The sequence below is a fragment of the Thalassolituus maritimus genome (assembly GCF_900156675.1).
GTDB lineage: Bacteria > Pseudomonadota > Gammaproteobacteria > Pseudomonadales > Oceanobacteraceae > Thalassolituus > Thalassolituus maritimus.
Map to the genome: position 1 here is coordinate 403700 of NZ_FTOH01000002.1, position 57671 is coordinate 461370.

Annotated in this window: 54 protein-coding genes (2 of these 54 running past the window's edge); 33 read left to right on the top strand and 21 right to left on the bottom strand. The window is 53.1% G+C overall.

Annotated elements, in window-relative coordinates:
- The 4 genes in view from fmt to BW941_RS04560 are tightly spaced (at most 24 nt apart) and all read left to right on the top strand, a layout consistent with a single transcriptional unit that may run on beyond the window.
- Positions 1-298, top strand: the final stretch of a protein-coding gene (gene fmt, locus BW941_RS04545; protein WP_076514463.1) for a methionyl-tRNA formyltransferase. 653 nt of this gene lie to the left of the window's left edge; 298 of the gene's 951 nt are visible here — the last part of the coding sequence; its start codon lies beyond the left edge, outside the window; it ends in the stop codon at positions 296-298.
- A gap of 2 nt (positions 299-300) precedes the next feature.
- Positions 301-1653, top strand: coding sequence for a 16S rRNA (cytosine(967)-C(5))-methyltransferase RsmB (rsmB, locus tag BW941_RS04550; RefSeq protein WP_139325739.1), 1353 nt, complete (start codon positions 301-303; stop codon positions 1651-1653).
- Positions 1654-1677: 24 nt separating this feature from the next.
- On the top strand, positions 1678-3051 hold the full coding sequence (gene trkA / locus BW941_RS04555) for a Trk system potassium transporter TrkA (RefSeq protein WP_076514464.1): 1374 nt from the start codon (positions 1678-1680) through the stop codon (positions 3049-3051).
- Between the two features lies 1 nt (position 3052).
- On the top strand, positions 3053-4501 hold the full coding sequence (locus BW941_RS04560; RefSeq protein WP_076514465.1) for a TrkH family potassium uptake protein: 1449 nt from the start codon (positions 3053-3055) through the stop codon (positions 4499-4501).
- Here the strand turns inward: BW941_RS04560 and BW941_RS04565 are convergent.
- A complete protein-coding gene (locus tag BW941_RS04565) occupies positions 4498-5301 on the bottom strand; it encodes a hypothetical protein (RefSeq protein ID WP_139325740.1) in 804 nt (267 codons plus the stop codon). The two genes, BW941_RS04560 and BW941_RS04565, sit on opposite strands and share 4 nt — an antisense overlap.
- A 239-nt stretch (positions 5302-5540) precedes the next feature.
- Between BW941_RS04565 and BW941_RS04570 the strand changes: the two genes are divergently transcribed.
- From BW941_RS04570 to BW941_RS04580, 3 genes are all read left to right on the top strand, one after another.
- On the top strand, positions 5541-6380 hold the full coding sequence (locus tag BW941_RS04570) for a DUF6160 family protein (RefSeq protein ID WP_076514467.1): 840 nt from the start codon (positions 5541-5543) through the stop codon (positions 6378-6380).
- 176 nt (positions 6381-6556) lie between these two features.
- Positions 6557-8044: a SulP family inorganic anion transporter gene (locus BW941_RS04575; protein WP_076514468.1), complete on the top strand. Its 1488-nt coding sequence runs from the start codon at positions 6557-6559 to the stop codon at positions 8042-8044.
- A 73-nt stretch (positions 8045-8117) separates the two neighbouring features.
- Positions 8118-8972, top strand: coding sequence for a universal stress protein (locus BW941_RS04580; protein ID WP_076514469.1), 855 nt, complete (start codon positions 8118-8120; stop codon positions 8970-8972).
- Between the two features lie 87 nt (positions 8973-9059).
- Here BW941_RS04580 and BW941_RS04585 read toward each other — a convergent pair whose 3' ends face one another.
- The 4 genes from BW941_RS04585 to BW941_RS04600 all read right to left on the bottom strand — a co-directional run bounded on the left by BW941_RS04585 (position 9060) and on the right by BW941_RS04600 (position 14899).
- A complete protein-coding gene (locus BW941_RS04585) occupies positions 9060-12203 on the bottom strand; it encodes an efflux RND transporter permease subunit (protein ID WP_076514470.1) in 3144 nt (1047 codons plus the stop codon).
- Positions 12204-12212: 9 nt separating this feature from the next.
- Complete coding sequence (locus BW941_RS04590) at positions 12213-13169, bottom strand: efflux RND transporter periplasmic adaptor subunit (RefSeq protein ID WP_076514471.1); 957 nt, start codon at positions 13167-13169, stop codon at positions 12213-12215.
- The gene (locus tag BW941_RS04595) at positions 13166-14443 is read right to left on the bottom strand and encodes a TolC family protein (protein ID WP_076514472.1); all 1278 of its coding nucleotides are present in this window, start codon (positions 14441-14443) and stop codon (positions 13166-13168) included. The genes BW941_RS04590 and BW941_RS04595 overlap by 4 nt, the downstream gene beginning before the upstream one ends.
- A gap of 75 nt (positions 14444-14518) precedes the next feature.
- Positions 14519-14899, bottom strand: coding sequence for a hypothetical protein (locus tag BW941_RS04600; RefSeq protein ID WP_139325741.1), 381 nt, complete (start codon positions 14897-14899; stop codon positions 14519-14521).
- 84 nt (positions 14900-14983) lie between these two features.
- Between BW941_RS04600 and BW941_RS04605 the strand changes: the two genes are divergently transcribed.
- The 4 genes from BW941_RS04605 to BW941_RS04620 all read left to right on the top strand — a co-directional run bounded on the left by BW941_RS04605 (position 14984) and on the right by BW941_RS04620 (position 16823).
- On the top strand, positions 14984-15568 hold the full coding sequence (locus tag BW941_RS04605; protein ID WP_076514474.1) for a sigma-70 family RNA polymerase sigma factor: 585 nt from the start codon (positions 14984-14986) through the stop codon (positions 15566-15568).
- A 2-nt stretch (positions 15569-15570) separates the two neighbouring features.
- Entirely contained in the window at positions 15571-15765 is a 195-nt protein-coding gene (locus BW941_RS04610) for a zf-HC2 domain-containing protein (protein ID WP_076514475.1), read from the top strand.
- 103 nt (positions 15766-15868) lie between these two features.
- A complete protein-coding gene (locus BW941_RS04615) occupies positions 15869-16195 on the top strand; it encodes an HvfA family oxazolone/thioamide-modified RiPP metallophore (protein ID WP_245820040.1) in 327 nt (108 codons plus the stop codon).
- Positions 16196-16223: 28 nt separating this feature from the next.
- Positions 16224-16823 (top strand): HvfX family Cu-binding RiPP maturation protein, encoded by a 600-nt coding sequence (locus BW941_RS04620; RefSeq protein WP_076514477.1) that lies wholly within the window; start codon positions 16224-16226, stop codon positions 16821-16823.
- Between the two features lie 100 nt (positions 16824-16923).
- Here BW941_RS04620 and BW941_RS04625 read toward each other — a convergent pair whose 3' ends face one another.
- Positions 16924-17829 carry a lysophospholipid acyltransferase family protein gene (locus tag BW941_RS04625; protein ID WP_139325742.1) on the bottom strand — a complete coding sequence of 302 codons (906 nt, stop codon included), beginning with the start codon at positions 17827-17829 and terminating at the stop codon, positions 16924-16926.
- Between the two features lie 150 nt (positions 17830-17979).
- On the opposite strand from BW941_RS04625, the gene BW941_RS04630 reads away from it, so the two are divergent.
- Both BW941_RS04630 and BW941_RS04635 read left to right on the top strand, forming a co-directional pair.
- Positions 17980-19617, top strand: a complete 1638-nt coding sequence (locus BW941_RS04630) for a response regulator (protein ID WP_076514478.1) — start codon at positions 17980-17982, stop codon at positions 19615-19617.
- A 13-nt stretch (positions 19618-19630) separates the two neighbouring features.
- On the top strand, positions 19631-20266 hold the full coding sequence (locus BW941_RS04635; protein WP_076514479.1) for a sensor histidine kinase: 636 nt from the start codon (positions 19631-19633) through the stop codon (positions 20264-20266).
- A gap of 7 nt (positions 20267-20273) precedes the next feature.
- Here BW941_RS04635 and rsmD read toward each other — a convergent pair whose 3' ends face one another.
- Together rsmD and BW941_RS04645 are read right to left on the bottom strand one after the other, a co-directional pair.
- On the bottom strand, positions 20274-20831 hold the full coding sequence (gene rsmD / locus BW941_RS04640; protein ID WP_076514480.1) for a 16S rRNA (guanine(966)-N(2))-methyltransferase RsmD: 558 nt from the start codon (positions 20829-20831) through the stop codon (positions 20274-20276).
- Complete coding sequence (locus BW941_RS04645; RefSeq protein ID WP_076514481.1) at positions 20828-21595, bottom strand: hypothetical protein; 768 nt, start codon at positions 21593-21595, stop codon at positions 20828-20830. The genes rsmD and BW941_RS04645 overlap by 4 nt, the downstream gene beginning before the upstream one ends.
- 95 nt (positions 21596-21690) lie before the next feature.
- Here BW941_RS04645 and ftsY point away from each other — a divergent pair, with 95 nt between their 5' ends.
- The 6 genes from ftsY (at position 21691) to ppk1 (ending at position 29301) form a co-directional block, all read left to right on the top strand.
- Complete coding sequence (ftsY, locus tag BW941_RS04650) at positions 21691-22992, top strand: signal recognition particle-docking protein FtsY (RefSeq protein WP_076514482.1); 1302 nt, start codon at positions 21691-21693, stop codon at positions 22990-22992.
- Between the two features lie 17 nt (positions 22993-23009).
- Complete coding sequence (gene ftsE, locus BW941_RS04655; RefSeq protein WP_076514564.1) at positions 23010-23726, top strand: cell division ATP-binding protein FtsE; 717 nt, start codon at positions 23010-23012, stop codon at positions 23724-23726.
- Positions 23713-24717: a permease-like cell division protein FtsX gene (gene ftsX, locus BW941_RS04660; protein ID WP_084188629.1), complete on the top strand. Its 1005-nt coding sequence runs from the start codon at positions 23713-23715 to the stop codon at positions 24715-24717. Before ftsE ends, ftsX begins: the two co-directional genes overlap by 14 nt.
- Before the next feature lie 267 nt (positions 24718-24984).
- Entirely contained in the window at positions 24985-25854 is an 870-nt protein-coding gene (gene rpoH / locus BW941_RS04665; RefSeq protein ID WP_068435996.1) for an RNA polymerase sigma factor RpoH, read from the top strand.
- Positions 25855-26091: 237 nt separating this feature from the next.
- Positions 26092-27102, top strand: coding sequence for a porphobilinogen synthase (gene hemB / locus BW941_RS04670; protein ID WP_068435997.1), 1011 nt, complete (start codon positions 26092-26094; stop codon positions 27100-27102).
- A gap of 39 nt (positions 27103-27141) precedes the next feature.
- Positions 27142-29301 (top strand): polyphosphate kinase 1, encoded by a 2160-nt coding sequence (ppk1, locus tag BW941_RS04675; RefSeq protein WP_076514483.1) that lies wholly within the window; start codon positions 27142-27144, stop codon positions 29299-29301.
- Positions 29302-29393: 92 nt separating this feature from the next.
- On the opposite strand, the gene ppx is transcribed toward ppk1, so the two are convergent.
- Positions 29394-30902, bottom strand: a complete 1509-nt coding sequence (gene ppx / locus BW941_RS04680; protein WP_076514484.1) for an exopolyphosphatase — start codon at positions 30900-30902, stop codon at positions 29394-29396.
- A gap of 141 nt (positions 30903-31043) precedes the next feature.
- Here ppx and trxA point away from each other — a divergent pair, with 141 nt between their 5' ends.
- Positions 31044-31370, top strand: a complete 327-nt coding sequence (trxA, locus tag BW941_RS04685) for a thioredoxin TrxA (RefSeq protein ID WP_068436003.1) — start codon at positions 31044-31046, stop codon at positions 31368-31370.
- 210 nt (positions 31371-31580) lie between these two features.
- Positions 31581-32843 (top strand): transcription termination factor Rho, encoded by a 1263-nt coding sequence (gene rho, locus BW941_RS04690; protein ID WP_068436005.1) that lies wholly within the window; start codon positions 31581-31583, stop codon positions 32841-32843.
- 49 nt (positions 32844-32892) lie between these two features.
- On the opposite strand, the gene BW941_RS04695 is transcribed toward rho, so the two are convergent.
- Positions 32893-35607 carry an intermembrane phospholipid transport YdbH family protein gene (locus BW941_RS04695; RefSeq protein WP_076514485.1) on the bottom strand — a complete coding sequence of 905 codons (2715 nt, stop codon included), beginning with the start codon at positions 35605-35607 and terminating at the stop codon, positions 32893-32895.
- 9 nt (positions 35608-35616) lie between these two features.
- Positions 35617-36288 (bottom strand): ribose-5-phosphate isomerase RpiA, encoded by a 672-nt coding sequence (gene rpiA, locus BW941_RS04700; protein WP_076514486.1) that lies wholly within the window; start codon positions 36286-36288, stop codon positions 35617-35619.
- Between the two features lie 91 nt (positions 36289-36379).
- Between rpiA and ilvA the strand changes: the two genes are divergently transcribed.
- Together ilvA and BW941_RS04710 are read left to right on the top strand one after the other, a co-directional pair.
- A complete protein-coding gene (ilvA, locus tag BW941_RS04705) occupies positions 36380-37897 on the top strand; it encodes a threonine ammonia-lyase, biosynthetic (protein WP_076514487.1) in 1518 nt (505 codons plus the stop codon).
- Positions 37898-38127: 230 nt separating this feature from the next.
- Entirely contained in the window at positions 38128-38709 is a 582-nt protein-coding gene (locus BW941_RS04710) for a lysophospholipid acyltransferase family protein (protein WP_175607864.1), read from the top strand.
- Here the strand turns inward: BW941_RS04710 and smrA are convergent.
- Complete coding sequence (gene smrA / locus BW941_RS04715) at positions 38706-39290, bottom strand: DNA endonuclease SmrA (protein ID WP_076514489.1); 585 nt, start codon at positions 39288-39290, stop codon at positions 38706-38708. The two genes, BW941_RS04710 and smrA, sit on opposite strands and share 4 nt — an antisense overlap.
- Before the next feature lie 108 nt (positions 39291-39398).
- Here smrA and BW941_RS04720 point away from each other — a divergent pair, with 108 nt between their 5' ends.
- Positions 39399-40037: a hypothetical protein gene (locus tag BW941_RS04720; RefSeq protein WP_076514490.1), complete on the top strand. Its 639-nt coding sequence runs from the start codon at positions 39399-39401 to the stop codon at positions 40035-40037.
- A gap of 80 nt (positions 40038-40117) precedes the next feature.
- Here the strand turns inward: BW941_RS04720 and BW941_RS04725 are convergent, their stop codons facing one another.
- The 3 genes from BW941_RS04725 to BW941_RS04735 all read right to left on the bottom strand — a co-directional run bounded on the left by BW941_RS04725 (position 40118) and on the right by BW941_RS04735 (position 42115).
- Positions 40118-40825: a DUF481 domain-containing protein gene (locus BW941_RS04725; protein ID WP_068436019.1), complete on the bottom strand. Its 708-nt coding sequence runs from the start codon at positions 40823-40825 to the stop codon at positions 40118-40120.
- Between the two features lie 83 nt (positions 40826-40908).
- Complete coding sequence (locus tag BW941_RS04730; protein ID WP_076514491.1) at positions 40909-41718, bottom strand: substrate-binding periplasmic protein; 810 nt, start codon at positions 41716-41718, stop codon at positions 40909-40911.
- A gap of 37 nt (positions 41719-41755) precedes the next feature.
- On the bottom strand, positions 41756-42115 hold the full coding sequence (locus tag BW941_RS04735) for an Mpo1-like protein (protein WP_068435403.1): 360 nt from the start codon (positions 42113-42115) through the stop codon (positions 41756-41758).
- 313 nt (positions 42116-42428) lie between these two features.
- On the opposite strand from BW941_RS04735, the gene BW941_RS04740 reads away from it, so the two are divergent.
- Together BW941_RS04740 and BW941_RS04745 are read left to right on the top strand one after the other, a co-directional pair.
- Positions 42429-43649 carry a polyhydroxyalkanoate depolymerase gene (locus tag BW941_RS04740; RefSeq protein ID WP_076514492.1) on the top strand — a complete coding sequence of 407 codons (1221 nt, stop codon included), beginning with the start codon at positions 42429-42431 and terminating at the stop codon, positions 43647-43649.
- Positions 43650-43751: 102 nt separating this feature from the next.
- Entirely contained in the window at positions 43752-45077 is a 1326-nt protein-coding gene (locus BW941_RS04745) for an MFS transporter (protein WP_076514493.1), read from the top strand.
- A gap of 50 nt (positions 45078-45127) precedes the next feature.
- Here BW941_RS04745 and BW941_RS04750 read toward each other — a convergent pair whose 3' ends face one another.
- Positions 45128-46786, bottom strand: coding sequence for a long-chain-fatty-acid--CoA ligase (locus tag BW941_RS04750; RefSeq protein ID WP_076514494.1), 1659 nt, complete (start codon positions 46784-46786; stop codon positions 45128-45130).
- Between the two features lie 330 nt (positions 46787-47116).
- On the opposite strand from BW941_RS04750, the gene BW941_RS04755 reads away from it, so the two are divergent.
- Complete coding sequence (locus BW941_RS04755; RefSeq protein WP_084188633.1) at positions 47117-47668, top strand: cysteine peptidase family C39 domain-containing protein; 552 nt, start codon at positions 47117-47119, stop codon at positions 47666-47668.
- Between the two features lie 41 nt (positions 47669-47709).
- Here the strand turns inward: BW941_RS04755 and BW941_RS04760 are convergent, their stop codons facing one another.
- A complete protein-coding gene (locus BW941_RS04760; RefSeq protein WP_076514496.1) occupies positions 47710-48891 on the bottom strand; it encodes an acetyl-CoA C-acetyltransferase in 1182 nt (393 codons plus the stop codon).
- A gap of 153 nt (positions 48892-49044) precedes the next feature.
- Entirely contained in the window at positions 49045-49617 is a 573-nt protein-coding gene (locus BW941_RS04765; protein WP_349676799.1) for a MarR family winged helix-turn-helix transcriptional regulator, read from the bottom strand.
- Between the two features lie 307 nt (positions 49618-49924).
- On the opposite strand from BW941_RS04765, the gene ectA reads away from it, so the two are divergent.
- The 6 genes from ectA (at position 49925) to BW941_RS04795 (ending at position 55837) form a co-directional block, all read left to right on the top strand.
- On the top strand, positions 49925-50479 hold the full coding sequence (gene ectA, locus BW941_RS04770) for a diaminobutyrate acetyltransferase (protein ID WP_245820041.1): 555 nt from the start codon (positions 49925-49927) through the stop codon (positions 50477-50479).
- Positions 50480-50512: 33 nt separating this feature from the next.
- Positions 50513-51784 (top strand): diaminobutyrate--2-oxoglutarate transaminase, encoded by a 1272-nt coding sequence (gene ectB, locus BW941_RS04775; protein ID WP_076514497.1) that lies wholly within the window; start codon positions 50513-50515, stop codon positions 51782-51784.
- Between the two features lie 49 nt (positions 51785-51833).
- Entirely contained in the window at positions 51834-52232 is a 399-nt protein-coding gene (locus tag BW941_RS04780) for an ectoine synthase (protein WP_068438096.1), read from the top strand.
- Between the two features lie 60 nt (positions 52233-52292).
- The gene (locus tag BW941_RS04785) at positions 52293-53747 is read left to right on the top strand and encodes an aspartate kinase (RefSeq protein WP_068438093.1); all 1455 of its coding nucleotides are present in this window, start codon (positions 52293-52295) and stop codon (positions 53745-53747) included.
- Entirely contained in the window at positions 53744-54673 is a 930-nt protein-coding gene (locus BW941_RS04790) for a TPR end-of-group domain-containing protein (protein WP_139325743.1), read from the top strand. The genes BW941_RS04785 and BW941_RS04790 overlap by 4 nt, the downstream gene beginning before the upstream one ends.
- A gap of 237 nt (positions 54674-54910) precedes the next feature.
- Positions 54911-55837 (top strand): patatin-like phospholipase family protein, encoded by a 927-nt coding sequence (locus tag BW941_RS04795; protein WP_084188635.1) that lies wholly within the window; start codon positions 54911-54913, stop codon positions 55835-55837.
- A gap of 14 nt (positions 55838-55851) precedes the next feature.
- Here BW941_RS04795 and hemW read toward each other — a convergent pair whose 3' ends face one another.
- The 3 genes in view from hemW to rdgB are tightly spaced (at most 46 nt apart) and all read right to left on the bottom strand, a layout consistent with a single transcriptional unit that may run on beyond the window.
- A complete protein-coding gene (hemW, locus tag BW941_RS04800; protein WP_076514499.1) occupies positions 55852-56997 on the bottom strand; it encodes a radical SAM family heme chaperone HemW in 1146 nt (381 codons plus the stop codon).
- A 7-nt stretch (positions 56998-57004) separates the two neighbouring features.
- Positions 57005-57349: a hypothetical protein gene (locus BW941_RS04805; protein WP_076514500.1), complete on the bottom strand. Its 345-nt coding sequence runs from the start codon at positions 57347-57349 to the stop codon at positions 57005-57007.
- A gap of 46 nt (positions 57350-57395) precedes the next feature.
- Positions 57396-57671: the final stretch of an RdgB/HAM1 family non-canonical purine NTP pyrophosphatase gene (gene rdgB, locus BW941_RS04810; RefSeq protein WP_217693568.1), read on the bottom strand. 324 nt of this gene lie beyond the right edge of the window; only the last 276 of its 600 coding nucleotides appear in the window; its start codon lies beyond the right edge, outside the window; its stop codon occupies positions 57396-57398.

Here is a 57671-nt window from a genome sequence, read left to right on the forward strand (position 1 = left end):
TGCAGACGAGCTGGCGCGCCGGGTTCGCGCATTTAATCCTTTCCCTATGGCTTATACCCTTTTAGGTGATGAGCGTATCCGGATTCATGCCGCTGTCGCGCTGGAGAAAGCCACGCAACTTGCCCCGGGAACGATTGCGCATGTTTCTGCAGACGGGATCGAAGTTGCCTGCAAAGAAGGTGTGCTGAAACTCACCAAGCTACAGCTTGCCGGTAAAAAGCCCATGGCTGTGGCCGACATCATCAACGGCCAGCCGAATCTTTTTCAGCCGTTTTACGTACTTTCTTCTGAGCTCTGATCATGCAGAATCTATACGGGCGCGGTAAAGCCAGTGCCATAACACCGCGCCATGCGGCGACACTTGCTGTGGCCGCAGTCATGTCAGGGCAGTCTCTCAATCAGGCGATTCCTTCGCTCGAAGATCGCATCGAAGACAGCGAACGGGGTTTCTTTCGTGACCTGACGCTGGGCAGCTGTCGCTGGTACTTCCGGCTCAATGCGCTGACTAAGATGCTGTTGAAGAACCCTTTTCCCGAGGAAGATCAGGACCTCCACGCTCTGATGATCGTCGGGCTGTATCAGTTGGTGATTCAAGGCAAAGCGCCTCATGCAGCAGTACATGCCACGGTTGATGTCTGCGAAGAGATGGGTAAGGGCTACGCTAAGCCGGTCATCAACGCCTGCCTGCGCCGCTATGGCCGGGAGTATGAGGGCTTACTGCCGCCGCTGGAAGACAACCCTGTAACGGCAACCAGTCACCCGAAATGGTTGGTCAAAATGTTGACCAAAGCCTGGCCGGAACAATGGCCACAGATTCTCGAAGCTAACAATGAACGCGGTCCGCTATGTCTTCGTGTGAATCAGCGTCACGTCAGCCGGGATGAGTATCTGGGGCGTTTGCAGGAAGCCGGTATTGAGGCCACCGCAGGTGAACACAGCCGCTCAGCGATTTACCTTGAGGCATCGTGTGATGTCACTACGCTGCCGGGGTTTGCCGATGGTGATGTCAGCGTACAGGACGAAGCCGCACAGCTGGCTGCACAGATACTGGCACCAGCAGATGGTGAATGCGTACTCGATGCCTGTGCTGCTCCGGGTGGTAAAAGCGCTCACCTGCTTGAGTCTGCAGAGATACGCCTGATGGCGGTGGATGCCGATGAAGCCCGACTTGAGCGTGTGCACGAAAACCTTGAACGTCTGCGACTGAGTGCGGATATCGCTCGCGTCGATATGTGCTCGGATGAATCCTGGTGGGAAGATTACTGCGGTGATGAGCCGGGTTTCGACGCCATTCTTCTGGATGTACCATGCTCAGCGACGGGCGTAATCCGCCGCCATCCGGACATCCGCATGCTGCGCCGCCGCGAAGACATTGCGCAGTTGGTTGCAGTGCAGGCCGATATTTTAGAGCGCGCCTGGCAGATGCTAAAGCCGGGCGGGCGCCTGTTGTATGCAACCTGCTCGGTGCTGCCGCAGGAAAATAGCGAGCAGATTGTACGTTTTGTTGATGTGCATCCGGATGCAACGCTCGTTACACTGGACAATGACTGGGGAATCGCCTGCAATGCCGGGCGGCAGTTATTTCCGACGCCTCGTGGACACGACGGCTTCTACTATGCGCTCTTGCACAAAACTGCAGACAATAACTGCTGAAGGCAGACGGGACTCTGAGCTGATATGAAGATAATTATCCTTGGCGCCGGACAGGTCGGGGGAACACTGGCAGAAAACCTCTCCAGTGAGAAAAACGATATCACCATTATCGACACAGACACTGATCGCCTGCGCGAACTGCAGGACCGTATCGATGTTAAAACCGTTTATGGTCATGGTTCGTTTCCGCACGTGCTGCGTGACGCTGGGGCCGATGATGCTGACATGCTGGTGGCCGTCACGAATTCTGACGAGACCAATATGGTCGCCTGTCAGGTAGCCTACACGCTGTTCAGAACCCCCACCAAGATTTCCCGTATTCGCTCCAACGCTTACCTTAAGCAGACCGACCTCTTCAATGTTGATGCCTTCCCGATTGATGTACTGATTTCGCCAGAGCAGGTGGTGACAAAGTACATACGCCGCCTGCTGGAGTTTCCGGGCGCACTGCAGGTACTCGACTTTGCCGACGGTAAAGTCCAGCTGGTCGCTGTTAAGGCCTACTACGGTGGGCCTCTCGTCGGTCAGGCGATCTCAACACTCAAAGATCACCTTCCTAATGTAGAAACCCGCGTAGCCGCGGTGTTCCGTCGCAATACCGCCATTGAGCCTAAGGGTGATACCGTCATCGAGGCCGACGATGAGGTGTTCTTTATCGCGGGTCGTGAGCACATTCACACCGTGATGAGTGAGTTGCGTCGTGCGGAAGACTCATACAAACGAGTCATCATTGCTGGTGGCGGTAACATTGGTTACCGGCTCGCTAAAGCGCTGGAGAAACGCTACCGGCTGAAAATTATCGAGCACAACCCCGAGCGTGCGCGCTACCTGAGTGAAAATCTCGACCGCACCGTTGTGCTGCATGGCAGTGGTACGGATAAAAGCCTGCTCGAAGAAGAGAATATTGAGAATACCGACGTCTTCTGTGCCCTGACCAACGATGACGAGGTGAACATCATGGCCTCGCTGTTGGCGAAGCGTCATGGCGCCCGCAAAGTGATGACCCTGATTAACAAAGCGGCCTACGTTGATCTGGTGCAGGGCGGCATGATCGACGTGGCGATCTCACCACAACAGGCAACCATCGGCAGCCTGCTGACGCATGTTCGTCGGGGCGATGTGGTTAATGTTCACAGCCTGCGCCGTGGCGCAGCTGAAGCCATTGAGGCTATCGCTCACGGTGACAGCATGTCATCCAAGGTGGTCGGGCGTCGTGTGGGTGAGATTAAATTGCCGCCGGGCACGACAATCGGTGCCATCGTTCGAGGCGATGACGTCATTATGGGACGCTCTGATGTTGTGGTTGAATCGGATGACCACGTGATTCTGTTTGTGATGGATAAACGCCACATCGCCGATGTGGAACGACTCTTCCAGGTGGGCTTGGGCTTCTTCTGATATGCACTTTACTGTGATTGCCCGGGTACTGGGCATCTTCCTGATGTTGTTCAGTCTGACCATGCTGCCGCCTATGGTTGTATCCATGTGGTACAGCGATGGCGCTACCGAAGCCTTTAGCGTCGCTATGTCTCTCGTTCTTGGTATCGGTTTCTTCAGCTGGTTGCCATTTCGCGGTGTTAAAAAAGAACTCAAAACCAGAGACGGATTTATCGTCGCAGCCCTTTTCTGGCTGACGCTGGGGCTGGCAGGTACTTTACCTTTTATGCTCGCCGAAAACCCCGGCCTGAGCTTTGCCGACGCCTTCTTCGAATCCCTCTCGGGCTGGACAACCACCGGTGCGACGGTGATGACCGGCCTCGAATATCTGCCGAAATCGATCCTCTGGTATCGCCAGCAACTGCAGTGGCTGGGCGGAATGGGGATTATCGTTCTGGCCGTGGCTATTCTGCCGATGCTTGGTATTGGTGGCATGCAGCTGTTCCGTGCTGAAATGCCGGGTCCTCTGAAAGACTCGAAACTTACCCCGCGTATCACTGAAACTGCAAAAGCGCTCTGGTACATCTACCTGTCGCTGACCATTGCCTGCGCACTGGCTTACTGGCTCGCGGGTATGAACACCTTTGATGCCATCGCGCACAGCTTCTCGACGGTCGGTATCGGGGGCTTCTCAACCTATGACGCGTCCATGGGACACTTTGACAGCGCGCTGATCGAAGCCATTGCCATGTTCTTTATGCTGGTGGCGGCACTTAATTTCTCGCTGCATTTCTATGCCTGGCGGTACAAAACCGTGCGCCATTACTTCGTTGATTCCGAAGTGAAGTTCTTTCTGTTCGTCATGTTTGGTGGTGCATTGCTGACCGTCATTGCACTCTGGATGACGGATACCTATGACTTTGGTGGCGCGGTTCGCTATGGCTTATTCGAGCTGGTGTCGGTTGCTACGACGGCTGGCTTCGGCACCGCTGACTTCTCGGTCTGGCCGGTATTCCTGCCGGTGCTGCTCTTTATGATGGCATTTATCGGTGGCTGTGCGGGTTCGACCGGCGGTGGCATGAAAGCCATTCGTATCCTGTTGGTATTCAAACAGGGCCTGCGCGAGATTCATCGACTGATTCACCCCAATGCCATCATTCCGGTTAAGCTCGGCAAGCAACCGGTAGCCGACCGGATTCTGGAATCGGTCTGGGGATTCTTCGCGCTCTATGTGGTCACCTTTATGGTGATGATGCTGGCTTTGATGGCGACCGGGCTGGACCAGGTCACCGCGTTCTCAGCCGTTGGCTCCTGCCTCAATAACCTCGGCCCAGGGCTTGGCGAGGTCTCTGCGCACTACGGTAATATCTCCGATACTGCTAAGTGGATTCTGGCCCTGACCATGCTGCTCGGGCGTCTGGAGATTTTCACTTTACTGGTACTGATTACCCCAAGTTTCTGGCGGAGTTAAGCACTCCGATTCAGACGAAACTTCACCAGGGCATACCCAAACAGATACAGGGTCGCGATCAGAAGTGCGGCGGCAGTACCCAGTTGCAGTCCAAGTAAGGGATAAATCTGCGTGACCGAGGCAACGTAAATCACCATAGACACCAGTCCCTCGGGGTACTGTTTGACCGTCGCGGCGACAACGGGCGCACCGTAGCTCAGTTGCAATACGATGAGTGTCGGGAAAAAACTGACGGGAAACGCAGCTAATAAGCCTGCCTCTGAGGGGGAAAGCCAGTGTGCCAGCGCTGTGATCCCCAGTACGCTGATGGTTGCCATGACCGCACGGAACAGAATCGCTGGTGCCGGACGTTGCCAGAGGTTGTCACTGTTCAGTGCGACTTTTGCGTCAGGTACAGACCGGAGAAGCCGGCTTGCTGCGGCGATCAGGGCCAGAATAATCAGCGCGTTCTGCCACCAGTTGGCGTTCCAGTACTGCAGCGGCGCAACCGTCGCCAGAAATGCGCTGAGGGCCAGAAGTGCAGGGATCAATACGTGTCTTGGCCGGTACCAGCGACGGCTTGCGTATAAGTAGCTGATGGCCAGTGCCAGGCTGCCTGTCAGTCCAATCAGAGTATGTGTCGCGCCTTCCGCTGCGAAATCAGAGCCCAGTTCAAACCCCATAAAGTACAGAGTGATAGCGCTACCCAGCGGAAATCCTGCCAGTATTCCCGCCCAGGCTGGGCCATAGCGGCGAGCGACGACGGCCAGCATAACGACGGTTAGAAACGTAACCAGTATCTTTGTGAGTAAGAGCAGCAAAAGGGGAACCTCAGACGTAATTCCGCGATGATAGCTGACGCTCAGAGTGGTGTCAGGTGAAGATCAATACAGTAAAACGGGCCATGTAGAGGTGTTTGTTATCTTATCGGGTCACTTTGGCGCACCCTGACTAAACTCGCTGGCGAGGCCGTTTAACGGGGCATATTCTGGTTCCTGCAACAGTAGCCAGAGGGATGAGGTACTGGCTTATTCTCGCGAACGACGCAGGGATAAGAACAATGATAATAAAACCAACCGTAAGTCTGGTGGCACTCCTGCTACCAATGTCAGCACTGGCTGAACTGCAATCTCTTGATGAATATGCCATGAGTACAGTATCCGGGCAGTCCGGGATCAGTATTGAAATGGAAGCTCAGATGGATATCGGTGAAATCATTTATACCGATGAGGGCTCTCTCGCAATTACTGAGGTCTTTCTTGGTGGTGCTGACCGTGATGATCTGTTTGTCGAAGGTTATACCGCAGCCAATGGCGGTACCCCTTTTATTCAGAATGTGTCCTCGCTTCTCGATGACCTGAAGTTGGATATCGATATCTCAGCAGAGGGCGAATTGTCGCTCAAATTTTTCCCGGTTGGTTTTGCCGCACCTGTGGATTTCAGCATCCGTACAGAAGCTTGGGAAATACGCGATGCCGATGGTGCTCCCAAATTTACTCTGATTGATAACTTTAAGATGGACGGCATCTTTACCCAGTTATGGGCCAAAATTGGGTACGACGATGAACTCGGAACAGATCGTCTGAATCTGGAAATGATGATCGGCATCGATGATCTCGACTTTGATATGCCGGCACTTGGTCTGGCGATACGTGACTTCCGCATGACCCGCTCTGACTACGACGATAACCCTAATCTATTGAGTGCCAACGCGCAGATTGAGGCAGATATTTACAGCGGCCAGAACTCCCAGGGCGGTGGTGCACTCGCAATCGATAATATCGGGATGAATGCGGATATCACTGTTGGGTCCATTCAGGTAGGTGGACGCTCAATCGGTTCAATGAAAGTCGATAACCTCAACATGGTTGGCGGCAGTCTGAAAATTTACGGCCACTGAAACCCTCCACTCAGTGGGTTTTGCCAGCTTACCAAGGGCGGTAAGCTGGCTTTTTTGTGTCTGGCCCTCTGTCTCTTCTTAGTTGCGAGTTGCCCCACTGATCAAGCTCTGTACAATGCCGGCTTTCCGCCTGAGTTCTTCGGGTGCGTGTCTTAATAGTAAGTGAGCAGTTACTTATGTTGAATACTCTGAAGCGCGAGTGGTTTTCAAACGTTCGCGGCGATCTCTTGTCGGGCACCGTCGTTGCTCTGGCTCTGATTCCTGAGGCCATCGCCTTTTCTATTATCGCCGGAGTTGACCCGAAGGTCGGCCTTTACGCGTCGTTCTGTATCGCGGTTATCATCGCCATCGTGGGTGGTCGTCCGGGCATGATCTCGGCAGCAACGGGTGCGATGGCGCTGCTGATGGTGACCTTGGTAAAAGAGCATGGCCTGCAGTATCTGCTCGCGGCTTCGTTACTGTGTGGTGTTATCCAGATTGTGGCGGGCTTTTTAAAGCTCGGGGATCTGATGCGTTTTGTGTCACGGTCGGTGGTCACAGGCTTCGTGAATGCTCTGGCGATTCTGATTTTTATGGCACAGTTGCCTGAACTCACGAACGTGACCTGGCATGTGTACGCTATGACCGCCGCAGGTCTGGGTATCATCTACCTGTTCCCTTATGTGCCGAAAGTAGGTAGTTGGCTGCCGTCGCCGCTGGTGTGCATCCTTACCATGACAGCCGTTGCGATCTACTTCGGAATCGATGTACGTACTGTGGCTGACATGGGTGAATTGCCAGACACTCTGCCTATTTTCCTCTGGCCAGATGTACCGCTGACGCTGGAAACTCTGTGGATTATTCTGCCGTACTCGGCTGCTCTGGCGGCCGTAGGTTTGCTGGAGTCGATGATGACAGCCACCATCGTTGACGAACTCACCGATACAGACAGTGATAAGAACCGCGAGTGTAAGGGCCAGGGTGTGGCGAACATCGGTTCTTCTCTGCTGGGTGGTATGGCGGGTTGCGCCATGATCGGTCAGTCGATCATTAACGTGAAATCCGGAGGACGTGGTCGACTATCCACCTTTGTCGCGGGTCTGTTCTTGCTGATTATGGTGGTCTTCCTCGATGAGTGGATTGGTCAGATCCCAATGGCAGCGCTCGTTGCGGTGATGATCATGGTGTCGATTGGTACCTTCTCATGGGATTCCGTGATCAACCTTAAGAAACACCCGTTATCCACCAATATTGTGATGCTGGCCACAGTCTCTGTGGTTGTAGCGACGCACAACCTGGCTTTGGGTGTACTCGTTGGCGTCCTGCTGGCATCCTTGTTCTTTGCCAACAAGATTGGCCGTTTCATGGTCGTGAAAAGCGAGCAGGATGCACCGGGCGAACGCACCTACAAGGTGATTGGCCAGGTGTTCTTTGCGTCGTCGGATGCGTTCAGTAAGTCATTCGATTTCCGCGAAGCGGCTTCTAAAGTCACTATTGATCTGACGCATGCCCATTTCTGGGATATTACGTCAGTATCTGCTCTGGATAAGGTGGTGATTAAGTTCCGCCGCGAGGGAGCAGAGGTCGAGCTGCTTGGAATGAATGAAGCCAGTGCCACGATTGTCGACCGTTTCGGTGTTCATGATAAGCCGGAAGAAGTCGAGAAAATGATGGCGGGTCACTAACAGGCCCCCTATTAACGATCGGTGAGGTTTGCGCGATGGTTTCACTGTCGAAAGAGAGTGAGAAGGAGTAACGATGAAACAGATTACGGCATGTATTGATGCCTCCCCGGGTGCCATGGCGGTCGTCGATGCCGCTTCCTGGGTCAGCCAGCGCCTGCAACAACCACTGACTCTGCTGCACACTCTTGAGAAGGTCGATAAGAATGCGGCTGACCTCAGTGGCAGCATTGGTTTTGGCAGCCGGGAGCATTTGCTGGAGCAGCTTACTGAGTTAGATGCTCAGCGTGCGAAGCTGGCGATTGAAAGTAGTCGTATCATGCTCGAGTCTGCGGAAAAGCGGGCGAAAGAGCACGGCGCTCAGGACTGTAGCGTTCAGCAGCGTCACGGTCGCCTGTCGGAGGAAGTGCTGTCCCTCGTTGACGATACACGTGTGCTGGTGATGGGGCGTCAGGGGGAAGACCATCCGGACCCTACGGTTGCCACGCTGGGCAGCCAGCTGGAGACGGTACTGCGCTCAGTCTCATGTCCTGTGTTGATTACAACTGGTGTCTCCTTTCGTACTCCGACCCGCTTTATGGTGGCTTATGACGGTAGTGAAGCAGTCGAACGTGCGTTAGATGCGTACGCTGACAGCCCACTTCTGAAAGAAGCAGAGTGTCATCTGGTGATGGTTAACCACACCGACGCTGAACACGTAGCTAAGTTTACGACCGCGCACGAGCGCCTTGAGAAAGCCGGTTTTAAAGTGGTGACGCGTCAGTGCGAGGGCGATGTTCTGTCGATTCTCAATGACTACCAGTTCCGGCACCAGATTGACCTGATCGTGATGGGCGCCTACGGCCACTCGCGTATCCGTCAGTTCTTCGTTGGTTCGCATACCCGCAATATGGTCAGCCACAGCAAAGTACCTATTCTGCTGCTGCGTTAACGTAGTAGTGACAGAAGTGCTACGCTGACAGAGAGAAAAGGGGCCATCGGCCCCTTTTTTATTTTGAGTCTTATCTGACAGCCTTCACTATCGACTGAGGCTCGCTTTGTTGTGACTTCGCCTGTGAAGCCAGAAGTAGAGCACAGGCACCACAAACAAGGTTAATGTGGTCGCCGAGATAATGCCGCCAATCACCACAGTGGCGAGTGGACGCTGAACTTCTGCACCAATGCCTGTATTCAATGCCATAGGAACGAAACCGAGCCCAGCGACCAGAGCCGTCATCAGCACAGGTCGCAATCGCCTTGTTGCCCCTTCAATGACAGCGTCGCGCAAAGCGACGCCCTGATCACGCAGCTGGCGGATAAAGGTCAGCATGACGAGTCCGTTCAATACCGAGATCCCGGACAGTGCGATAAAGCCCACGGCCGCTGAGATCGACATAGGTATATCTCTCAACCACAGCAGGAATATTCCGCCGGTCAGGGCCAGTGGTACACCACTGAAGATAATTAAGGCATCGCGCAGATTCCCGAACGCCGACACCAGCACGAAGAGAATAAGTGCCAGAGTCGCCGGTACCACCCAGCGCAGCGTTTTCTCGGCAGACTGAAGCTGCTCGAAGGTCCCGCCGTATTCCAACCAGTAGCCACTGGGCAAATCGATCTCGGACATGGCCCTTCGCTGGACCTCTCCGATAAAACTCCCCAGATCGCGACCCCGTACGTTGGCACTGATAACAATGCGACGTTTGCCGTTTTCACGGCTGACCTGGGCCGGCGCGGGCGCGAGAATAACGTCCGCGACTTCACTCACAGGCACAAACCCGCCACCTGCAAGCGGTACAGGAAGCGCTTTGATCAGCTCTGTATTCCGGCGCAGAGATTCGGGAAATCTGACGACTAACGGAATACGTTGGTCTCCACGATAGATCAGCCCCGCCTGTTGTCCGCCGACAGCCGTCGATAGCAGAGACTGAATATCATCGACCGTTAAACCATAGGCCGCCAATTTCTGGCGTTTGGGGTGAAGGGTTAACACGGGTAGACCTGTGACCTGCTCGACCCGGACATCGGCGCTGCCGTCCACTGAGTTCAGCAGGGCAGCAACCGCATTTGCTGCAGTAAGAAGCTGGTTCAGGTCATCACCGAACACTTTGACGCCAAGGTCGGCGCGTACTCCAGAGATCAGTTCATTGAAGCGCATCTGGATGGGCTGAGTGAATTCATAGTTATTACCCGGGAGTTCCCGCACGCTGGCTTCAATCTGCTCTACCAGATCCGCTTTATGCCGCTCCGGGTCCGGCCATTGTGCCTTGGGCTTGAGGATGATGAAGGTATCCGCGACATTGGGCGGCATAGGGTCGGTCGCGATCTCCGGTGTGCCAAGCCGGGAGAAAACAGTCTTAACTTCAGGGAAGGTAAGAAGGCGCTCCTCAAGTAATACCTGCATATCTAACGACTGTTGTAGAGAGGTGCCGGGAATACGCAAGGCATGGAGTGCAATATCCCCTTCATCCAGCTGAGGAATGAATTCTGAACCTAGGCGAGTGCTGAGAATCAAGGCGCCAACGATAAGCAGGGCGGCTGAGCCGATCATCATCACAGGAACACCCAGGGCAGTACGCAGAAGTCGCTCATAAAGTGACTGGTAGCCGTATCGCTTTGATTCGACAGACGACGCGCCAGATGGCTCGGTATGATGAACGCCTGTCCCGTTCCTCAGAAACACAGCGATAGCGGCAGGCACCAGCGTGATACTGATGATCATGGCGGAGAGCAGGGCGATCACCACGGTTGCGGCCATCGGGTGAAACATCTTTCCTTCGATGCCGGTGAGGCTGAAGATGGGGATATACACCAGAGTGATGATGGCGACGCCGAACAGGCTGGGTTTCATCACCTCTGCGGTTGCTGAGTAAACCAGTTCAAGACGCTCGCGCAAGGTCAGGGCTGACCCGCTGGCGCTCAGGCGCCTCACGCAGTTTTCGACGATGATGACAGCGCCATCAACGATTAAGCCGAAGTCCAGAGCGCCCAGACTCATCAGGTTGGCAGATACGCCGGTCTGAACCATGCCGGTTACTGTGGCCAGCATCGCCAGAGGGATGACCGCCGCAGTAATCAGTGCTGCACGCAGATTGCGCAACATGATGAACAAAACAAAAATAACCAACAAAGCGCCTTCAAGTAGGTTGGTCTGTACCGTCGCCAGCGTCTTGCCCACCAGGTCTGTGCGGTTGTAAACAACTTCGGTCGTCACGCCATCAGGGAGACTGGTTGCGATATCTTGCAGGCGGCGTTCAAGCGCTTCCGCAACCTCTTTCGGGTTTTCCCCCATCAGCATCATGGCACTGCCCAGTACAGTTTCTGAGCCACCACGTGTCGCCGCGCCTGTGCGTAACTCTTCGCCCTGAGTGACCTCAGCAAGGTCCCGGATGCGCACAATGGCCGTACCGTTGCGAGCCACCACGGTATCGCGGATATCTTCTATCGACTTCAGTTGACCGACGGCTCTTACCAGCTGTTGTTCCCCATGGACTTCGATATAGCCTGCGCCACGGTTGCTGTTGTTGCGCCTGATCGCGGATACCAGCTGAGGCACCGTGATCTGGTGTTGCAGTAACAAGGCTGGGTCAGGGCGGATATGAATCTGCTCTTCGAAGCCACCGCTGGTATTGATCTCGGCGACGCCCGCAACCTGAGCCAGTTGCGGGCGTATTATCCAGTCCTGAACTGTACGCAGGGCCATGGCATCGTAAGGGCTGCCGTCCGACTGGCGAGCATCGCTGTCGGCCGTGACGGTATAACTGAATATTTCACCCAGTCCGGTACTGATTGGCCCCATCACCGGCTTCAGACCTTCAGGTAGGGCGTCGCTGATTTGGCCCAGTCGCTGATCAATCAGATTTCGTGCGTGATAGATATCAGTGCCGTCTTTGAAGACGACCGTCACCTGTGACAGGCCGTAGCGCGATAAAGAGCGCGTATATTCGAGTTGTGGCAAGCCGTAGAGCGCAGTTTCTACCGGAAACGTCACCCGTTGCTCGGCTTCCAGAGGCGAGTATCCGGTAGCTTCCGTATTAATCTGAACCTGAACGTTGGTGATGTCCGGTACAGCATCAATGGGTAAATAGCGATAACTCCAGAGTCCGGCGGCAATCAGAACCAGGCTGGAGGCCAGCATCATGAAGCGTCGCTCCACTGCCAGCCGTATTATGGCATTCAGCATGTGACCTCCTTAGTGCTGATGGGCAGCACCGGATTTTCCGATGTCTGCTTTTATCAGGTAGCTGTTGTCGGTCACGTATTCTTCGCCCGGATTCAGCCCGGCCGTTATTTCGGTGAACTTCTCGTCACTGGCGCCGGTGGTAACCGGGCGTGCTTCGTATTCTCCATCGTGATGTACAAACACTACGGTGTTGCCTTCGTGATTTTGCAGAGCACGATTCTCGACTCTTACCTGTGCGACGGTTTCTGCGGTGGTGATGTGAGCAAGTGTCACCTCGCCCGGCGTCAGGTCGCCATGTGGGTTGGGCACCTTAGCCCGCGCTCGCCAGAAGGGTCGGCCATGAGCGGGAGGGGCAATCGATTCGATCTGTGTCGAGATTTCGTGGGCAGGCAGCGTCACTGGCTGTCCAGCTGTAACCTGAGTCCTTTGAGATGGGTGTACTGGGATTTCCAGCCAGAGCCCGGACAGGTCAACGATCACAAATAAGGGTTCGCTGCTCGCCAGGTTGCCTGACGCCGCATGGCTGTCGCTGATAACGCCTGAAATCGGTGATCTGACCTCATAGCGACTCAGGCTTTCATTGCTTTCGATGGTGGCCAGTGTTTGCCCTTTCTTAACGCTATCGCCGGGGGCGACCCGGACATCGGTAATCAGGCCGGGAAAGCGCCCGCTGAGCTGGATCTCCTGTTGAGGCGGTACTACCAGAGTCGCGAAGATGGGGAGTGTTGCGTTTACCGTGCCAGACGATGCAATCGCGGTTCTGATACCGTTTGCGGTGGCCATCGCAGCAGAGATCTTCGTCGTATTTTCGTGCTCGTGCTCATGACCATGCTCTCCTTCATGACCGTGCTCTTTTCCATGACTATGGCCGTGGCCTTCTTCGTGCTCATGATCGCCGGATGCGTGTACTGTTAAAGACAGGCTAAGCAGCAGGCAGATAGCCAGAGTGTGTGGTCGATACATCATTGTGGGGTGTCCTGTGTTGTCTGGTTACTTACTGCCCGGGCGGTTAATTCTTCTATCAGGGTGCGGCTGATCAGAGCGGCGCTGGCACTGCTGATCAGCTGGCGCTCAGCCTCAATCAATTCTTCGCGAGCGATATGCCAGTCCTGATAGCGGTAACGACCCTGGGCGTATCCCTGCTCGACCTCATCCATGGCTCGTTTAAGTAATGGGATGATCTTTTGTTGGTAGGTATTCACGCTGGCAGAGTGTTGCTGCAAGGCGCTCCAGGCGGTGTGAAGTCTTTGGGTTACGTCTCGTTTATGGGCCTGGTATTCATATTCACTCGCGACGGCACGCTGGCGGGCTGCGCTGGCTGCGGATGATCCACGACGACCGCTGAAAAGAGGGATGCTGGCGGCCGCGCTCAGAGCCTCTTCGCGACTCTCTGCAAAGTGAGTAACGCCCACCCGCCACTCTACGCTGCCGGCGTTCCGGGCCTGTATCAGTGTCGAATCGGCTTCTGCCAGCCGTGCCTCGCTGGCATACACCTCAAGAACCAGCGCATCATCAACAGCGCTCAGCCGCTGAGGAAACTGACCGGGCGGGGTACTCAGATCGAACAGGTTGCCTGTCAGGCTGAGTTCTCCGCGTGGCTCCCCGGATGTCATCCAATAGCTTGTGAGCCGGTAAATATCGTTATCCAGCTGCAGTCGGGCCTGCTCTACGGCAGAGGCTGAGCGCTCAAGTGCCGCTTCAGCGCGAAGCTGATCGTTCTTCGGAGCAGCGCCGCGTTGGTGGCGTTTTTCAACAACCGCCAACGTCTGTTTATTCAGGCGCAGGCTCTCCTCTGCAATCCTGAGCCTTTCCTGCGAGGCAAGCGTCGCTATGTAGGCACGGGTCACCTCGCTCAGTAACGATAAGGTCCGGGACTTACTCTGAGCGTCTGTGAGTTCGTAGGCCGATAATGCCTGCTGGTGACGGGCTCTGCGCTGCCCGCCCAGTTCGATGACCGACGACAGGGCGAGGGTGTACTCAGCCTGTGCTGCCTGTTGGTAACTACCATTTCCGATAAGGTTGTCGGCCTCGCCATTGAGAATAATCGGTGGAGCTAACGACAGCGTATCGACATCGGCCCTGCTGGCACGCTGAAGGGCCGAATATGCTTTGAATTGTGGGTGCGCCGCTTGTGTGCGCTGAATGGTTTCATCGAGGGTCAGAGCATGAGATGGCACTGACCACAAGGTACTGAGGCTCACAATCAGGCCCACAGCACCGCGTGTCATTGGTGATTTCATAAAATTTCCTGAATAGCTTATCTGTCGGGTAGTCATAAGGCAGCCCGGCAACGAGTGGCGTCATCGTTCAGCTATTCAGGCAATCGGAGGGCGGTAGATCCCAGTGACGGGAGAGTGCGGTGGCCGGACAAAAGGGCCGGTCTGTTTAATAATCACACTACTTAGTTGTGGTACCGACCAGCGCTGAGGCAGTGTGGTAGGAGTTGTGTGCTGGTGGCTGTGACAACCTGCGTGGCCGGTTTCCGGGCAAGCGTCTTCTGCTGTGTGATCCTGATGATCATGATCGCTATGGTGGGCGGCATCATGATGGGCAATGTCTGAGGCGTTGGGATCGGCAGCAAAGACATCCGTCACTTCATTGAAAGGCGCGAGGTTCTGCAACATCAGCACAAGCAGCATCATCACCAGCGCGGGTGATGTTCGGGATAGTTGATGTTTGCGGTCGGTCGCTAGCATAGGTTGTCAGGGCGAATCTCTTTCGCGAACTTTTATTGCGATCTTTTAGTATAGTCATATACGACTACTTCTAGGATCTCAGCAATGGCAGCAGAAAACCAGTTGCACGTGACCTTTCGTGACGAAGATATAGAAAGTCTGCGCAAGCAGATGCTCAGTTTTGCGCGACTGCAGCTCGATGATGAGCATCTGGCCGAGGATGCGGTACAGGAAGCTCTGGCCGGTGCGTTGAAAAATGCCTCTTCTTTTTCCAGACAATCGACTCTGAAAACCTGGGTTTTCTCTATTCTGCGAAGAAAAATTGCGGATGTGCTGCGAGGGCAATACCGGGAGCCGGTGCGCGAAGCCTGTAAGGAATGCAGCACGGACGACGACGAACTCTTTGATGGACGTGGGCATTGGCAGGCGGGAGCGACCCCCAGACGCTGGGGTGACACGCATGAACTGGCCGATAGCACTCAGTTCTGGCAGGTGTTTGATACCTGCCTTGAGGCACTGCCCGCAGAGCAGGCAAGGGTGTTTATGATGCGTGAATTTATTGAACTGGATTCCGCAGAAATCTGCGCCTCGCTTGAACTGTCGACGAGTAACCTTCACGTTCTTCTACACCGTGCACGTCTGAAGTTGCGGGCATGTTTATCTGATCATTGGTTCGAGAGGGAGGCCTGACTATGCTGAGCTGTGAGCAAGCTACCCGTTTATTATCCGAAGGGCAGGACCGCACGTTAACCTTCCCCGAAAAAATGAACCTGAAAGTGCACACCGCGATGTGCTCAGGCTGCCGCGAATTTGGTCGCCAGCTGGGCTCGCTTAGAACCTTGATTCAGGAAGAAAAAGACGCCGGGCCTGCACCCGGTAAAAAATAATTTCGGTTCCTGTAAGAAAAGTGCCAGCAGGTGCGACTTACTCTATGTGCGGCAGATCCGCTGCAAATTTATTAATCAGAGAGAACTCACAATGAAAAAGACCATGACAACTTTATCTGCTGCAATGCTTCTTGGTGCCGCTTCGGCCACAGTCAGTGCTGCTGAAAATCCATTTGCATCACAGTCGCTGGAATCTGGTTATCAGGTTGCGGGCCATCACGCAGAAAAATCTACTGAAGGTAAGTGTGGCGAAGGCAAATGCGGTGCTAAGTCTGAATCTGAAGGCAAGTGCGGTGAAGGCAAGTGCGGTGAAGGCAAATGCGGTGCTAAGTCTGAAGCCGAAGGTAAGTGCGGCGAAGGCAAGTGTGGCGGTGCTAAGTCTGAATCTGAAGGCAAATGCGGCGAAGGCAAATGCGGCGGCTCTAAATAAGAGTCCTCTGGCAGAAAAAGGCTGACCTATGCTCAGAACAATGACTCAACACTATAACGCTGTACTTCAGCGGATCCTGCATCTCGATGGTCTTGCACCTCTGTTGCTTCGGCTTTATCTGGCGCCAGTGATGATGCAGGCTGGTTGGACGAAATTTCAGTCGTTCGACAGTACAGTGGCATGGTTTGGTAACGCTGACTGGGGCCTTGGGTTGCCATTCCCTGAGCTGATGGTTGTGCTGGCAGCAGGCACCGAGCTGGTGGGCGGCGCACTGCTGATCCCCGGTATTGCAGTGCGGCTGGTCAGTATCCCGCTGATGGCGACCATGGTCGTCGCGGCCCTGACGGTGCATCTGGAATATGGCTGGCTTGCCATTGCAGACAGTAGTTCGTGGCTGGCCAATGAGCGTGTTCTGGAATCGGCGGAACGTCTTGAACGAGCCAAAGGAATCCTGCAGGAGCATGGAAATTACAGCTGGCTCACCGGGCGCGGTTCCCTCGTTGTACTTAACAACGGTATCGAATTCGCTGCGACCTATTTTGTGATGTTGCTGACCTTGCTGTTTACCGGCGGTGGCCGCTATACCAGCGTTGACTACTATGTTTCCCGCTCCCTGGATCGCAACTGAATTAACGCACGCCTGGAACAAACAGGGCCGCTGTTTTATAGCGGCCCTGTCATTTTTCTACGTCATTATCTTTCTGCTTGTCCGTAGCCTGCTCTGAGTATCAGGGCACTTTCGCAATTTTATAGGGGTTTATTCCGTCGTTCGGACGGCGTTTAAAGCGTTTGTACGTCCACTGATACTGCGCAGGGCACAGGCGTACACAGTTCTCGATAGACTGATTCATTGCCGTTGCCGATATTACTGGGTCTGGATCAAATTGCTCGGGTAACGCGTCGAACAGGTGAATGTCGAAGCCTTCAGCATTGGGTAGACGTTCGCCGAACGCATAAATCACCTGGCAGCCGGTTTCGCGGATCATCTGGTGAGGAAGTGTCGGTGTCAGGGTTTCAACGCCCATAAAAGGTGCGAACACCCCCCGTTCGCGCTTGGGCTCCTGGTCTGGCAGAAAGCCAACGACTTTCCCAGCATTAAGAGTGGCGAATAAGGCCTTAACGCCGCCACCCGTCGTGGGCACCAGTTCTGCACCGACGGCCTCCCGGCGGGAGACCATCCAATCGCTGAAATTCTTAACCTTTGCGGGCCGATACATAATAGTCGCCGACGTTAAGGTGGCCAGCCAGGCACTGACGATCTCCCAGTTGCCAAGGTGCGGAGACATAAATAACAGGCCACGATCATCGGCAAGCTTCTGCTCTAACAGTTCCTGATTGTGGACCTTCCGGACCATTGTCAGCAGCTTTTCATGTGAGTAGCCCCACATAGGCCCCATCTCTCCACCGGTCATGCCGTTCTGAATCAGCGTGTCGTAGAGCAGGGTTTCGCGGTAATCCTCGCTTTTATCAGCAAAGCACATTGCCAGATTAACACGGGCAACCTCGCGGGAGCGGGTGCGCTTCGATGCCAGTCGCTTGCCGAGCAGGCGGCCAATACGTTGAGCCGTCGGCAGCGAGACAAGCCCCATAAGCTTGATCGCGCCGATCATCAGGTAACCAATCAGACTATTCACATTCACCACCTTCACCAGAGTGCGCAAAGTGTACAACCTACGCCATTGGCGGTCACTTTCTGAGGCTCTGCTAAACTCAAATGATCCCTGCAGGATATAGGGAAACTGAAGCCAGATAATTAATGAGTAGCAGTCGGGATTGTCATCGTTATGACGGAAGCGAGCTTTAACCTGCAGGGACAGAAAATTCTTATCGTTGACGACCTGGTCGAGGCGCGCAGCGCACTGAAAAGTATGCTGACGGTTCTGGGTGCTGATGACGTATATAGCGCCACCGACGGACGCGAGGCCGTCGAATACATCATGGAACACGACTTTGATCTCGTATTATCCGACTACAACCTTGGTAAAGGCAAAGATGGCCAGCAGATACTAGAAGAAGCCCGTTATACCAACCGCCTGCGCGCGACGGCCTCTTTCGTCATGATTACGGGCGAGAATGCGGTAGATCGGGTCATGGGGGCACTTGAATACGATCCGGACGCCTACGTCACTAAGCCATTCACTCTCAGCATTCTTCGCGAAAGGCTTTATCGCCTGAGTCTCCTTAAGACAATTCTGTTGCCAATGAACCGGGCCATTGATCAGGGCCAGATCGACTGGGCGATAGAAATTGCAGATCAGATCAGGGTCGAGCACCCTCGCCTGTTACTGCCCGTTTCCCGGTTGCAGGGTAAGTTGTGCCTGAAGCAGGAGCGCTATGAGGATGCGCTTGAAGCCTACACCCGGGTTCTGGAAAGTCGCCCGGCGTCCTGGGCTCGGCTCGGTCAGGCAGTGTGCTTCCATTTTCTCGGCGACACTGATCAGGCCGTATCCCTGATTCGGGCAACTCTTCTCGATCACCCCTTGTATGTTCAGTGTCATGACTGGTTGGCGAAAATTCTCGTAGGTCTGGGCAAGGGCGAAGAAGCCCAGCGGGAGCTTGAGGCAGCGGTAAAGATCTCTCCTCGGGCCGTGTTACGGCAGCTTGAGTTAGGCCAGCTGGCGCTGACCAATGAGAGCTACACCGTTGCTCAGGACGCCTTCGAGCAGGCCATGAGACTGGCGCGTTATTCCTGCTACAAAAGCTCTTCGACATATCAACAGTTCGTCGAGGCTGCGCAGCATAATCTTGATGCCGAGCAGACCAAAGAAAATCGTTTACTGTGTAACAAAGCATTGCGTGCTCTTGATGAGATGAAGCAGGAGTTCTCCGGCAATATGGGGGTAGTCTTTGATGCGACGATTGCAGAAAGCAGAACTTATAAAGCAATTGAAGATGATAACAAAGCCCGTAGTAGTGCCGATAAAGCCGAAGGCGTACTGGCACGCATAAAAGAGCCCACAGGCGAACAGCAACTGACGATGACAGAGGTGTATATCGATACCGGCCAGTCTGAAAAAGCCGTCAACATGGTTCAGACCATGAAAGATCAGGGAGTTGCCAATAAGTTACTGCAACGCTTGGGCGCTATCGAAGAGCGTTTGTCGAACATCAATGCGCGTGAGAAATCAGCTGAACTGAACGAGAAAGGTGTTTCTCACTACGAACGTGGCGAGCTCAAAGACGCGATTGCGGCTTTCGACCAGGCTACCCGTTTTGAGGAAGCTGGTATCAGTGTGCTTCTCAACGCGATTCAGGCAAAAGTCAGTTACATCGAAAACGAAGAGTTGGATGTTGGTCAGCTCAAAGATTGTTACCGTTTACTTCGCCGTATAGGCAGTGTTGGCCATTTTGATGAAAGGCATGATCGCTACCAGAGGTTGAAAGAAACCTGTGAGCGGCTACGTCGATCGGCGGGCCTTTAGGGGAGGGGAGAGTATGAACCTGAAAGATCTTGCCGGTGCGATCATTCATGACCTTAAGAATCAGCTGCACTCTGTGTTGCTGGAGGGTGAAAAGGCCATGAGGGATATGCCAGAAGAATATCGGGATAAGCTCTATCCCGTATTTGCCCGCAGTCGCCGGGTTCATCAGGATGCGATGCAGCTGGTGACGCTATACCGGTTGCAGGAGCGTGGCAATTTTCCGGCAGATGATGCCTGGCCGGCAGATACCGTAAAACACGCGATTGAGTGTTTTCAGGTGCACTGGCCGGATGTTGAAGTGCGTGTTGAAATCGATCCTGACTGTCAGGGGTACTACAACGATTCACTGATGCAGATGGCGTTAACGAATCTGCTGAACAACAGTGCTCAGGCGGGCGCGAAGACCATCTCTGTGTCGGCGCAGGAGCAAGGCCCCGGACTCCTGGTGCGCGTCAGCGACGACGGTCCGGGATACCCGGATGATGTTCTTGACGGTAACGGCGACAGCGACAAAGAAGGCGGAACAGGCATGGGACTGTATTTCACCGAACTGATTGTCGCTCACCATTCTACACCGGCGAAGCCAGCGACTCTGGACCTGCAGAATGCCGCTGGCGGCGGTGCAGAGGCGATCATCACTTTACCCTGAGTGGGAGTCAGGCCGTCTCGCCGACCTCAAACAGGCGGAACACGAATTCTTTCGTGCCCTTGTTCTTCAGTTCTTCCCAGTGAGCAGGAAATTCAGGCTCGAGGCTGGCTTCGTGTTCGATATACACCAGAGCGCCCGGTAACAGCGTCAGTTTGTTTAATGCAGGTTGTAGCAGATCTTTGCCGAACGGTGGATCGAGAAACACCAGATCGTAGGGCTCTGGGTTCTGCTCAAGCCACATCAGGGCATCCCCGGCCCAGACCTGAGCATTGCGGGCTTCAAGCTGCTTGAGATTATCTTTCAGCTGAAACGCAGCCTTTGCATGCTTTTCAAGGAAGATAACTTCTTTGGCGCCTCTGGAAAGCGCTTCAAACCCAAGCGCTCCACTGCCAGCAAACGCGTCGAGTACCCGAGCCCCCTCAATATCAGACTGCAGCCAGTTAAACACGGTCTCGCGAACACGGTCCATGGTAGGGCGCAGGCCATCAATTGCGGGAAAGCGCAGTCGGCGAGAACGCCACTGGCCACCGATAATGCGTAATTGGTGATGAGATTGTCGGCTCACTCAGAGCTCCGTGGTGCAGATGAATTCGCTTCTGTAAGACACTGCGCAAACGCTTCTGGTTCAGTGCGTTGCGATACGGCAAGTGCCTGATACAGCTGGAGAAAATACTCCTCAGACCGCTGATGGTAGGCAAGTTCTGCAGCAATGTCGATGGCCGAAACCGGGTTCAGCCACTCGCGGCGCAGACGTTTAATTTCGTTCTCCCGGAAACTTGCCCATACCTCTCTGCTTGGGGCAGGTTTGCTCCCCGATGCGGCGGGTTGTGCTACGCCTGCGCCGCGCTCCCGGTTCCACCATAACGCGCCTGCCGGATACGCTTGCTGGCAGGCAGAGGTTTCTTTTTCAGGAGTGTCGGGCGTTGTCAGAGAAAGTTTCTGAATAATAAACGAAGCAGCCTGCTGCATTTCGACGTCGGTCAGCGGGCCTTGCAGAGCGAGTCCCGCAGGACGTGGTGCTGCTATTGGGGTGATTTGGGTTGCGAGATGAGACGCCCACTCACTCGCGGGAACCTGAGTTCTGAATGCGTAGTGATCTTCGCCGGTAATGGATATCTGCAGACTGGATGATGCCGTGGCCTGCCAGTACACAGGCACACCTTTATTGCTACGCCACAGGTGCCAGCCGGTATCTGCCAGCGGCGGGGCGTCTAAAGGTTCGAGGGGGGAGTCTTCACTGGTGGTAAAACTCAGATTGATGACCGTGATGATAAGGAGGCAGCCGATGATAAGAGCATTCAGGGTGCGACGGCTTAATCCATGGAACATCTAAGGAGAACTCCCTGTAAACAACTCATAGTGTTAGGATAGCACCCCATCAGCGCACATGCGCCCATCCTGACTGATCAGATTCAGAGACGCCGATGTTTGATTTTTTTAAACGTAAGAAGAAAAGCCCTGAGAATGCTCAGCCTGCAGACCAGCAGGCACCCCAACAGGTAGAAGAAACGAATGATGTAGCGGAAGCTTCCGAGGCCGCCAATCTGGTACCGGAAGCGGCGCTGGTTCAATCGGATGCTCCCGTCAGTGAAACTGAGGAGATCCTTCAGAAGGCTGCGGAGCCCGTTCCAGAGCCAGTGACAGAGGCTACTCCGGCAAAAGAAGAGCCATCAGAGCCTGAGATCAAAGCAGACGTTGCAGCATCGCAGATTGCTGCTGATGATCTTGCAGCCGAGCCAGAAGAAATAGTCGACCCGGACGTAATGGTACCGGTGCCTGAAAAAGCCAAAGACGAGAAGAAAGGATTCTTCGGACGCATGGCGGCTGGCCTGAGTAAGACACGCTCTAACCTGACCGATGGCCTCTCGACTCTGCTGCTGGGCAAAAAAGAAATCGACGACGACATGATGGAAGACCTGGAAACCCAGCTCATCATGGCCGACGTAGGTGTCGAAGCGACGACCGAAATTATCGACCGTCTTACCAAGCGTGTGGGTCGTAAAGAGTTGCGTGATTCAGACGCATTGTACGAGGCTCTGATCGAAGAACTTCAGGACATGCTCGCGGTGTCGCAGAAGCCACTGGTGATCGACAGCAGCAAAAAGCCATACGTCATTCTGATGGTCGGTATCAATGGTGTGGGGAAAACAACCACTATCGGTAAGCTTGCGAAGCAGTTTCAGGCGCGCGGCAAGAGCGTCATGCTGGCGGCGGGCGACACCTTCCGTGCCGCTGCAGTAGAGCAGCTTCAGGTTTGGGGTGAGCGCAATAATGTGCCCGTTGTCGCACAGCATACCGGCGCGGACTCGGCGTCTGTGCTGTTTGATGCCGTGCAGGCAGCGACGTCCAGGGGGGTCGATATCCTGATTGCCGATACGGCCGGTCGTCTGCATAACAAAGACAACCTGATGCAGGAGCTGGAGAAAGTCGTTCGTGTTATGAAAAAGATCGACGACACCGCACCGCATGAAGTGATGCTGGTTCTGGATGCGGGTACCGGCCAGAACGCGATTAACCAGACTAAGACCTTCCTGCAGTCGGTGGGCGTCACCGGCCTGACGCTGACCAAGCTCGATGGTACGGCAAAAGGCGGCATCATCTTCGCACTGGCGAAACAGTTTGGCCTGCCGGTGCGTTACATCGGTGTCGGTGAGAAAATCGAAGACCTGCGTCCGTTTAATGCGGATGACTTTACCCGGGCGCTGTTCCGGATCAGCGACGACTGACGGATTTTTCTATGCCAATGGTACGCTTCGATGGGGTCAGTAAAAGCTACCCCGGCGGTAAAGAAGCTCTGAGCAAGGTCAGTTTCGAACTGGCACGCGGTGAGTTCGCCTTTCTTACCGGGCACAGTGGCGCCGGTAAAAGTACCTTGCTCAAACTGATGCTGCAGATGGAGCGTCCATCAAAAGGACAGGTGTTCGTTGACGGTGATTGCGTCAACACCATGAAAAGCTCTCAGGTGCCTTTTCTGCGTCGTAAGGTGGGCGTGGTGTTTCAGAATCACCAGCTACTGTTCGATCGCACTGTCTACGATAACGTTGCCATGCCTCTTCTTATTGCGGGTTATCAACCTGCCGAAGCCGCACGCCGGGTTCGTGCCGCCCTTGATTCGGTAGGGCTGCTCGGCTTTGAGCGTCGCAACCCGATTGAGCTATCCGGTGGTGAACAGCAGCGGGTTGGTATTGCTCGTGCTGTTGTGAATAAACCCCAGCTTCTGTTGGCAGATGAACCAACCGGTAACCTCGACCCCGAGCTTTCTGAAGAAATCATGAAGCTCTTTCTGCGTTTTCAACAGGTGGGTGTCACCGTGTTGATTGCCACGCACGATATCGCCCTGATTGAACGCATGGGCCACCGGCGCCTGATTCTCGATCACGGCACTCTTCACGACAGCGGCACTCTTCACGACAGCGGTCCGCGCGCTGGTTTTGAGCGGGGTGACCATGTCCGCACCTGATTCTCCGAAACGCCAGACTGCGAATGCTCCGCGCAAACCTCAGGCGGGTGCTTCAACACACAAGATCAGTATTAAGGACCGCCTTAATGGCTGGGCTCAGCAACACCAGCTGGTGGCTGTTGAAACCCTGATGCGATTGCTGACGAAACCGCTGGGCAGCATCATGACCTGGCTGGTGATCGCGATTTCACTGACTCTGCCCGGCGCCATGTGGATGACGCTGGATAACCTCAGTCAGCTGAGTAATCGCTTCCAGGCGTCAGGCAGCATGAGCGTTTATCTGAAAACCGCGGTTCAGAATGATCAGGCTCAACAGATGTTGAGCAGGATTGAAAGCATGGACGGTGTCGCTGATGTACGTTTTATCAGCGCGGATGAGGCCCTTGCGGAGTTCCGTGCCAGCTCAGGATTGGGCGAAGCTCTGGACCTGCTGCCCGAGAATCCTTTGCCGGGCGTGATCGTGGTGGAACCTGAGCTGGCCCTGCCGCAGCAGGACGTGATTGCACTGGCTGATACGCTACGGAGCGAATCCCGCGTTGATAGTGTGGAGCTGGACACCGCCTGGCTTGATCGCCTGCATGCACTGCTGGCTTTGAGTGAGCGGATTGTCTGGGTGATGGGCGCCTTACTCGCACTCGGTATCCTGCTGGTGGTCGGAAATACCATTCGTCTGTCGATTGCAGCGCGGGTTGATGAGATTCGTGTGACCAAACTGGTGGGGGCGACGAATGCCTGGGTTCGCAGGCCGTTTCTGTATACCGGCCTCTGGTTTGGCATGGTCGGTGGCCTGGTATCGTGGATACTGCTGGCAATCGGTTGGGCTCTGGTGAGCGGGCCTGTAGAAGATCTCGCTGCACTCTATGGCTCCGAGTATCGCTTGCTGCCTCTTTCTGCAGGCGCTGCACTGGTGCTGTTGCTGGGCGCTATGCTGCTCGGCTGGCTGGGCGCCTGGTGGTCTGTGGTGAGGCATCTGCACCGGATTGAGCCCTGATACCTCCGTATTACGTGAGCCTTCCGTGAGCTTTACGTTTACCGACATTCTATCGACACAATAGTAAGAGTAATGGCGCTATTATGATCGTATAAAGAACGGTGAATGGCATTGAAAGGAACTTATCCAGCCATTTGCGGTCCTATATAGTGGTGCTAAACTTAGCGCTCGACTTTGATTATCACGCGTTTGAAAACATGACTCACAAGTGTAATCAGGTCACTGTAAGTTGCTGATTGAGCAACAGAATTCCTTCAGGAGTGAGAGATGAACAACGGTTTGCAAGCAGTATACGCGATGTCTCCGGGTGCTAACCTGGAAGCCTACATTTCGACTGTTAATGCTATTCCTGTGCTTACGCCAGAAGAAGAGAAAGATCTGGCAGAGCGTTTTCATTATCAAGAAGACCTGGAAGCAGCGCGTCATCTGGTGATGTCGCACATGCGCTTCGTGGTACATATTGCACGTAGCTACTCGGGTTACGGCCTGAACCAGGGCGACCTGATTCAGGAAGGCAACGTCGGCCTGATGAAGGCGGTAAAACGTTTTAACCCTGAGGTGGGCGTACGTCTGGTGTCCTTTGCTGTGCACTGGATCAAAGCAGAGATTCACGAGTTTATTCTGCGCAACTGGCGCATCGTCAAAGTTGCGACCACCAAGGCGCAGCGCAAGCTGTTCTTCAACCTGCGCAGCCAGAAGAAAAAACTGGGCTGGTTGTCTCAGGACGAAGCAACTGCGATTGCAGAAGATCTGGGTGTTGAGACCAAAACGGTATTTGAGATGGAAGGCCGTCTGAATGCGCACGATGCTGCATTTGATGCAGGTGCGGACGACGATGACGAAAGCGCGTACAAGGCGCCGGCTTATTACCTCGAAGACCACAGTCAGGACCCGGCTCAGCTGGTCGAAGCCGATAACTACGAACAGGATGCGAATGGCCGTCTGGCAGACGCAATGGCGGATCTTGATGATCGTAGCCGTACCATCCTGCAGCAGCGTTGGTTGAGCGAAGAGAAAGCGACGCTTCACGAACTGGCTGATATGTACAAAGTATCTGCTGAGCGTATCCGCCAGCTAGAGAAAAACGCGATGAAGAAGCTGAAGAACGCAATTGGTACCGATCTGGTACTGGCGTAATGACCGCTTCTCAATAAGTACTTATGCAAAGTACCCATAAAAAGCCGCTCAATGAGCGGCTTTTTTCTTTGTCTGACGACGAACAACACCAGGCATTGCGGTAACAACCTTGTCTTGTCATAAAAATGTCATATATCGGACCGATACTCTGCAACCCTGTGATTTCCGGGCGCCAAAGGTGCTTCGGGCGGGTTACAATCGATCTGAAAATTCCCCGCCGGCTCAGGAGTAAATCTCATGGCTTTTAACGATGCTCAACGCTTTTTCCCGGAAACCCGTATGCGCCGTATGCGCCGGGATGATTTCTCCCGACGACTGATGCGCGAAACCCAGCTCAGTGTCGACAACCTGATCTACCCCATGTTTGTACTGGAAGGGCATCAGGAGCGTGAGCAAGTGGCATCAATGCCGGGTGTAGATCGCCTGTCGATTGATCTGCTGATTGAAGAGGTTAAACACCTTTATAAACTGGGTATCCCTGCGGTGGCGTTGTTTCCGGTGACGCCGGCAGATGCCAAGTCTGAACTGGCCGAAGAGGCGTTCAACCCGAACGGTCTGGCGCAGCGTGCGGTTCGTGCCATCAAAGATGCCGTGCCAGAGATGGGTGTGATTACCGATGTAGCGCTCGACCCGTTCACGACACACGGCCAGGACGGAATTATCGATGCGGAAGGCTATGTGCTGAATGACCGCACCGTAGATACCCTGGTACGTCAGGCACTGTCTCATGCGGAAGCCGGTGCGGATGTGGTTGCTCCGTCGGACATGATGGACGGTCGTATTGGTGAAGTCCGTGCGGCACTGGAGCAGGAAAACTTTGTGAATACGCGCATCATGGCGTACTCCGCAAAATACGCGTCTGCCTACTATGGGCCGTTCCGGGACGCGGTGGGTTCTGCCGGTAATCTGGGCAAAGCCGACAAGAAAAACTACCAGATGGACCCTGCAAATACGGATGAGGCACTGCATGAAGTGGCGCTTGATCTGGCCGAGGGAGCCGACATGGTAATGGTGAAACCTGGCATGCCATACCTCGATATTGTCCGCCGGGTGAAAGACGAATTTAAAGTACCTACCTTTGTGTATCAGGTCAGTGGCGAATACGCCATGCATAAGGCCGCGGCACAGCAAGGGTGGCTGGACGACAACGCCGTCATGATGGAATCACTGATGTGCATTAAACGCGCTGGGGCAGATGGAATCCTGACCTACTTCGCGAAACAGTTTGCTGAATTAGGGGACGTCTGATCAGGCGCTATCCTTAAAGCAGGATTTTTAGGTACCCTGATGACAATCGCTGAAAATACACAGACCAAAGCAGAACAGCCGCCGGAGCTATCCATGACGGACGTACAGGATATAGATCTCAACAGCAGTGAGTTTTACATCAATCGTGAACTCAGCCATCTGCAGTTTAATATCCGCGTACTGGAACAGGCGCTCGACGAAGCACACCCGCTACTCGACCGTCTGTTCTTCCTGTGTATTTTCAGCAAAAACCTCGATGAATTTTTTGAAGTGCGAGTCGCCGACCTGGTGCATCAGCTGACATTTAATCGTGAGCTGTCGGGCATTGATGGCCTGCATCCGGCTCAGGTGCTGGATGAAATCTACTCTCTCTGCAGTACTACCGTAGAGCGTCAGTACGAAATACTGAACGACACTTTGTTGCCGCAATTGAAAGAGCAGAATATTCACTTTTTGCGTCGTGCTGAATGGAACGACGAGCAGCGGATCTGGATACGTGATTATTTCGACGACAATATCCAGCCATTGATCAGCCCGATCGGTCTGGACCCCTCGCACCCGTTTCCACGATTGGTGAATAAAAGCCTGAACTTTATTGTCGCGCTCGATGGCAAAGATGCGTTCGGCCGCCAGACGGGTCTGGCGATCATTCCTGCGCCGCGTTCATTACCGCGCACTTTGCGCTTACCGGATGAGCTGGTGCAGGAGGGCGGAGATCACTTTGTTTTCCTGTCATCGATTATTCACGAATACGCCGATGAACTCTTCCCGGGCATGACGGTGAAGGGCTGTTACCAGTTCCGTGTAACGCGCAACGCCGACCTGGATATTGACCACGAAGAAACATCAGACCTCGCCTCGGCACTTGAGGACGAACTGCACTCGCGTAATTTCGGTGAAGAAATGCGCTTAGAAGTCGCCGACAACTGCCCTGACGAACTGATCAGCTTTCTGCTGCGTCAGTTCAACCTTGATGAGTCTGACTTATTTAAAGTGAACGGTCCGGTGAACCTTGGTCGCCTGATTGAAGTGATTGATCAGATTAATCGTCCGGATCTTCGTTACCCGCCATTTACGCCGGGTCTGCCGAAAAACGTTAATTTTAAAAAGAGTATTTTCGAGAGCATCCGCGCGAAGGATACTCTGTTACTGCATCCGTTTGAGTCCTTCACGCCCGTGGTCGACCTGTTACGCGAAGCTGCGAAAGACCCTAGTGTTAAGTCGATCAAACAGACGTTGTATCGCACCGGTGCTAAATCAGAAATTGTTAATGCATTGGTAGATGCTGCCCGTAACGGCAAAGAAGTTACGGTGGTGATTGAGCTGCGCGCGCGTTTTGATGAAGAAGAAAACCTCTATCTGGCGAACCGCCTTCAGGAGGCGGGAGCCGTCGTCGTTTACGGTGTGGTCGGGTATAAAACCCACGCCAAAATGATGTTGATTGTGCGTAAAGAAGGGAACCAGTATCGCCGCTATGTACATCTGGGCACGGGCAATTATCACGCAGGGAACGCGCGGGCGTATACCGACTACAGCTTTATGACCTGCGATGATTCAATCTGCGAAGATGTTCATAAAGTCTTCCAGCAATTAACCGGCATGGGTGAAGTCATGCGGGTGAAAAAGTTGTTTCATGCGCCTTTCACTCTCCATAAACGTTTAATTCAGCTGATTGACCGCGAGCGTGAACATGCGGATGCCGGAAAGCCTGCATTAATCCGCATGAAAGCCAACGGCCTGACCGAACCTAAAGTGATTCGTGCGCTGTATCGTGCGTCTCAGTCGGGGGTTAAAGTCGAATTGATTATTCGTGGTATGTGCAGCCTGCGCCCTGGTATTCCCGGAGTCTCAGAGAATATCGAGGTCCGCTCAATTATTGGTCGTTTCCTGGAACATACTCGCGTGTATTACTTCCTTAATGGTGGAAACGATGAAATTTATGCAGGCAGTGCCGACCTGATGGAGCGTAACCTGCTGCGTCGTGTTGAAACCGCGTTCCCGGTGGAAACCAACAAAATCAAAGAGCGGATGAAAGAAGAGCTCGAGATCTATGTGAAGGACAACACCCAGGCCTGGATTCTGCAAACGGACGGCTCTTATGTCCGGGCGCAACCGGGCCCAGATGATGAGATCATTTCTGCACAAAGCTGGTTGCTTGATAAACTGGCTGCCAGCAGTGGAACGCCAAGCGCAAATTGATCAGGAACGCAGGCAAATAAAAAACGGGGCAATGCCCCGTTTTTTGCTTTTTGGACTCTCGTTTCCGGTCTTTCGTTTTCCGGGCTTGTGATTCAAACCAGTGAGAGCACCAATCCGGCAGCTTTCTGCAATTCAACTTCCTCTTCCATATCCTGAGACGTCAGCGGGAAGCTATCCTGCCAGCCTTCGGGGAGCTTCAGCAGCAGAGTATCCTTGTCGATGCTTGCCTCAGGCAGAGGTACGTCGTAGGCCTCGCGGCTGTGATTAAGCACGATGGCCACGCGCAGAATACGTATCAACCAGAGTGCGATGGTTTGCTGTCGGGCGGGCAGTAATTCGAGTTCTTCCGGGTGGATTTTGCGTCGGTGATTACGAACCAGCAGGGCCAGTAACATCTGCCCCTGACGGGTAAAGCCCAGCATATCGGAATGTTGCAACAGATAAGCGCCGTGTTTGTGGAAACCACTGTGGGCGATGCTCAGGCCGATTTCATGAACGCGGGCAGCCCAGCTCAACCACTGGGCGAGCTCTTTGCGTGCGCCAATGTCTTTGCGTATCTGATTGAACAGAGCAAGCGCTGTCGCTTCAACGCGGTCAGCCTGTGCGGTGTCGACATAAAAGCGCTCCTGCATGGAGGCGATAGAGCGGCTACGTACATCTTCATGTTCTGAGCGGCCGACCAGATCCCAGAGTGCGCCCTCGCGCAATGCGCCATCTGAATAGCGCATGTGCTTGATATCCAGCGTCTGAAATACGGCAGTGAGAATCGCCAGACCACCAATAAATACCTGACGACGGTCGGGTTTCACGCCTTCAATGTCGACGTCATCAACGGTTTCGTAATCCAGGCAGTGATCGACTAATTTCTCAAGGCCGTCTGGGGTGATACCTTCATTGCCCCAACCATTACTGATGATGGCTTGTTCGACAGCGCGGATAGTGCCCGAAGAACCGATTTCACTTTTCCAGCCCAGCTTTTTGTACTGGGCCTTAATATTCAGCAGTTCCTGCTGAGCAGCCGACACCGCTTTTTTAAACTGTTTGCGGGTGATCTTTCCATCAGCAAAGAAGCGTTTGGTGAAAGACACACAGCCCATGTGCAGGCTTTCCAGGGCTTTCGCTTCGAAACGTTCACCGATAATAAATTCGGTACTGCCGCCGCCAATGTCGACCACCAGACGCTGACCACCATCGTCTGCCTGAGTGTGTGCAACTCCGAGATAAATGAGGCGGGCTTCTTCACGGCCAGCGATGACCTCGACGGGGTAGCCCAGCACTTCCTCAGCGCGATCAATAAACTCACGACGGTTACGGGCAGCGCGCAGTGCGTTGGTGGCGAATACCACGATTCTGTCCGGGTCCATACCCTGAAGGCGCTGACCAAACTGAGCGAGGCAATCGACGCCGCGCTGGATGGCTTCCTCGCTGAGATAGTTCTGATTGTCCAGGCCAGCGGCCAGCTGAACTTTTTCACCGCGTTTTTCCAGAGTACGTATTTCACCCTGAAATTCTTCTGCGATCATCATGTGAAAACTGTTCGATCCGAGGTCGACCGCGGCAATACGGCTGGATTCGACCTCTGCGGAATACTGCTCTGACATATCTATCTGTTTCCAATAACCTTATGATGAATATGCCTTCCAGCGTCTCTGGCGTCCAGTCGAATAATCCAATTGATTCCGCATCAATGTGGCGTACAATAACCCTTTCTAACTGATTGCACTTTTCTGCAGGGGAATTTCATGAGCGATAACATTATCACCGTAACCGACGATTCATTTGACGCTGACGTGCTGGGTTCAGACGTTCCTGTACTGGTGGACTTCTGGGCGGAGTGGTGTGGCCCTTGCAAAATGATCGCGCCGGTTCTGGAAGAAATCGCCGATGACTACGCAGGTAAGCTGAAAATTGCCAAGCTGAACATTGATGAAAACGAAGCCACTGCGCCTAAGTTTGGTATCCGCAGCATCCCGACTCTGATTCTGTTCAAGAACGGCAACGCTGAAGCGACCAAGATCGGTGCAATGAGCAAGTCTGAACTGGCTGCGTTCATCGAACAGGCGATCTGATCTCCCTGTCAGCTGTATTCCGCACTGCAAATGGGGACAAATGTCCCCGCAGTGCTGGACAACCCCCCTATATCTGTCTATATTGACTCCGCAACATTGAAAGCGGGCCAAAGCCCCGATCAAGGCTGCCCTCCATGGCGACTCTGCCAGGTTTTCTTCAGATCCAGCATCTATCTAATTCAAATAACCTAACCGTATATACCTATACCTATGAATCTCTCAGACCTGAAACTCAAATCAGTCCCCGAATTGCTGAAAATTGCCGGCGATATGGGTATTGAGCACGTCAGCCGTACCCGTAAACAGGACATCATCTTCGCCATTCTGAAAACCCACGCTAAAAGTGGTGAAGACATCTACGGTGATGGTGTGCTGGAGATTCTGCAGGATGGCTTTGGTTTCTTACGCAGTGCGAACAGCTCATACCTGGCCGGACCCGATGACATTTATGTCTCCCCAAGCCAGATCCGCCGTTTTAACCTGCGCAAGGGCGATAAAATCGCCGGTAAAATTCGTCCTCCGAAGGACAACGAGCGTTACTTCGCGCTGTTGAAAGTTAATGAGATTAACGACGACAAGCCAGAAAACGCGAAAAATAAAGTACTGTTTGAAAACCTGACGCCGCTGTTCCCGAATGAACGCCTGATTCTGGAAGCTGGTAACGGCTCTACTGAAGACCTGTCTTCCCGTGTACTGGATCTGGTTGCCCCAATCGGTAAAGGTCAGCGTGGCTTGATCGTTGCGCCACCGAAAGCTGGTAAAACCATGCTGCTGCAGACCATCGCGCAGTCTATTACCCGCAACAACCCGGAGTGTGAGCTGATCGTCCTGCTGATCGACGAACGTCCGGAAGAAGTAACAGAAATGAAGCGTTCTGTACGCGGTGAAGTTGTGGCGTCGACCTTTGATGAGCCGCCAGCCCGTCACGTGCAGGTTGCTGAAATGGTCATCGAAAAAGCCAAGCGTCTGGTTGAACACAAACGCGACGTGGTCATTCTGCTTGACTCTATCACCCGTCTGGCCCGCGCTTACAACACCGTTATCCCTTCCTCAGGTAAGGTACTGACCGGTGGTGTCGATGCTAACGCCCTCGAGAAACCAAAGCGTTTCTTCGGTGCGGCACGTAACATCGAAGAAGGCGGTTCTCTAACCATCATCGCGACTGCGCTGGTTGATACTGGTTCTAAAATGGACGAAGTTATCTTCGAAGAATTTAAAGGTACCGGTAACCAGGAACTGCACCTCGACCGTAAGATCGCCGAGAAGCGTATCTACCCTGCGATCAACATCCGTCGTTCAGGCACCCGTCGTGAAGATATGCTGTTCAACGAAGCTGATCTGCAGCGTCTGTGGATTCTGCGTCGCCTGCTGGCTGAAATGGAAGATGTACAGGGCATTGAATTCCTGCTCGATAAACTGCGTCAGACCAAGACCAACGACGAGTTCTTTGATTCGATGCGTAAGGGCAAATAAGTCCTTACTCGCTCAGAAACGCCCGGTCAGCTTTGCTGCCCGGGCGTTTTTATTTGTACTTCTGTTCGACCTTTTCGATCACGTCATTGGCAATCCGAAGGCTTTCGAGAAGATCGAGCAGGTTGTAGTCCAGATTGACGTTAAGGTGGGTCTTCTGCCCATCGAAGAAATCGGGGTTTTTGCCTTCAAACTGGAGTGACAGGTTTAACTGTCCATCCGGTTGATAGCGCACACCTGACTGTAGCTCGTCGTATTGAAAGTTCTGTAACAACTCCATGGCCATACCGACGCTCTGGTCTGCCTGAGCGAGGGCGTCGGCACTTTCATCCTGATACTTGATGGTACCACCCGGGTCCCGGGCGAATAGATTGCCTCCCGGTACCATAGGACCCTCTTTGGTCAGAACAATAGGCAACATGCCATCCAGCAAACCGGTGGCTTTGATACCGGCTTCTTTCTCGATAGCGGCAATCTGACTGAGCTGCAGATGATCAAGACGAATACCGAAAGCGTTTACGTCTTTGCGGCTGTCGTAGTGAATTTCAGGCGCATAGATTCGACCACCCAATAAGTCGGTGTGGATTTCGTATACATCCACTTCGAAATAGCTGAAATCCTCCGGGAAGCGTGTCTGCGTCCGGGCAAGCAGATTGGTCAATGGAATACCGCTGTCGAGCTTGCTGCCAGACAACTGCGCATCCAGTTGGTATTCGCCCTGTTGCGGGCGGCGCAGGGCAAGCATGGCATTCCATTCTTCGAGGGTAATGCTGTTGTCGTAAATCAGGCCGACGCCATCAGCTCTGAGCATCATATCGGGAGTCAGCTCGAATCCATTTTCGCTGCTTTGCCAGTCCAGCCAGCCTTGTCCTGACAGGTGGCCATTGAGAAGCTGAACGCTGGTCAGGTTGGCCATGTCTGCAAGGCCGAGCGCCATCCAGTCGAGGCTCGCATCGGTCAGGTGCCATTGCAGAGAACCGTTGCCGGACAGGAGGTCGTGCTCAGCCCGGGTGCGGAAATGAATTTCTCCGTTCGCAGCGGTGAGATCAAGTGACGCATCTACTCGTTCACGGATGTCGTCCATCGTGATGGTAACCGGGCCGCTGAGGCTGATGTCCGGTATTGGCCACAGGCCCCAGTCAGAATCATTGAGACGCGCAGAGAGCGTGCAGTTACCCAGCAGACCGTTTGCAAGGTCCTGAAGGTCGATATCGCCCGGGTCGCAGCCAAGATGTGACGGCGCAAAACGCAGGCGGGCATCCTGTTCTTTCGATGTCGCTGTGAAAGGCGCTATTTTCAGGCGCAGGTCTCTCGCCTGTACATGCCGGTTGTCATCAAGACTGCCTTTGACCATCAGGTTCTGCAATACAGAAACAGTCAGTGGTGATACAGCCCAGCCCTGCCAGGGAGCAATCTCGGTATTGAGAACCAGCCCATCGTCCGAAGCAATCGACCATTGTCCTGTGTCGCTGATTTCTGCATTGAAACGCCCGTTACCTGTCATTTTCCATTCTGGTAACTCCTGCTGTGCCGGCTGTTGATAACTGACCGAGACTGGCAGTGTGATGAAGGAAGCCCCCGCTGCGGTCCAGACACCTTCAGGTTCCAGCGTGATCCGTGTCGTTGATAGTCCGGATAGCTGTGCCGAGAGTGAGCCTCGCAGTCTGCAGCTATCGGCGCCGGGAGTACATGTGGCGGTCAGCGCCTGCCCCGGCGTGGTGGCTTTCCAGTTGCTCATCTGACCGTCAGTGCTCGTTCTGATTGAGGCTGCAATTGGCTGGGCTGCCAGCAAGGCATTCCAGTCGTCATCTGTTGCCGAGCGTCTGACGGAAAAAGCTACCCCGGCGGGCTGTACCGACATGTTTTCGCTGATCACTGACTTGCGCGTGGTCAGTGTGGCGGTCAGGTCGGCGATCAGGTCTTCTGGCCAGCGGGCCTGAGCGGGGCTGTTCAGCTTTCCTTCGATTAATACCTGCTGACCTTTGAGCGGAAGATCGGCCATCTGTGGCAGGCTGTTCTGAATTTTGCTGAGGTCTGCCTCCAGCCTGATGCGGGCGTCACTGGTATCCTCTGTCTGGGTCAGGCCGGTCCAGAGTTGCGCCAGTAGGCTCTCCTGTTGAGACAACATCGCAAGTAACTCCGCGTTGCCTTCTTCGTTACGCTGCAACTGCAGGTTGATGGCAACAGCTTCCTGAATGTGCGGCAGCCTCAGGTCTCCGGAGATCCCCCAGTGTTCCGGTTGTAACGAGCCAGTCAGACGGGCGGAAATATCCGGTGTGTCTATTTCCAGCGACTCTACCCTGATGTCATCAACCGGGAGGTCCATTAGCTCGGTGACCAAGGGCAGATCAACATCGATACCGGGGGGCAGTGCTGATGAGGACTGCGAAGGGGCGTCATCGCCGGCAGTAACATGAATTCTGAGGGTTTCTGCGATCAGGCTGTCTGCTTTCCCTTGCAGTAAGCCAGTACCGTGGTAATTCAGTTCGGCGTTACGAATCTGAATAAGGACGCCGGGCGCCGGTTGAATTTCCAGCTCATCGACCGCGAATTGCTGGCGCGTCAGGCTGCGTATCTGAAGGTGGCTGCCTGGAGCCACCAGTCGATCCAGAAGAGGGGGAAGCCAGTTGTTCAGCAGTGGAACGATCGAGAGATAGAGCGCCACTATCGCGGTGCTCGTTAGCAGCAGGGCAATCACTATGCCCTGAAACCAGCCTCGGCGGATCAGAGCCGGCGCTTGTTGATCTGATTCCCTGCGCTCACTCATAGCGGCGTATCAGGCTTTCAGGGTTTTAACGCCGTCCTGAGTACCGAGGAGCAGAACGTCCGCGCCACGCTGCGCAAACAGGCCGTTGGTAATGACGCCGGTGATCTGATTGATGTCGGACTCAAGTTGCATCGGTGATTGAATCTTCAGATTATGAACATCAAGGATCTGGCCGCCGTTATCCGTGACCACTCCCTCACGCCAGACCGGGTCACCACCCAGTTTCACCAACTCACGTGCAACGTGTGAACGGGCCATCGGTATGACTTCTACAGGCAATGGAAACGTGCCCATCATGCCTACCATTTTGCTCTCGTCCGCAACACAGATAAATTTCTTTGCGACTGCCGCAACGATCTTTTCGCGGGTCAGAGCAGCACCGCCGCCCTTGATCATCTCAAGGTGCTCGTTAATTTCGTCAGCACCATCAATATAGAAATCCATGCCATCGACGCTGTTCAGGTCGTACACCGGGATACCATGACTTTTCAGGCGCTCAGCCGATGCTTCGGAGCTTGCAACTGCACCGTCGAACAGGTGTTTTACGGCGGCGAGTGCGTCGATAAAACAGTTGGCTGTCGAGCCAGTACCAACGCCTACAATGCTGTCTTCGTCGAGGTGGGGCTTAATGTGATCAACCGCGGCCTGACCAACCGCCTGCTTGAGTTCGTCCTGATTCATAATGTCTGTATCCGGGTGAAATGCTTTCGCGAATTATAAGGCTTCATGCGCTACAATGCGCGTTCGCTCTCGATTTTTTTGGAATAGCGGCATGCTAAACGAATACCTGAAAAAAATACTCTCTTCCCGTGTCTACGACGTTGCTGAAGAGACGCCTGTCCATACTGCAACGTTTCTCAGTGAGCGACTGGAAAACCAGATATGGATTAAACGTGAAGACAAGCAGCCTGTGTATTCGTTCAAAATTCGTGGTGCTTACAACAAGGTTGTGCAGCTGACTGACGAAGAGAAAGCGCGTGGTGTGATCGCTGCATCGGCGGGCAATCACGCTCAGGGTCTGGCGCTGGCTGCGAAAAAGCTTGGCATCAAAGCCGTGATTGTTATGCCGCGGACAACACCTGAAATTAAAGTGAAGTCTGTAAAAGCACGTGGCGCTCGCGTGATTCTGCATGGCGATGCGTTTGATGAAGCTTTTCAGTACTCCCAGAAGCTGGTCGAAGAAAAAGGCTATACCTACATCCATCCGTACGATGATCCGGAGACCATCGCCGGACAGGGAACGGTCGGTATGGAAATCCTGCGGCAGATGCCGGTTCGTCCGGATGCGATCTTTATTCCTGTCGGTGGTGGCGGGCTGATTGCAGGTGTTGCCGCTTACATCAAAGCGCTGGCTCCTGAAATCCGCATCGTAGGGGTTGAGAGCAGTGAATCGGCTTGTCTGGCCGCTGCACTTGCTGCTGGCAGTCGCGTGGTTCTTCCTGAAGTAGGTATCTTCGCCGACGGTGTCGCGGTCGCACAGATTGGAGAAAATACCTGGGAAGTCTGCAAAGACTATGTTGACGAGGTGATCACCTGCACACCGGATGAAATCTGCGCAGCGATCAAAGATACCTTTGATGATACCCGCGCCGTCAGCGAACCTGCCGGAGCCCTGGCGATTGCCGGTCTGAAAAAGTACATCGAGCGTGAGCAGTGTAAGAATAAAAATCTGGTTGCCATCCTCAGCGGTGCCAACGTGAATTTCGATCGTATGCGCTACATCTCGGAAGTTGCTGAGATCGGTGAAGGTCGTGAAGTTATTCTTGCGGTCACCATTCCCGAAGAGCCGGGAAGCTTTCAGCGTTTCTGTAGCCTTCTGGGGAAATCACCAATCACCGAGTTTAACTATCGTTACAGTCGCGATGATGAGGCGCAGATTTACGTCGGCGTAAAAGTCTCTGACGAGCCGGGTTCGCGTAAAGCACTGGTCTCGGACCTTGAGGCCGAGGGCTATACGCTGATGGATATTACCGATGATGAAGTGGCGAAATACCATATCCGTCATATGGTCGGTGGTCACGCACCTGCGTCTGTTACCGATGAGCGGGTCTATCGCTTTGAGTTCCCGGAGCGCCCGGGGGCCTTGCTGAACTTCCTTAAAAAACTCGGTAAGCGTTTTAACATTTCACTGTTTCACTATCGAAATCATGGTGCTGCTTACGGCCGTGTATTGGTTGGCCTGCAGATTTCTGATGATAAACGTGAACAGCTTCAGGGATATCTTGAAGAACTCGGCTATCGTTACTGGGATGAGACAGACAATACGGCTTATCAGCGCTTTTTGCGTTAATACGCCAGTGTCGTGATACAAGTTCACCTTGTGGGGCTGGCAGAGGAGTTTAGACTGCTTCGCTGCTGCCTCAAGCCGGATTTTTTATGTTAGCTGCTTTTCGAATCGTCTTTTTAGCCCTTTATTTCCCTATTGTGTGCCTGCTTGGGCTTCTGATTTGTATTATTCGACCATTTAACCGGAATAACAGCCGTATTATCGCCATTATATTCTCGTGGGCACGATTCGTAATGAATGTTCGTGTGGATGTTCGCAACCGGCCTTCGGACAGTATTCAAGGGATTTACGTTGCGAATCACCAGAGCACCCTTGATATGTACATGTACGGCGAGAGCCTGCCGGATGACATGGCGATCCTTGGCAAGCACAGCCTGATGTACATTCCTTTGTTCGGTGTTCTTTTCTGGCTGGCGGGAAATATTTTTATCAATCGCGGTGACCGTTCCAAAGCAAGGGGCGCGATGGAAGAGGCGGCCACGATTGTTCGCGAGAAGGGCTGCAGTGTGTATATGTTCCCTGAGGGTACGCGTAGTAATGGTCGCGGCCTGTTACCTTTTAAAAGCGGAGCCTTTATTCTGGCAATTGAGGCCGGTTTGCCGATTGTTCCCGTCTGTGCAAGTAGCACTCATAAAAATATCGACCTGAAGCGCTGGCGTGCTGGTGAGTGCCGTCTGGAGCAGCTACCGGCGATCAGCACCGAAGGCCTGACGCGCGATGATGCTAAGCGCCTTGCCGATGAGGTCCAGGCTCTGATGGCTGCACAGATCGACCAGATGGACGCCGATATTGCGCAGGGTCATCAGACTCTTTAGTAGACCCTGCCTTTACTGAATTGCTCGCGTGCCTGCTGCTTCTTGCGCTCACTCTTTTTCAGCAATACATAGAAGGCACCTGCACCGCCATTCTGCGGCTGAGCAGTATGGAAGGCCTGAACGTTTTCCAGCTCTTCAAGCCAGAAAACCAGATAACTCTTCAAGACCGCGGGATCACCTTCATTGCGATCGCCCTTACCGGGCATGATCAGGACGCTTCTGAGGTCGGCGCCTATGCAGTCGTTGACGAAGCGGTAGACCTCTCGCCTGGCCTCTTCGATCGTACGACGATGGAGGTCGAGGCGGGCTTCAATTTCGTACTTTCCCAGACGTAGCTTACGGAATACGCCGTCCTGAATACCCGGACGCTTAAAGCCGAGCACATCGTGCGGACCGACTCTGGGAACCTCGCTGGCACGCAGATGGTTTTTGTCGCTGGAAGTCTCCTGAGATACAGCCGCAGAGCGGCGCGCAGCGACATTATTGTCTTTCGGGTCACGACGAAGTGGGACGCGCTCCTGCGTTTGCAGCTTCTTGACTCCCTGCATTTCCTGCAGAAAGAGCTCATCTTCTTCAGTCATTATTACATCCTCCGGGGCAGCGACAAATCTTTGCAATGTCGGACACAAATTTTGGGCTGTGACGCCTAGTATAACCTGATAACAAGCACCGCATCACAGGATCGATTTATGAAAATGCCTTCTCCCCTTGCCCGCTTTCAACGCTCGCTGAGCCTTATTGCCTGCGGTGTACTTATGACGACCGCCCAAGCCTGGGGGGTTGACGACCGTCAGAAGAAGGTCGACTGGGAAAGCTCACTGAACCTGTCTGATGAGCAGCAGGAGCAGATCGATGCGATTGAAGATAAGTATCGCGATCGTTTTCGTGAGATGAAGCCAAGTGAGGCCGCAGACAAAGAGCGTCGTGAGCAGCGTCAGGACCTCTACGTACAGATGCGTGAAGAAATACGTTCAGTGCTGACCGACGAACAGCAGGCCATCGCGGAAGAGCAGGTTCGTAAGCGTGAAAAAGAAGGGCGTGAAGAGCACCTTGAACGCCTTTCCCGGAAACTTGATCTGACGAGTGAGCAGAAATCAGAGCTCGAAGAAAAGTTATCCTCGTGCTCTGAAGAAGAATGGCCAGTCAGTATGAAAATGCGCGAGAAAGACCGCCGTGATTTTGAAAAAACAGTGAAGTCGGTTCTCACCGACGAGCAGAAGAAAAAATGGCGCAAGATGCAGCGTGAAGAGCGTGATAAGTGGCGCCACCACGACATGGACCGCCTGAAGGAAAAACGCGGTGAGAAAGGTCAGGACGAGAGTGAATAACTCAAGAGTGAATAATATAAAAAGGGGCGGTTAACGCCCCTTTTCAATGGTGGAATGGTTTACTGTTCAGGTTTCAGTGCTCAGAAGCTATAAACTAGGGTAACGCCGAATTCAGTATCGGTATTCTCAGTGCCTTCTGGCACTTCTTCCACATGCTTCACTTTGTAAGTCAGCTTAGATGCAAGGCTACCACTGAGCTGGCTTTGCAGGCCGGTTTCTGACTTGTAAATAGAATTGTCGCTGCCGATTTCTGCAGTGAAGTTTTCAATAAAGCTTACGCCTTCGCGGATTTGCCAGTCGTAACTCAGAGCCAGACGCCCAATGGCTTCTTCTTGAATCTCATCACTTTCTTTCAGTTTGTCGCGACGATAACCTGGACCAGCCTCAAGATTCAGTTCCATGGTGTCGTTCTTCAGAACGCGATAACCATAGTTCACCGATACTGTGCTCTGGTAGGTGTAACCACTGAAGCGAGCACGCTCCTGCTGAGCAACGATCGCCATGTACGAGTGCTCGGTAAAGTTACGGTCAAACTGAGTCAGAGCGCTGTATTTCTCTTTTGACTTAACACCGTCCTCTTCACTGGTCAGTGCTTCCAGTTTTAATGTGGTATCCCAGACTTCACCGGTCCGTTTTGCCATGAAGTTGGCGTTGATGCTCTGGGTGTCTGTGTTACCAGAGGTGAAGATTGTGCCCAGTTCTGCGGCACCATCCCAGGAAGGTTCAGCAGCCATTGCTGCGGTTGGAGCGATAACGATGGCCGCTACCAGTGCGTGCTTGCGAAGCATATTTGGATATTCCTTGATACGACTGTATTCGGTTGCAGAATAGCGAGTGACTATGACAGGTTCAATACTTCATAGTTCACATATCAAGGTTGCAGGGGCGTTTCCGTGCTCCAGTCCTGGAGTCCGTAACGCTCCAGTATTTCCGTAAGCCGACCAGATTTCCGTAAACGTTGGATACCTTCATCCAGCTGTCGGGTGTAAGTCTCTGACGTCTCTGGCGTTGCAGGCGAGCAGGCAATGTATAGCTTATCGGCCACTCCGATGTTGCCTGCGGGTCTCACGGCGCCTTCCATCCCGAGCGTTGCGACTGTGTAGTTGACCACAGTGGCCGAACCCACAATGGCATCAATACGGCCAGACAGAAGTTTCTGCAGGTTTTTCTCCAGTGCGTTATCGCCCTTCATTAACTGCACCCGGCTACCGGGAGAGCCGTCGCGGATGGCCATTGCTATATGTTCATCGACAGCACCCTGGTCATAGGAGTAGCCGCCAATGACGCCCAAACGGATGTTGCTCAGCTGACTGGGAGAGTGATATGTCCACGGGTTTCCAGAGCGGGTGTAAAACGTACTCTGATCAAGCCCCAGTGAAAGAGAATGAAATACAAAGTCGGGAACTTCTTCTGGTAACGCACCAAGTATGCAGTCGATGTTTCCTGAACGAGCTTCACTGATGGCCCGTTCCCAGGGAATCGTTGAGTAATCGACCTGATGACCTTCGCTATTCCAGATTTCGTTCGCGAGTTCGACGATGTAGCCGGGTTTATCACTGCCGGGTGTCGCGTTGTACGGGGGCCAGATATCGGCTCTCAGGCTGATGGTGTCTGCACTGGCCTGATACACACTTAGTGCACCGGTAAGTGCGGTCATTGCGATGGATAACGCGCGTCTCATCATCGCCTCCACATTGGGCTGCAATCGATCGTTTCTGTCAGGAGCGAGGTAGTTTTTTGTCGATACGTCCCAGCAAAAAATCTTTCAGCATTACCCAGTCACCCATGAAGCTCCATAAAGGATAGCGGAAAGTGGCAGGTTTATTGTGTTCGAAGAAGAAATGTCCGATCCAGGCAAAGGCATAACCAGCTACCAGAGCCATCGGAATGTACTGGAAATTCCCACTGGTCAGTGAAAACAACAGAACACCCAGGCCAATCGAGCTGCCAATGTAGTGCAGGCTGCGACAGGTGGAGTTCCGATGCTCAGAGAGATAATAAGGATAAAACTCACTAAAGCTCGTGAATCTGTGATCTTTGCTGACAGCGCTTTCGCTGTTTTTTGTTTGTGTACTCATGATGGCCACCTCTCCTCGTTATTATTATTGGCAGGCGGGTTTTCCGCACATTGCAAAATAACGTCATTACCAGTGTTACCCACAGGGCGCGGTGCGCCAAATCCCGAACTTATCGGGCCATAAAGAGGCAAACTTAACTCACAGTATAGACAATTTGACCCCAGAGGAAAATAAACGTCCTGATCGTCCGGTTGGTTCAGATTAAATTTCAATGAATGAACAGACACATCTGAACCTTCAGCTATGCTGGAAGTCTTCCCTGATCCGGGGCATGACCCGGATAAATTCTGGTGCGATGACGAGGTGGAATGGAATGCTCTACACAATCAATGCCCACGTAATGAATGCGCTACGCCCGATGCATGTGGCGGCACGCCTGTCCCGGCAGATGTTTTACCAACCCTGGAACCCGATGAATTATGGTTGGTATCTGCGCACTGTTCGTGCCTCGCTTGAACTGGTTGAGCGTTTAACGGATTTCTATGAAAAACCGGAATGGAGACTCGATACGACACGTATTGATGGCCGTGAAGTGGGCATCGAGTATTGCAGTGTCGTTGAAAAGCCTTATTGCGATCTGGTTCATTTCCGCCGTCGGAAGCGTGGCCTTGAACAGCCTAAGCTGCTGATCGTAGCGCCACTGTCCGGACACTTTTCCACCTTGTTGCGGGGGACAGTTGCTGAGTTTTTACCAGATCATGAGGTCTACATCACCGACTGGTTGAATGCTCGTGATGTTCCGCGTTCTAAAGGTGAATTCAGTTTTGATGATTATGTCGATTATCTGATCGAATTTCTGGAGTTCCTTGGCCCGGATACTCACGTTCTGGCAGTGTGTCAGCCCTGTGTTCCGGCACTTGTCGCGGCGAGTGTTATGTCAGAGCAGGGCAGCAAAGCGGTACCCAAGTCCATGACCTTAATGGGCGGGCCGATTGATGTGCGTATCAGCCCGACAGAAGTAAACGATTACGCATCTGGAAAGGACCTTGAGTGGTTCGAAGATAATGTGATCTGTCACGTGCCGGATGGTTTTGCCGGTCGTGGTCAGTCGGTGTATCCCGGGTTTATCCAGCTGTCTGGCTTTATGTCGATGAATATGGACAACCACGTCAGTAAACATTTTAAGTTCTTTACTGATCTGGTGAAGGGTGACGGCGACAGCGCAGAAGCGCACAGAGAGTTTTACAACGAGTACCTCGCGGTGATGGATATGCCAGCCCGCTATTACCTCGATACCATCCGCAAAGTATTCCTGGAGTATCAGCTGCCTGAAGGCACGATGGAGTATCGCGGAAAAGTCATTGATCTGAAGGCCATTAAAGATATGGCTCTTATGACGATTGAGGGCGAGCTCGATGATATCACCGGTAAAGGGCAGACCGCTTGCGCGCTGGATCTTTGTGCCGGTATTCCCGACAAAATGAAAATTCACCGCGAGGAGCCGGGTGTAGGCCATTACGGTATTTTTAACGGTCGTAAATTCCGCGAGAGCATTGCCCCTGCTGTTAAGGCCTTTATGACCAAGCACAGTTAATCTGCCGGCCGGGCCCGTGTGGGCCTGGCTCAATGGCTCGCTTTCATTGCCCTTGCTATCATGAGCCTTCCTATGTGACGGGTTCTACAGGACGAACTGCTCATGACAGACGCTTCTCACCGGTCAGGCCTGACCGATGATATCTACGAAAAACTGGTTAATGACGAAGACGCCCGCGCCTGTAAGTCGATTCCTGAAAGTGCGTGCCGGGAAGTCCCTGGCAATTTCCTCAAAACCTTGCTCAGTATGTTTTTCTCCAAGCTGGGTGATGCACTGGTTAACCCTAAAATTACCTTACCCTGGCTAATGCAGTCAGTCGGCGCTCCTGCGTGGATGCTCGGCTGGTTGGTGCCGATTCGTGAGTCGGGTTCGATGTTGCCACAGCTGGCCATCGCCAGTGTCGCACGCACCATGGCTATCCGTAAATGGATGTGGGTTCTGGGCAGTGCATTACAGGCGCTGGCCGTGCTGGGTATTGCAGCCGTCGCCTTCTCGCTGGAAGGAGCACTGGCAGGTTGGGCGATGCTGGCGTTAGTCGTTGTCTTCAGCCTGTCACGGGGGCTGAGCTCTGTCGCATCCAAGGACGTTCTGGGTAAGACGATTCCAAAAGCCCGGCGCGGAACCCTGAATGGCTGGGCCGAGACAGCTGCGGGGCTGATTACGTTGACGGTTGCGTTATTACTGATCAGCGGGGTGCTGGGAGAAGGCTCCACAACCCTCTACGCCACTGGTTTTGCTCTGGCAGCCCTGATGTGGGTGATTGCTGGTGGCGTTTATGCCGGAATTAATGAATTTCCGGGAGAGACAGACGGTGGGAACAATGGACTCAAGGAAGCCTTTGCCAGACTGTCGTTACTGAAAACCGACGCACCTTTCCGGCGTTTCTTATTGTCCCGTTCTTTACTTCTTTGTTCAGCGCTCACGGCGCCTTTTATTGTAGTTCTTGCTCATCAGGAACTGGATGCGGCGATCAGTATGCTGGCTCTGTTTATGGCCGCTAGTGGTGCGGGCAGCCTGGTGTCAGGGCGCTTCTGGGGGCGCTTCGCGGATGTCACCAGTCGCCTTGTCATGGTTCGTGCGGGGATGATGTCTGCGGCTGTCGGTGGAGTGATATTTCTTATCGGAGCATTCCGAACCGAGTGGCTTTCAGAAATCTGGGTACTACCTCTGTTGTATTTTGTATTGAGTATCGCCCATCAAGGGGTTCGTCTGGGAAGAAAGACGTATGTGGTCAACCTCGGTGAAGGCAATAAGCGCACGGATTATGTATCTGTGGGTAATACATTGATTGGCGTTATGTTGCTTATGACAGGGTTTATCAGTCTGCTGGAGCCGCTGATCGGTGTCAGTGGCGTTATCCTGATACTGTCATTTATGGGGATGGCGGGTAGTTGGATGGCTATAAAATTACCCGAAGTTGAAGGCTGAAACAGGCGTTCAACTTCAGGTGTTCAGTCTGGCTTTATCTCAGGGGCGGTTCAGTTTTTATCAACCAGATAGTTGATGTACTCATCCCGGAGGCTACGTTTCTGTAGTTTCCCTGTGGCGGTATGGGGGAGTTCGTCCACCACAAGAATATCGTCGGGCATCCACCATTTGGCTATTTTCCCATCAAGATAGGCATAGACGCTTTCTTTAGTGACGGTCTTGCCTTCCAGGGCAACGATAAACAGCAGGGGACGTTCATCCCATTTAGGGTGCTTCACACCGATAACGCAGGCTTCTGCGACTTCTGGGTGGCCGACCGCAGCATTCTCCAGGTCGATGGATGAGATCCATTCGCCGCCAGACTTCACAACGTCTTTCGCCCGGTCGACGATCTGCAGGTAGCTTTGAGCATCGATCACCGCAATGTCACCGGTGTCGAACCAGACACCGCCATCTTTATCAGTAAAAAAGGCATCGGGCTTTTCTGTCTTGTAGTAACTGCGTAGCACCCAGGGGCCTCTGACCCGAAGGAAGCCGCGACTGGTGCCATCGTGTGGAAGTGGCTCTCCGTCGTCATCAAAGATTTCCAGGTCAATACCAAACATGGGCTTACCGGCGGTTGTCTGAATCCGGTAGCGTTCATCATCAGACATACTGGCCATCGCTTTCGTCGGTGCTCCGAGCGTCGCCAGCGGTGACGTCTCGGTCATCCCCCAGATAGGGAGCAGGTAAATGCCAAAGTCTTTATCGAGTGTCTCAACCAGAGAACGTGGCGAGGCCGAACCGCCGACACCAACGGTTTTCACTGACGGTATGGTGAGGTCATTGGCTTTCAGATAATCGATCAGGCGCAGCCAGACTGTAGGCACACCGAGCATCATGTCGACCTGAGCAACATCAATCAGCTCATACAGGTCCGGGCCATCCATTCCCTCCCCTGGAAGTACGAGGGAGGCACCAGACATAGGAGCAATGTACGGCATTCCCCAGGCGCAGACGTGATACATGGGGACAACAGGCATCACAACACTGTCGGAAGAGACATTCAGGGCATCCGGGTTACGGCTGGCGTAGGCGTGCAGAACGGTGGATGCGTGTGAGTACAGGACGCCTTTGGGGTTGCCCGTGGTGCCAGAGGTGTAGCACAGGCAGGCAGCGGTATCCGCTTCAAAACGGGGCCATTCGTACATATCTGGCTGCTGAGCCAACAGGTGTTCATAGTTGTGAACATGCGGCAGTGACGTGTCGGGCATCTGATCTTCGTCGATCATCAGAATGAACCCTTTAACGCTGGAGAGCTTGTCGGCAATGGGCTCCAGAAGCGGAGCAAAACAGGCATCGAGAAAGACATAGCAGTCTTCAGCGTGCTGGATAATGTACTCGACCTGTTCCGCATACAGGCGCGGGTTCACCGTATGGCAGATGGCACCGATGCCCGATATCCCGTAGTAGCACTCGAAGTGGCGATAGCCGTTCCAGGCCAGCGTTGCTACTCGATCACCGGGTTGTACGCCCAGTGAAATCAGCGCATGTGCCAACTGCTTACTCCGTCGCAGTGCGTCCTTGTAGGTGTATCTGTGAATATCCCCTTCAAGCCTGCGGCTGATGATCTCTCGAGAGCCGTGATGAGCGGCTGCGTATTCCAGCAAATCACTGATCAGCATGGGCTGCGTCATCATTTGCCCGGAGACAGGTCGCGCGGTTGTCATATGGCGTTCCTTTGCAGTGTCGCGGCATGGTGCGCGCGAAAATGAGAGAAGCAGTGAGGTGCTATGGGGATCTCACCATTCAGAGAGATCAGCTTATGCCGAGCAAGCAGAGTCAGCCAGTGCAAACGTGAAGATTGTTAACTCTGCTGCCACTCAGGGAGCTTCTGCGGCCAAATAGAAAAAGTCAGGTCACCGGGTATCGCGGTTTGGCTCGTATGGACTAATTTTAAATAGGACATATCAGGACATGAAGTTGATCGGATATCACCTGTTCAGTGTGAGGATGTCCCGTCATTCTTGGCCCGTTTTGCAACATGAGCATATTCCCAGATGAAATTCGCAGTACTGACAATGCTTGTATGGTTCTTCAGCTCTGCATGTGCATTCGCAGTCGAAGATACCCCAGCGCTGGATGATAAGCAGACGCATGCTGCTCTTGAGTCGTCGGGTTGTGCTTATATGGTGTCTGTCATGCTTGAAGAAAGCATGGGGGTGAAAACCAGCGAAGTTGATATATTCGCATTACTTTTTATTCACGGTGATCCAGTCAGAATCCGTGAGCAACGTGGTTTCAACTTCTACGACATAAAACAGGCGGCAGCGGCATTGGGCCTTCGTGCCAGTGCTTATAAATCTGACGACTTGTTGCTTGATCTGGCACAGCGCAAGCTCCAGCAGCAGGATGGCCCTTACCTCCTGTTGAAGGACAATCCGGAAGGTGTCGATCGGTTCTACCTCTACTACTTTGAAGATGAAGAGTACGTCTACCTGCGTGATCCATTCGAGGGCATGATTACCATAGAGCGCAGCGAGTTTAATCGAACCTTCGTTCCTTATGTGTTGATTATTGAGGGTAAAACGACTGAGTTTACCGAGGTGTAGAGGTCGGGGTATCCCAACGGACACCCCGTCTGGCTCTTTGCTTAACTTCGTTCTACCGCAAGAGAAACACCCATTCCTCCGCCAATGCATAAGGTAGCCAGACCTTTCTTAGCGTCACGGCGAGCCATTTCATGCAGCAGTGTGACCAGAATCCGGCATCCTGAAGCGCCGATCGGATGGCCGAGTGCGATGGCACCGCCGTTCACATTGATCTTATCAGCATCCCACTCCAGCCCCTTGTTGACCGACAGTGCCTGAACCGCAAAGGCCTCATTGGCCTCAATCAGGTCCAGGTCAGCAACCGACCAGCCTGCCTTGCTCAGGCATTTTTTAGTCGCTGGAATCGGCCCTGTTCCCATAATGCGTGGCTCAACACCGGCATTGGCGTAACCTTTGATAGTTGCCAGCACTGGAAGACCCAGCTCCGCGGCCTTGGCTGCACTCATTAGCATCACAGCAGCGGCACCATCGTTTAGCGATGAAGCATTACCAGCGGTAACTGAGCCGTCTTTACTGAAGGCCGGGCGCATGCCTGCAAGCTTTTCTGCGGTTGTCCCCGGGCGCGGGTTTTCATCAACCTTAAATACGATAGGGTCGCCTTTACGCTGAGGAATTTCGATCGGGGTGATTTCAGCATCGAATGTGCCTGCTTCAATTGCGGCGAGGGCTTTGTTCTGAGATGCCGCAGCAAAGGCGTCCTGCTCTTCGCGACTGATGTTGTAGTCACAGGCGATGTTCTCGGCTGTTGTTCCCATATGGTAGTCATTGAATGCGTCCCAGAGGCCATCCACGACCATCGTATCGACCATGGTAATTGGTCCCATGCGTTGGCCATTACGGGAGCCCGGCATCGCGTGCGGTGCGTTGGACATAGACTCCTGGCCTCCGGCGATAATGACGTCAGCATCACCACAAGCAATGGCCTGCGCGGCAAGGTGAACTGCCTTCAGGCCCGAGCCGCAGACTTTGTTGATGGTCATGGCAGGAACAGAAGACGGAAGCCCTGCTTTGATTGCTGACTGGCGCGCAGGATTCTGGCCGGCGGCGGCCGTCAGTACCTGGCCCATCAATACCTCATCGACGAGTCCTGCGTCGATACCAGTTTTCTCTATGATGGATGAAATCACCGCCGCGCCGAGGTCGACGGCGGACAGTCCGGCAAGTGATCCGCCAAAGCTTCCGATAGCGGTACGGGTAGCTGCAACTATGACAACGTCAGTCATGTGTATCTCCAGTAAAACAGTAGAAAAGCGGGATGAGCGCCCGCGGATGCGCTACAACAATTCTACTGTATAGACTGTTAAGCGCGATCAGGAGGCAATCGGGATAAGCAGGAGGCACATTGATGACAATGCACCTCACGAGAGGGTGGGTTGTCAGTGGTTGCCCGGGTCAGTCCGGTCAAGCTGACCAAGATCAAGTACGGGGGAAGCGTCAATGTGCTGCGCATCCATCATATAGGCCACTCGTTCCAGAGACGTCAGGATCATGCTTTGCTCCCAGTCTCTCAAATCCTGAAACTGCTGCACGAAACTATCCTGCAACGGGCGGGGGGCATCAACCAAAGCCTGGATCGCTTGTTCTGTGAGGTGCACAAATACTTTTCGTTTGTCTGTGCTGCCGCGTTCGCGGACAACAAATCCGCGTTTACTGAGGCGATCGATAATGGTGGTCACTGTCGCCTGAGAGAGGCTGACTCTACGTGCTACATCTCCGACAGTCAGCTCGCCATGGTGACGCAGGGTCTGCAGGATAAGAAGCTGCGGGGAAGTCAGACCTGACACCTTACTCAGTTGCTTAGAGTGTAGATCAGTAGCGCGGATGATGCGCCGCAGTGCAACCAGCACCTCGTCATAGCGGTTCATAGATTTTTCGTCTTCCAGCAGAGGATCGTGATTCTTGCCCTGTAGTTTACCTTGTTGCTGATCAATAGAGTACGAAATATTCATAAGGGGGCCTCCTGACCGCTAATCCGGGTGGCGCATCCCGTCCTATATTTAGATCTCAAAATATCGATCTCTATATATTTTTCTCGAGGGATTGGTGAAAACCACACAAAATACGCCTATTTAGTTCGTTTATTGTACAAAAAAATGCGTTCTTCTCAATCGAAAAGTCTGAGATCGGATGAAATATATTTAGAGTTGTATATATTTTGCGATTGGCTATAATGTTTAGAGTTCAAAGTAATTGACTAACCCTAGCAATTGACGAGGACGTAATGGCTTACGCCGGTACGCGGACCTCGAAGAGGAAATGAATCAGATTCTGGCGCAGGCAGCGCCCAACGAAAAAGATCAGTCTCAGCGCCTAATCACAATGCGCAAGCCAAATCCGGAAGACGGCTCTGTAGTGAATAATCTTGTGGAAAACTGCAAGCCTCTGGATACAAATTCAATGTACTGCAACAACCTGCAGTGTTCTCACTTCCGCGATACCGCGGTGCTTGCTGAAGAGCAGGGTGAAACGATCGGTTTTATCTCCGGTTATCTTCTGCCTGAACAACCAGACACTCTCTTTGTCTGGCAGGTAGCTGTCAGCCCCAAAGCTCGCGGTCTGGGTCTTGCCAGCAAAATGCTGCTTGAGCTGCTTTCCCGTCACGAAGGCACGGTTCGTCATCTCCACACCAGCATTACGCCGGGTAACGAAGCTTCATGGAATTTATTCAGAAGGCTTGCCCGCAAATTAGATGCACCGCTGAACGAACGCGTCATGTTCGATAAAGAACAGCATTTTGCAGGACAGCATGAAACAGAAATGCTCGTCCACATTGGTCCTTTCGGTAGTGCTGATATCAGCGCTGCGCAATAACAGAATTTAAACCAAATACAGAGGAAATCTGATATGGGTATTTTTAAAGATCTTGAGTCAAACGTTCGTGGTTACTGCCGTTCATTCCCTGTGACCTTTGTTAAGGCGCAGAACGCTACCGTGACCGACAGCGATGGCAACGAATACATCGATTTTCTGGGTGGCGCAGGCACACTCAACTACGGTCACAACAACCCAGCCTTCAAGCAAGCTTTGATTGATTACATCGAAGCGGATGGTATGACCCACGGTCTGGATATGCACACAGATGCGAAAGCAGCATTTCTGGAAGCATTCCGTGATCTGATCCTTGAGCCACGCAACATGGACTACAAAGTTCAGTTCACTGGCCCAACGGGTACCAACGCAGTTGAAGCTGCTTTGAAAGTAGCGCGTAAGAATACCGGTCGTCAGACTATTATCTCGTTCACTAATGGCTTTCATGGTGTGACTCAGGGTTCTGCTGCGGTTACCGGTAACGGTTACTACAAGAAGGCCAGCGGTCTGCCAACAACCGGTGTTCAGTTTATGCCGTACGATGGTTACCTCGGCGATTTCAATACGCTCGAATATCTGGACAAGGCGCTCGAAGACGGTTCGTCAGGTCTGGGTCACCCGGCCGGTGTTATTGTCGAATGTATTCAGGGTGAGGGCGGTCTGAATGTCGCATCTAAAGAATGGATGCAAGGTCTGCAGGCGATCTGTAAGAAGCACGATATGCTGCTGATCGTTGATGATATTCAGGCGGGTTGTGGTCGTTCAGGTACTTTCTTCAGCTTTGAAGAATTCGGTATCGAGCCGGACGTTATTACTCTATCGAAATCCTTGGGTGGCTATGGTCTGCCGATGGCGGTCGTTCTGCTCAAAGAAGAGCTCGATATCTGGGGTCCGGGTGAGCACAACGGTACTTTCAGGGGTAACAACCATGCCTTCGTTACGGCACGTCGCGCACTTGAAGAGTACTGGAGCGACTATCGTTTTGCTGAAGAGATTCAGCACAAGGCAAGTGTTATCCGTCGTCGTCTGAAAGAGATTCAGGCAGAAAACGGTGGTACATCTAAGATGAAGCACAAAGGTCGTGGCATTATGCAGGGACTGGAGTTTGCTAACGGTGACATCGCCGATGCAATTACTGAGTTAGCGTTTGAGCACAAGCTGATCATTGAGACCAGCGGTTCTGACGGTCAGGTGGTGAAGATCCTTACACCGCTGACTATTGAAGAAAGTAAGTTGAGTGCGGGTCTCGACATCCTTGAGAAATGTGTTGCCCAGGTCATGTCAGAGCAGGTCAGCAAGGCTTCTTAAGAAGCCTCCTCTAAACTCTTAACGCTAACAAATTCAGGAAAACTCAAAAATGATCGTAAGAACACTCGAAGAATGCAAAAACAGTAGTCGCGCTATTGATGGTGGTAACTGGGAAAGCGTGCGCATGTTGCTGAAAGACGACAACATGGGTTTCTCATTCCATATCACCACTATCTTCGCGGGTACTGAAACGCCTATTCATTACCAGAACCACCTCGAATCTGTGTACTGCATGCAGGGCGAAGGTGAAATTGAGACGGTAGAAGACGGCAAAATTTACCAGATCCGTCCGGGCACTCTCTACATTCTGGATAAGCACGATAAGCACTTGCTGCGCGCGACCAAAGATATGCACATGGCGTGCGTGTTTAATCCGCCATTGAACGGCAAGGAAGTCCACGATGAAAACGGCGTCTACGCACTGGAAGCCGAGACCATCGAAGACTGATTCGCGTGATGGCCTGGAAACGGGCCAATCCAACTAACTTACAGAATCAGCAGGAATAACATGATTAAGCACAGTGTAGAAAAAATCGGCGGCACTTCGATGAGCCGTTACGACGACGTTCTGAAAAATATCTGGCAGCGCCCGCAGGTACCACACGGTGGTACTGAAAAAACCTTATACCAGCGTGCCTTTGTTGTATCGGCCTACGCCGGTATGACCAACGGTCTTCTTGAACATAAAAAGACCGGTGAGCCCGGTGTTTATGCTCTCTTCTCCGAGATGGACGAAAACCGTCCATGGCAGCAGAAGCTGTACGAAGTACAGGCCGCTATGCTGGCCATGAATGAAGAGATGTTCGAAGGACAGGATATTGTTCGTCGTCGCGCTGATCAATTTATCAGTAGCCGTATTGAAGATGTTAAACAGTGCCTTGAGCATCTTGAAAACGTCTGTACCTTCGGGCACTTCCAGCTGGATGATCATCTGCACCGTGTGCGTGAGATGCTGAGTGCGCTGGGCGAGGCTCACAGCGCCTACAACTCTGTTCAGCTGCTCAAGCTGAATGATATCAACGCACGATTCATTGACCTGACCAACTGGCGTTCAGACAGTCAGCAGACCCTGGAAGATCACATCAGCGATGCCTTTGCTGATGTCGACTTTACTCAGGAAATGCCTATCGTGACCGGTTATACCCAGTGCCGCGAAGGCCTGATGAAAACTTACGACCGTGGCTACAGTGAAATGACCTTTTCGAAGGTAGCGACAGTAACGGGTGCCGGCGAAGCGATTATTCATAAAGAATACCACCTGAGCACGGCCGATCCGGAAATGGTTGGTGCTGAGAACGTTCATCCGATTGGTCTGACCAATTATGACGTTGCTGACCAGCTCGCTAACCTGGGTATGGAAGCAATCCACCCACGTGCAGCGGCGGGCTTGCGTAAGCGTAATATCCTGCTTCGGGTGAAAAATACGTTCGAGCCTGAGCACCGCGGTACTGAAATCCGCAGTGATTACAGCAGTAAAACACCCAAGGTCGAGATCATTGCGGGTACCCGCAGCGTCTGGGCGATGGAACTGTTTGATCAGGACATGGTAGGCGACCCGTCTTACGGCCAGAAGATGAACGACCTGGTATTTGAATCTGGTGTACGTGTTCTGACTAAAGACTTTAACGCTAACACCGTGACTTTCTACCTTAAGGGCAACAAGCGTCGCATCAATTGGTTGATGGATCGTTTGCAGGCCAACTACACTAATGCTGATATTCGGGTTGAGAAGATGGCAATGGTGAGTGCAATCGGTAGTGATATGAAGGTTCCGGGCCTGCTGAAATCCGCGGCGTCCGCTCTGTCTGACGCGGGTGTGAACATTCTTTCTGTGCACCAGGCGATGCGTCAGGTGGATATGATGTTCATTGTTGCTGATCAGGATTATGCGGCTGCGGTTAAAGCGCTGCACACTGACCTGATCGAGAACAACAGTGATTGGGAGGCGGTACAGTCCGCATGATAAGAACTGTCTGGCATATATTTTTGTCCCTGATGGTGTTTGCCTCAGCGCTGGTGATTCTTCCGGCGCGGGTCAACGCCGCCCCAACAACTGAAACTGCTGAGTCGGCCGAAGAAGTACAGGCAAACTATGCCAAGGCCGAAAAAACGATAGAGGCGCTTGATGCGCCTCTTTATTCTGCGTTCACCGAGCGTTACTTGCTGGATGAAGTCAAAGTGCTTCGTCAGATGCTGGCCGACCACCGTGTCGAAGTCACCGAGAAAATGACAGATCGCGAGCTTGGTGTAGCGGATAAAGCGTTAATGTACGCGACCGATACGGTTACCTATTTTTTCTATCTTATCGCGGGTGCCTCAACTCTGTTGGTACTGGTTGGTTGGAATTCCTTACGCGAGATTAAAGACAGAGCGAGTGCCCTCGCCAATGACGAGATCTCCCGGATTACCAGTTCCTATGAAGAACGTCTTGAGAAACTTGAGCGTGAGCTTCACAGCAAGTCCCGACATATTGCGGCGACTCAGGAAGAGATTGAGCTGACTAACGAAGTCCACTCGCTCTGGCTGAAAGCCTCTCAGGAGTCGAGCGCGCAGAATAAGATCGCTATTTACGATCAGATTCTCGCACTGCGACCTGATGACGTTGAAGCGATTACCTACAAGGCGGATGCGGCCTTGCTGCTTGGTCAGAACCAGTGGGCCAACGCTCTGGCAAATCGCGCGTTGACGATCGATCCTGAAAACAGTCATGCGAAGTACCAACGCGCTTGTGCGCACGCTGAAAGTGGCTACATTGAAGAAGCTTTGCGTGATCTTTCTGAGGCAATTGAAACATCGGAAGCCCTGCGCGAGCAGGCTGCTCATGATCCGAGCTTCGAAAAATTACGTGATATGGAAGAGTTTATCGCAATGACTCAGGTGTCTTCCTGATCTTGATTCAGCCTTGATAGCTACTCCTTGATAAAAGCCCGGTGCACTGCATCGGGCTTTTTTGTTTGCCCTGATTGTCGCAGTCAGCAAGCTTTTGCCTATTGGTTGAATTGGAAAAATTCATTTCAATGGAACCAATATGGGTGTCACCCTTCTGAAATATGTTGGCAATGCACGATCAGCAATAAGGTCGATATCAGTGATTGCCACGAAGGTTGGAACTAAGCGGAGATCGATATGGCAAGCGACGATACTGTAAGCAATAGCGTCAAAGACAGTGTGGCAAGCAACGATACGGCTGGTGGGTCAAAGAAAGCGATCGTTGTCGAAGGTGGAGCGATGCGCGGCATATTCGCCAGTGGTGTGATTGATCACTTTCTCGAACAAGGTTACCACGAGTTTGATTTTGGTATCGGCGTCTCAGCGGGAGCCACCAACCTGACAGGATACCTGTCCCGACAACCCGGGCGGGCGCGTACGGCGATTATGGAATATGCACGCCAGAAAGAGTTCTTCAGCCCGGTGCGTTTCGTCCGGGGCGGGCATATGACCGACGTACACTGGTTGTGGCATTACACACACCAGCAGTTGCCTCTGGCAGAGTTCGTGGGTGATATGGAACTGTATGCCACTGCGACGCATGTCGAGACAGGACAGGCGCATTATCTGCCCGTCACTGGTAATACAGTGCATGATGCCATGGTGGCGACCTGTGCTATCCCTTACTTTTATCGTTCGCCTGTGACCGTCAACTCAGAACGCTATGTTGATGGTGGCGTGGCTGATTCCATCCCTGTTCGCCAGGCCTGGAACATGGGGGCTGACGACATTACGGTGGTGCTTTCACAGCCTCTGGGTTTTCGTAAAAAAGACAGTCAGAGCCATTGGCTGCTTGAGAAAATGTTTGCTGGTGAAGCGGGCCTGATGAATGCCATGAAATTCCGCACCGCACAATATAACGAGAGCCTCGATTTTATTGCCTCGCCTCCGGAAGGCTGCCGGGTACGCGTTATTGCTCCACCGCCGGAGTTTGCTGTGTCTCGCCTGTGCATGAATGAGAAAAAGCTGGTGGATGGTTACGAGATGGGCGTCGCGGCGGCGAGTACTTATCTTGAGGAGCTGTATGCCCCGCAACCAGACCTGCGGATAGTGTCGGTCGCCTGATTTCCTGACGATATTTAATCGGTCAGAAAGAGGGCAAGCAGTTCATTCAGGTATTGCTGGCCGCGCTCAGAAGCCCGGATAGTAGTATCGCATTCAATTAATCCAAGAGAGCGCGCTTTGCTCAGTGGGGCTTGAATACTGCTCAGCGTCATACCGGTACGGGCCTCAAAGTCGCTGACAGGGATACCCTTATGCAGGCGCAATGCATTCATCATGCACTCCAGCGCTGTGTCCTCAGGCGCGATGCGATCTTGCCCTGCAAGAAAACGTTTTTCGGTATTTAAGTAGTCTTTCGGAAGGCGCGTTTTGCGTGTGCGAAGTATGGTCAGCCCTTGTGGCCCAGAGGTCGTGATTTTTCCGTGTGCACCTGCACCTATGCCGAGATAATCACCGAAGCGCCAATAATTAATATTGTGTCTGGCTTGTTTATTGGGCAGCGAATACGCCGAAATTTCATACTGACTCAGCCCGGCTTGCGCCAGTCTTTCTTGTCCCTGCTCCTGAATATCCCATAGGGTATCGTCTTCAGGCAGAACCGGTGGGCGCTTATAAAATTCGGTGTTGGGTTCAATCGTCAGCTGATACCAGGACAGGTGAGGTGGCTGAAACGACAGCGCGGTATTCAAATCATCGAGCGCCTGCTCTGGCGTCTGGTTGGGCAGGCCGTGCATCAGGTCGAGATTAAAATTACTGAACCCGGCATTGATGGCAGTTTCAATGGCCGCGAGTGCCTGTGCTCTGTCGTGAATTCGCCCAAGTTTTTTTAAGTGCTCGGGCTGAAAACTTTGAATACCCATGGATAAGCGGTTAATGCCCAGTTGGCGGTAGGCTTTAAACTTATCCGCTTCGAGGGTTCCGGGGTTGGCTTCCAGGGTGATTTCTATATCAGGGCTGAAGGTGAGTTTTTCAGTCAGCCCGGTGAGGAGCGTTTCGTAGGCTCGGGCAGATAATAAACTGGGGGTGCCTCCACCAAAAAAGATACTTTCTATGGGGCGCCCCTGTACCCAGTGAAGGTCCTGTTCAAGATCATTCAGAAGCGCCTGAATATACTCTGTCTCAGGAATATCGCTGACTGCCTCGTGAGAGTTGAAATCACAGTAAGGACATTTGCGTACACACCACGGAACGTGGATGTACAGACTCAGAGGAGGCAGTGTCATGATCCTTTCAGGCGGCTCCGGCTGCTGAAGAAGATTCTATAGAAGGTGATTCGAGTTCAAACTCTGTCTCGTCAATGGCTTCCATCAGCGCAGATACTTTTACTTCCCACTCATTTTTCTCATGAGACAGGCGGGTATTTTCTCTCTTAACGGACTCGTACTGCTGTTGCAGTGCGGTAATGGCGGTGTCGCGATGTTGCAGGCGCTCTTCAGCATCCAGAGCGGTCTGACGTAGCTCAGCGATCGTATTATTTAATTCTTCGGTGGTTGCCTGTAAGGCTTTATTTTCTTTCCGTGTTTCCTGCAGTGCAGAAACCGTATTCAGAATTTTCTGTTCGAGTTGTTCAAGCATGTTCAAGGTGTTCTTCTTTGTGATGTTTTAGCAGTCATTGATCGCTTTAAGGGCGCCAGCGGGCCAGCAGTTGCTGAATGGCCTGACCGCGATGAGATAGTTTGTTCTTACGCTCACGACTCAGTTCAGCTGCGCTACATTGCTCGCTCGGAACATAGAATATAGGGTCGTAACCAAAGCCTTCAGTGCCTGATGGTTCGGTCAGAATAATGCCTTCCCACGCCCCCTGAAATACTTGTGGGGTCGGATCTTCGGCATGGCGCATATATACCAGAACGCATTGAAAGCGCGCGGTACGTTGCGCTTCTGGAATACCCTTCAT

Bases quoted from the DNA above. Each gene is read 5' to 3' on its own strand.
- rsmB (WP_139325739.1), top strand. From the start codon at position 301: ATGCAGAATCTATACGGGCGCGGTAAAGCCAGTGCCATAACACCGCGC.
- trkA (WP_076514464.1), top strand. From the start codon at position 1,678: ATGAAGATAATTATCCTTGGCGCCGGACAGGTCGGGGGAACACTGGCA.
- BW941_RS04560 (WP_076514465.1), top strand. From the start codon at position 3,053: ATGCACTTTACTGTGATTGCCCGGGTACTGGGCATCTTCCTGATGTTG.
- BW941_RS04570 (WP_076514467.1), top strand. From the start codon at position 5,541: ATGATAATAAAACCAACCGTAAGTCTGGTGGCACTCCTGCTACCAATG.
- BW941_RS04575 (WP_076514468.1), top strand. From the start codon at position 6,557: ATGTTGAATACTCTGAAGCGCGAGTGGTTTTCAAACGTTCGCGGCGAT.
- BW941_RS04580 (WP_076514469.1), top strand. From the start codon at position 8,118: ATGAAACAGATTACGGCATGTATTGATGCCTCCCCGGGTGCCATGGCG.
- BW941_RS04585 (WP_076514470.1), bottom strand. From the start codon at position 12,203: ATGCTGAATGCCATAATACGGCTGGCAGTGGAGCGACGCTTCATGATG.
- BW941_RS04590 (WP_076514471.1), bottom strand. From the start codon at position 13,169: ATGATGTATCGACCACACACTCTGGCTATCTGCCTGCTGCTTAGCCTG.
- BW941_RS04595 (WP_076514472.1), bottom strand. From the start codon at position 14,443: ATGAAATCACCAATGACACGCGGTGCTGTGGGCCTGATTGTGAGCCTC.
- BW941_RS04600 (WP_139325741.1), bottom strand. From the start codon at position 14,899: ATGCTAGCGACCGACCGCAAACATCAACTATCCCGAACATCACCCGCG.
- BW941_RS04605 (WP_076514474.1), top strand. From the start codon at position 14,984: ATGGCAGCAGAAAACCAGTTGCACGTGACCTTTCGTGACGAAGATATA.
- BW941_RS04610 (WP_076514475.1), top strand. From the start codon at position 15,571: ATGCTGAGCTGTGAGCAAGCTACCCGTTTATTATCCGAAGGGCAGGAC.
- BW941_RS04615 (WP_245820040.1), top strand. From the start codon at position 15,869: ATGACAACTTTATCTGCTGCAATGCTTCTTGGTGCCGCTTCGGCCACA.
- BW941_RS04620 (WP_076514477.1), top strand. From the start codon at position 16,224: ATGCTCAGAACAATGACTCAACACTATAACGCTGTACTTCAGCGGATC.
- BW941_RS04630 (WP_076514478.1), top strand. From the start codon at position 17,980: ATGACGGAAGCGAGCTTTAACCTGCAGGGACAGAAAATTCTTATCGTT.
- BW941_RS04635 (WP_076514479.1), top strand. From the start codon at position 19,631: ATGAACCTGAAAGATCTTGCCGGTGCGATCATTCATGACCTTAAGAAT.
- BW941_RS04645 (WP_076514481.1), bottom strand. From the start codon at position 21,595: ATGTTCCATGGATTAAGCCGTCGCACCCTGAATGCTCTTATCATCGGC.
- ftsY (WP_076514482.1), top strand. From the start codon at position 21,691: ATGTTTGATTTTTTTAAACGTAAGAAGAAAAGCCCTGAGAATGCTCAG.
- ftsE (WP_076514564.1), top strand. From the start codon at position 23,010: ATGGTACGCTTCGATGGGGTCAGTAAAAGCTACCCCGGCGGTAAAGAA.
- ftsX (WP_084188629.1), top strand. From the start codon at position 23,713: ATGTCCGCACCTGATTCTCCGAAACGCCAGACTGCGAATGCTCCGCGC.
- rpoH (WP_068435996.1), top strand. From the start codon at position 24,985: ATGAACAACGGTTTGCAAGCAGTATACGCGATGTCTCCGGGTGCTAAC.
- hemB (WP_068435997.1), top strand. From the start codon at position 26,092: ATGGCTTTTAACGATGCTCAACGCTTTTTCCCGGAAACCCGTATGCGC.
- ppk1 (WP_076514483.1), top strand. From the start codon at position 27,142: ATGACAATCGCTGAAAATACACAGACCAAAGCAGAACAGCCGCCGGAG.
- ppx (WP_076514484.1), bottom strand. From the start codon at position 30,902: ATGTCAGAGCAGTATTCCGCAGAGGTCGAATCCAGCCGTATTGCCGCG.
- trxA (WP_068436003.1), top strand. From the start codon at position 31,044: ATGAGCGATAACATTATCACCGTAACCGACGATTCATTTGACGCTGAC.
- rho (WP_068436005.1), top strand. From the start codon at position 31,581: ATGAATCTCTCAGACCTGAAACTCAAATCAGTCCCCGAATTGCTGAAA.
- BW941_RS04695 (WP_076514485.1), bottom strand. From the start codon at position 35,607: ATGAGTGAGCGCAGGGAATCAGATCAACAAGCGCCGGCTCTGATCCGC.
- rpiA (WP_076514486.1), bottom strand. From the start codon at position 36,288: ATGAATCAGGACGAACTCAAGCAGGCGGTTGGTCAGGCCGCGGTTGAT.
- ilvA (WP_076514487.1), top strand. From the start codon at position 36,380: ATGCTAAACGAATACCTGAAAAAAATACTCTCTTCCCGTGTCTACGAC.
- BW941_RS04710 (WP_175607864.1), top strand. From the start codon at position 38,128: ATGAATGTTCGTGTGGATGTTCGCAACCGGCCTTCGGACAGTATTCAA.
- smrA (WP_076514489.1), bottom strand. From the start codon at position 39,290: ATGACTGAAGAAGATGAGCTCTTTCTGCAGGAAATGCAGGGAGTCAAG.
- BW941_RS04720 (WP_076514490.1), top strand. From the start codon at position 39,399: ATGAAAATGCCTTCTCCCCTTGCCCGCTTTCAACGCTCGCTGAGCCTT.
- BW941_RS04725 (WP_068436019.1), bottom strand. From the start codon at position 40,825: ATGCTTCGCAAGCACGCACTGGTAGCGGCCATCGTTATCGCTCCAACC.
- BW941_RS04730 (WP_076514491.1), bottom strand. From the start codon at position 41,718: ATGAGACGCGCGTTATCCATCGCAATGACCGCACTTACCGGTGCACTA.
- BW941_RS04735 (WP_068435403.1), bottom strand. From the start codon at position 42,115: ATGAGTACACAAACAAAAAACAGCGAAAGCGCTGTCAGCAAAGATCAC.
- BW941_RS04740 (WP_076514492.1), top strand. From the start codon at position 42,429: ATGCTCTACACAATCAATGCCCACGTAATGAATGCGCTACGCCCGATG.
- BW941_RS04745 (WP_076514493.1), top strand. From the start codon at position 43,752: ATGACAGACGCTTCTCACCGGTCAGGCCTGACCGATGATATCTACGAA.
- BW941_RS04750 (WP_076514494.1), bottom strand. From the start codon at position 46,786: ATGACAACCGCGCGACCTGTCTCCGGGCAAATGATGACGCAGCCCATG.
- BW941_RS04755 (WP_084188633.1), top strand. From the start codon at position 47,117: ATGAAATTCGCAGTACTGACAATGCTTGTATGGTTCTTCAGCTCTGCA.
- BW941_RS04760 (WP_076514496.1), bottom strand. From the start codon at position 48,891: ATGACTGACGTTGTCATAGTTGCAGCTACCCGTACCGCTATCGGAAGC.
- BW941_RS04765 (WP_349676799.1), bottom strand. From the start codon at position 49,617: ATGAATATTTCGTACTCTATTGATCAGCAACAAGGTAAACTACAGGGC.
- ectA (WP_245820041.1), top strand. From the start codon at position 49,925: ATGAATCAGATTCTGGCGCAGGCAGCGCCCAACGAAAAAGATCAGTCT.
- ectB (WP_076514497.1), top strand. From the start codon at position 50,513: ATGGGTATTTTTAAAGATCTTGAGTCAAACGTTCGTGGTTACTGCCGT.
- BW941_RS04780 (WP_068438096.1), top strand. From the start codon at position 51,834: ATGATCGTAAGAACACTCGAAGAATGCAAAAACAGTAGTCGCGCTATT.
- BW941_RS04785 (WP_068438093.1), top strand. From the start codon at position 52,293: ATGATTAAGCACAGTGTAGAAAAAATCGGCGGCACTTCGATGAGCCGT.
- BW941_RS04790 (WP_139325743.1), top strand. From the start codon at position 53,744: ATGATAAGAACTGTCTGGCATATATTTTTGTCCCTGATGGTGTTTGCC.
- BW941_RS04795 (WP_084188635.1), top strand. From the start codon at position 54,911: ATGGCAAGCGACGATACTGTAAGCAATAGCGTCAAAGACAGTGTGGCA.
- hemW (WP_076514499.1), bottom strand. From the start codon at position 56,997: ATGACACTGCCTCCTCTGAGTCTGTACATCCACGTTCCGTGGTGTGTA.
- BW941_RS04805 (WP_076514500.1), bottom strand. From the start codon at position 57,349: ATGCTTGAACAACTCGAACAGAAAATTCTGAATACGGTTTCTGCACTG.